The sequence below is a fragment of the Flavobacterium psychrophilum DSM 3660 = ATCC 49418 genome (assembly GCF_002217405.1).
Classification (GTDB): Bacteria; Bacteroidota; Bacteroidia; order Flavobacteriales; family Flavobacteriaceae; genus Flavobacterium; species Flavobacterium psychrophilum.
The window spans coordinates 1-44,780 of the sequence record NZ_MUHE01000033.1 but is presented as its reverse complement, the minus strand read 5'-3'; the positions used below and the strand labels follow the sequence as shown (position 1 = coordinate 44,780).

Annotated in this window: 45 protein-coding genes and 1 pseudogene; 37 read left to right on the top strand and 9 right to left on the bottom strand. The window is 32.0% G+C overall.

Annotated features, from left to right (window positions below):
* Window positions 1-118 (bottom strand): DUF1294 domain-containing protein (locus B0A57_RS12470; RefSeq protein ID WP_133062903.1); only part of this gene is annotated, 118 nt, incomplete at its 3' end.
* A 272-nt stretch (window positions 119-390) separates the two neighbouring features.
* Here B0A57_RS12470 and B0A57_RS09475 point away from each other — a divergent pair.
* Window positions 391-2,547, top strand: a complete 2,157-nt coding sequence (locus B0A57_RS09475; protein ID WP_011964572.1) for a Tex family protein — start codon at window positions 391-393, stop codon at window positions 2,545-2,547.
* A gap of 61 nt (window positions 2,548-2,608) precedes the next feature.
* Here B0A57_RS09475 and B0A57_RS09470 read toward each other — a convergent pair whose 3' ends face one another.
* Window positions 2,609-2,785: a twin-arginine translocase TatA/TatE family subunit gene (locus B0A57_RS09470; RefSeq protein WP_011964571.1), complete on the bottom strand. Its 177-nt coding sequence runs from the start codon at window positions 2,783-2,785 to the stop codon at window positions 2,609-2,611.
* Window positions 2,786-2,939: 154 nt separating this feature from the next.
* Here B0A57_RS09470 and B0A57_RS09465 point away from each other — a divergent pair, with 154 nt between their 5' ends.
* The 9 genes from B0A57_RS09465 to B0A57_RS09425 are packed head-to-tail and all read left to right on the top strand — an operon-like array spanning window position 2,940 to window position 12,079.
* Window positions 2,940-3,419 carry a hypothetical protein gene (locus B0A57_RS09465; RefSeq protein WP_011964570.1) on the top strand — a complete coding sequence of 160 codons (480 nt, stop codon included), beginning with the start codon at window positions 2,940-2,942 and terminating at the stop codon, window positions 3,417-3,419.
* A gap of 33 nt (window positions 3,420-3,452) precedes the next feature.
* The gene (locus tag B0A57_RS09460; protein WP_034099650.1) at window positions 3,453-4,943 is read left to right on the top strand and encodes a GH3 family domain-containing protein; all 1,491 of its coding nucleotides are present in this window, start codon (window positions 3,453-3,455) and stop codon (window positions 4,941-4,943) included.
* On the top strand, window positions 4,943-5,818 hold the full coding sequence (locus B0A57_RS09455; RefSeq protein WP_011964568.1) for a carboxypeptidase-like regulatory domain-containing protein: 876 nt from the start codon (window positions 4,943-4,945) through the stop codon (window positions 5,816-5,818). The genes B0A57_RS09460 and B0A57_RS09455 overlap by 1 nt, the downstream gene beginning before the upstream one ends.
* A 41-nt stretch (window positions 5,819-5,859) precedes the next feature.
* The gene (locus B0A57_RS09450; protein ID WP_011964567.1) at window positions 5,860-7,548 is read left to right on the top strand and encodes a DUF6909 family protein; all 1,689 of its coding nucleotides are present in this window, start codon (window positions 5,860-5,862) and stop codon (window positions 7,546-7,548) included.
* Window positions 7,549-7,553: 5 nt separating this feature from the next.
* Window positions 7,554-8,105 (top strand): dTDP-4-dehydrorhamnose 3,5-epimerase, encoded by a 552-nt coding sequence (rfbC, locus tag B0A57_RS09445; protein ID WP_038467068.1) that lies wholly within the window; start codon window positions 7,554-7,556, stop codon window positions 8,103-8,105.
* A complete protein-coding gene (gene rfbD / locus B0A57_RS09440) occupies window positions 8,099-8,953 on the top strand; it encodes a dTDP-4-dehydrorhamnose reductase (RefSeq protein ID WP_038467065.1) in 855 nt (284 codons plus the stop codon). The genes rfbC and rfbD overlap by 7 nt, the downstream gene beginning before the upstream one ends.
* Window positions 8,954-8,955: 2 nt before the next feature.
* Window positions 8,956-9,939: a UDP-glucuronic acid decarboxylase family protein gene (locus tag B0A57_RS09435; RefSeq protein WP_011964564.1), complete on the top strand. Its 984-nt coding sequence runs from the start codon at window positions 8,956-8,958 to the stop codon at window positions 9,937-9,939.
* Between the two features lie 6 nt (window positions 9,940-9,945).
* Window positions 9,946-11,304: an undecaprenyl-phosphate glucose phosphotransferase gene (locus B0A57_RS09430; RefSeq protein WP_034099643.1), complete on the top strand. Its 1,359-nt coding sequence runs from the start codon at window positions 9,946-9,948 to the stop codon at window positions 11,302-11,304.
* Between the two features lies 1 nt (window position 11,305).
* Complete coding sequence (locus tag B0A57_RS09425) at window positions 11,306-12,079, top strand: glycosyltransferase family 2 protein (RefSeq protein WP_034099641.1); 774 nt, start codon at window positions 11,306-11,308, stop codon at window positions 12,077-12,079.
* Here B0A57_RS09425 and B0A57_RS09420 read toward each other — a convergent pair.
* Window positions 12,051-13,385, bottom strand: a complete 1,335-nt coding sequence (locus B0A57_RS09420) for a phenylacetate--CoA ligase family protein (RefSeq protein WP_034099639.1) — start codon at window positions 13,383-13,385, stop codon at window positions 12,051-12,053. The two genes, B0A57_RS09425 and B0A57_RS09420, sit on opposite strands and share 29 nt — an antisense overlap.
* A gap of 361 nt (window positions 13,386-13,746) precedes the next feature.
* On the opposite strand from B0A57_RS09420, the gene purD reads away from it, so the two are divergent.
* The gene (purD, locus tag B0A57_RS09415) at window positions 13,747-15,021 is read left to right on the top strand and encodes a phosphoribosylamine--glycine ligase (protein ID WP_034099637.1); all 1,275 of its coding nucleotides are present in this window, start codon (window positions 13,747-13,749) and stop codon (window positions 15,019-15,021) included.
* Here the strand turns inward: purD and B0A57_RS09410 are convergent.
* A complete protein-coding gene (locus tag B0A57_RS09410) occupies window positions 15,013-15,243 on the bottom strand; it encodes a DUF6341 family protein (protein ID WP_034099635.1) in 231 nt (76 codons plus the stop codon). The two genes, purD and B0A57_RS09410, sit on opposite strands and share 9 nt — an antisense overlap.
* 47 nt (window positions 15,244-15,290) lie before the next feature.
* Between B0A57_RS09410 and B0A57_RS09405 the strand changes: the two genes are divergently transcribed.
* Window positions 15,291-16,223 carry a DUF6427 family protein gene (locus B0A57_RS09405; RefSeq protein ID WP_011964559.1) on the top strand — a complete coding sequence of 311 codons (933 nt, stop codon included), beginning with the start codon at window positions 15,291-15,293 and terminating at the stop codon, window positions 16,221-16,223.
* Here the strand turns inward: B0A57_RS09405 and upp are convergent.
* Complete coding sequence (gene upp / locus B0A57_RS09400; protein WP_011964558.1) at window positions 16,218-16,871, bottom strand: uracil phosphoribosyltransferase; 654 nt, start codon at window positions 16,869-16,871, stop codon at window positions 16,218-16,220. The genes B0A57_RS09405 and upp overlap by 6 nt on opposite strands.
* Window positions 16,872-16,948: 77 nt before the next feature.
* Between upp and B0A57_RS09395 the strand changes: the two genes are divergently transcribed.
* On the top strand, window positions 16,949-17,554 hold the full coding sequence (locus tag B0A57_RS09395) for a DUF4254 domain-containing protein (RefSeq protein ID WP_034099633.1): 606 nt from the start codon (window positions 16,949-16,951) through the stop codon (window positions 17,552-17,554).
* 93 nt (window positions 17,555-17,647) lie between these two features.
* Window positions 17,648-18,646, top strand: a complete 999-nt coding sequence (locus tag B0A57_RS09390; protein WP_052079132.1) for a glycosyltransferase family 9 protein — start codon at window positions 17,648-17,650, stop codon at window positions 18,644-18,646.
* Window positions 18,647-18,955: 309 nt separating this feature from the next.
* Here the strand turns inward: B0A57_RS09390 and B0A57_RS09385 are convergent, their stop codons facing one another.
* Complete coding sequence (locus B0A57_RS09385) at window positions 18,956-20,008, bottom strand: ferredoxin--NADP reductase (protein WP_011964555.1); 1,053 nt, start codon at window positions 20,006-20,008, stop codon at window positions 18,956-18,958.
* A 165-nt stretch (window positions 20,009-20,173) separates the two neighbouring features.
* On the opposite strand from B0A57_RS09385, the gene porW reads away from it, so the two are divergent.
* The 4 genes from porW to B0A57_RS09365 are packed head-to-tail and all read left to right on the top strand — an operon-like array spanning window position 20,174 to window position 23,777.
* Window positions 20,174-22,765, top strand: a complete 2,592-nt coding sequence (gene porW, locus B0A57_RS09380; RefSeq protein WP_034099631.1) for a type IX secretion system periplasmic lipoprotein PorW/SprE — start codon at window positions 20,174-20,176, stop codon at window positions 22,763-22,765.
* Between the two features lie 7 nt (window positions 22,766-22,772).
* Window positions 22,773-23,156, top strand: a complete 384-nt coding sequence (locus B0A57_RS09375) for a bactofilin family protein (protein ID WP_011964553.1) — start codon at window positions 22,773-22,775, stop codon at window positions 23,154-23,156.
* On the top strand, window positions 23,149-23,376 hold the full coding sequence (locus B0A57_RS09370; protein WP_034099629.1) for an AtpZ/AtpI family protein: 228 nt from the start codon (window positions 23,149-23,151) through the stop codon (window positions 23,374-23,376). The genes B0A57_RS09375 and B0A57_RS09370 overlap by 8 nt, the downstream gene beginning before the upstream one ends.
* 2 nt (window positions 23,377-23,378) lie before the next feature.
* Window positions 23,379-23,777 (top strand): hypothetical protein, encoded by a 399-nt coding sequence (locus B0A57_RS09365; RefSeq protein WP_011964551.1) that lies wholly within the window; start codon window positions 23,379-23,381, stop codon window positions 23,775-23,777.
* Here the strand turns inward: B0A57_RS09365 and B0A57_RS09360 are convergent.
* Window positions 23,774-25,144 carry a T9SS type A sorting domain-containing protein gene (locus B0A57_RS09360; protein WP_052079131.1) on the bottom strand — a complete coding sequence of 457 codons (1,371 nt, stop codon included), beginning with the start codon at window positions 25,142-25,144 and terminating at the stop codon, window positions 23,774-23,776. The two genes, B0A57_RS09365 and B0A57_RS09360, sit on opposite strands and share 4 nt — an antisense overlap.
* A 291-nt stretch (window positions 25,145-25,435) precedes the next feature.
* On the opposite strand from B0A57_RS09360, the gene atpB reads away from it, so the two are divergent.
* The 7 genes from atpB to B0A57_RS09325 all read left to right on the top strand — a co-directional run bounded on the left by atpB (window position 25,436) and on the right by B0A57_RS09325 (window position 31,790).
* Window positions 25,436-26,605 (top strand): F0F1 ATP synthase subunit A, encoded by a 1,170-nt coding sequence (gene atpB, locus B0A57_RS09355; RefSeq protein WP_034099627.1) that lies wholly within the window; start codon window positions 25,436-25,438, stop codon window positions 26,603-26,605.
* A gap of 35 nt (window positions 26,606-26,640) precedes the next feature.
* Window positions 26,641-26,838 (top strand): ATP synthase F0 subunit C, encoded by a 198-nt coding sequence (gene atpE, locus B0A57_RS09350; RefSeq protein ID WP_011964548.1) that lies wholly within the window; start codon window positions 26,641-26,643, stop codon window positions 26,836-26,838.
* Window positions 26,839-26,923: 85 nt separating this feature from the next.
* Entirely contained in the window at window positions 26,924-27,424 is a 501-nt protein-coding gene (locus B0A57_RS09345) for a F0F1 ATP synthase subunit B (protein WP_011964547.1), read from the top strand.
* Window positions 27,425-27,426: 2 nt separating this feature from the next.
* Window positions 27,427-27,960, top strand: coding sequence for an ATP synthase F1 subunit delta (gene atpH, locus B0A57_RS09340; RefSeq protein ID WP_034099625.1), 534 nt, complete (start codon window positions 27,427-27,429; stop codon window positions 27,958-27,960).
* A gap of 14 nt (window positions 27,961-27,974) precedes the next feature.
* On the top strand, window positions 27,975-29,552 hold the full coding sequence (gene atpA / locus B0A57_RS09335; protein WP_011964545.1) for a F0F1 ATP synthase subunit alpha: 1,578 nt from the start codon (window positions 27,975-27,977) through the stop codon (window positions 29,550-29,552).
* A 105-nt stretch (window positions 29,553-29,657) separates the two neighbouring features.
* Window positions 29,658-30,518 carry an ATP synthase F1 subunit gamma gene (gene atpG / locus B0A57_RS09330; RefSeq protein ID WP_011964544.1) on the top strand — a complete coding sequence of 287 codons (861 nt, stop codon included), beginning with the start codon at window positions 29,658-29,660 and terminating at the stop codon, window positions 30,516-30,518.
* Window positions 30,519-31,187: 669 nt separating this feature from the next.
* Window positions 31,188-31,790, top strand: coding sequence for a TonB-dependent receptor plug domain-containing protein (locus B0A57_RS09325; protein WP_038467060.1), 603 nt, complete (start codon window positions 31,188-31,190; stop codon window positions 31,788-31,790).
* Here B0A57_RS09325 and B0A57_RS09320 read toward each other — a convergent pair.
* Window positions 31,787-31,927 (bottom strand): transposase, encoded by a 141-nt coding sequence (locus B0A57_RS09320; RefSeq protein WP_074460298.1) that lies wholly within the window; start codon window positions 31,925-31,927, stop codon window positions 31,787-31,789. The genes B0A57_RS09325 and B0A57_RS09320 overlap by 4 nt on opposite strands.
* A gap of 23 nt (window positions 31,928-31,950) precedes the next feature.
* Here B0A57_RS09320 and B0A57_RS09315 point away from each other — a divergent pair, with 23 nt between their 5' ends.
* Window positions 31,951-33,099: a PepSY-associated TM helix domain-containing protein gene (locus B0A57_RS09315; RefSeq protein ID WP_038467057.1), complete on the top strand. Its 1,149-nt coding sequence runs from the start codon at window positions 31,951-31,953 to the stop codon at window positions 33,097-33,099.
* Between the two features lie 120 nt (window positions 33,100-33,219).
* On the opposite strand, the pseudogene B0A57_RS12485 reads toward B0A57_RS09315, so the two are convergent.
* A pseudogene (locus B0A57_RS12485) lies at window positions 33,220-33,591 on the bottom strand (transposase); the annotation flags it as partial.
* 378 nt (window positions 33,592-33,969) lie between these two features.
* Here B0A57_RS12485 and B0A57_RS09305 point away from each other — a divergent pair.
* The 11 genes from B0A57_RS09305 (at window position 33,970) to B0A57_RS09250 (ending at window position 44,723) form a co-directional block, all read left to right on the top strand.
* Window positions 33,970-35,445 carry a lipopolysaccharide biosynthesis protein gene (locus tag B0A57_RS09305; protein WP_011964538.1) on the top strand — a complete coding sequence of 492 codons (1,476 nt, stop codon included), beginning with the start codon at window positions 33,970-33,972 and terminating at the stop codon, window positions 35,443-35,445.
* 165 nt (window positions 35,446-35,610) lie between these two features.
* The gene (gene dut, locus B0A57_RS09300) at window positions 35,611-36,045 is read left to right on the top strand and encodes a dUTP diphosphatase (protein ID WP_038467054.1); all 435 of its coding nucleotides are present in this window, start codon (window positions 35,611-35,613) and stop codon (window positions 36,043-36,045) included.
* A gap of 57 nt (window positions 36,046-36,102) precedes the next feature.
* Window positions 36,103-37,113, top strand: coding sequence for a sugar phosphate nucleotidyltransferase (locus B0A57_RS09295; RefSeq protein ID WP_034099614.1), 1,011 nt, complete (start codon window positions 36,103-36,105; stop codon window positions 37,111-37,113).
* A gap of 114 nt (window positions 37,114-37,227) precedes the next feature.
* Entirely contained in the window at window positions 37,228-37,758 is a 531-nt protein-coding gene (locus B0A57_RS09290) for an NADPH-dependent FMN reductase (protein WP_038467051.1), read from the top strand.
* Window positions 37,759-38,205: 447 nt separating this feature from the next.
* Window positions 38,206-38,460 (top strand): type II toxin-antitoxin system Phd/YefM family antitoxin, encoded by a 255-nt coding sequence (locus tag B0A57_RS09285; RefSeq protein WP_011964534.1) that lies wholly within the window; start codon window positions 38,206-38,208, stop codon window positions 38,458-38,460.
* A 1-nt stretch (window position 38,461) separates the two neighbouring features.
* Window positions 38,462-38,719: a Txe/YoeB family addiction module toxin gene (locus B0A57_RS09280; RefSeq protein WP_038467048.1), complete on the top strand. Its 258-nt coding sequence runs from the start codon at window positions 38,462-38,464 to the stop codon at window positions 38,717-38,719.
* Window positions 38,720-39,074: 355 nt separating this feature from the next.
* Window positions 39,075-39,911 (top strand): EcoRI family type II restriction endonuclease, encoded by an 837-nt coding sequence (locus B0A57_RS09275; RefSeq protein WP_038467258.1) that lies wholly within the window; start codon window positions 39,075-39,077, stop codon window positions 39,909-39,911.
* Between the two features lie 9 nt (window positions 39,912-39,920).
* The gene (locus tag B0A57_RS09270; protein WP_052079129.1) at window positions 39,921-41,012 is read left to right on the top strand and encodes an adenine-specific methyltransferase EcoRI family protein; all 1,092 of its coding nucleotides are present in this window, start codon (window positions 39,921-39,923) and stop codon (window positions 41,010-41,012) included.
* Window positions 41,013-41,371: 359 nt separating this feature from the next.
* On the top strand, window positions 41,372-42,715 hold the full coding sequence (locus B0A57_RS09260) for a tetratricopeptide repeat protein (protein WP_034099597.1): 1,344 nt from the start codon (window positions 41,372-41,374) through the stop codon (window positions 42,713-42,715).
* Entirely contained in the window at window positions 42,715-43,488 is a 774-nt protein-coding gene (locus B0A57_RS09255; RefSeq protein WP_011964528.1) for a DUF4292 domain-containing protein, read from the top strand. Before B0A57_RS09260 ends, B0A57_RS09255 begins: the two co-directional genes overlap by 1 nt.
* A 20-nt stretch (window positions 43,489-43,508) precedes the next feature.
* Entirely contained in the window at window positions 43,509-44,723 is a 1,215-nt protein-coding gene (locus tag B0A57_RS09250; protein WP_011964527.1) for a murein hydrolase activator EnvC family protein, read from the top strand.
* The last annotated feature ends 57 nt before the right edge of the window (window positions 44,724-44,780 follow it).

Here is a 44,780-nt window from a genome sequence, read left to right as displayed (position 1 = left end):
ATAAAAGTGTTTTTTCGGAAATTCGATATTGATTAGCAATTGCCATTCTTTTATCGTAACCAATTAGGAAAAATCCAATAGTATTGATGATAAAAAAATAAATTAAAATAGCGACCATAATTTTTTAAATAAACACAAAGATATTGTTTTCGCCAGATGACTTTACAAACAAAATAAAAAAAACACCCTTTCAATTTTTAGCATCAAAATTTAAAAATTAGATTTACAAACAAAGCTTTTTCTGTTGTATTTTTAGAAAAAATACAAGTAAATAAGATGAAACATAATTTTATAAAATCTAAAAATTTTTATAAAATCTTAAAAACATATAACGTGTAAATAATGCGATATTTTAAGATAATCTCGCATTATTTACTAAAATAAAAAATAATGACCAACATACAATTTATAGCAAAACAAGTAGCTACCACACCAAAAAATATAGAATCTACTGTAAAATTATTAAATGAAGATTGTACAATTCCTTTTATTTCTCGTTACCGAAAAGACACCACAGGAAATCTCGATGAGGTTTTTATCGAGCAAATTGCCAAGTTAAACAAAGAATATGATCTTATTGTAAAACGAAAAGAAGGTATTTTAAAATCGATAGAAGAGCAAAAAGCACTAACACCAGAATTGAAACAAAAAATCGATAATTCTTTCGATTTACAAGAAATAGAAGATTTTTATTTGCCTTACAAAAAGAAAAAGAAAACCAAGGCCGATGTAGCTCGTGAAAACGGATTAGAACCACTAGCTAAAATCATCATGAATCAGAAAAATGATGCTGTCGATTTCTTAGCAACCCAATATTTGAACAGTAATGTGATTAATGAAGAGGCTGCTTTGCAAGGCGCACGAGATATTATCGCCGAATGGGTTAACGAAAACATCTATGTTCGCAAGCAACTTAGAAGACTTTATGAGCGCAAAGCAACCATTACGACTAAAGTTGTTAAAAAGAAAGAAGAAGAAGAAGCGGCACAAAAATTTAACCAATATTTCGAATGGAGTGAGAATTTAACCAAAGCCGCTTCACACAGATTATTAGCCATGCTTCGGGCAGAAAAGGAAGGATTTGTTAAAATAAAAATAGAAGTAGATCTCGATGAAGCTTATGATTTAATTGATGAAATTATCATCAAAAACACCAACAGTGCTGCCATTTCTCATGTACAATTGGCCATTGAAGACAGTTACAAAAGATTACTCACTCCTGCCATTTCGAACGAAGCTTTACAAGAGGCCAAAGCCAAAGCCGATGCCAATTCTATTCAGGTTTTTGCCAATAATTTAGGGCAACTTTTATTAGCACCACCATTAGGAGAAAAACGAATTCTAGCCATCGATCCCGGATTTCGTTCGGGTTGTAAGATTGTTTGTCTGGACGAAAAAGGCGATTTATTATACAACGAAACCATTTATCCGCACGCCCCACAAAACGAAACTGCGATGGCGATGAAAAAGATAAAATCGATGGTCAATGCTTATAATATAGATGCTATTTCTATAGGAAACGGAACAGCGAGTCGAGAAACCGAATTTTTCATCAAAAAAATTGCTTTCGAAACTCGAGCCGTAGGCGAACAAGGCGAAGCCAAACCCGTTCAAGTATTTATCGTATCTGAGGCAGGTGCCTCGGTATATTCGGCATCAAAAATTGCGAGAGACGAATTTCCTAATTACGACGTTACCGTTCGTGGTTCGGTTTCCATCGGAAGAAGATTATCGGATCCGTTGGCAGAATTAGTAAAAATAGATCCCAAAGCTATTGGTGTAGGGCAATACCAACACGATGTAGACCAAACAAAATTAAAAGAAGAGCTAGATAATACGGTCATTCGATGCGTAAATTCGGTAGGAATAAACATTAATACCGCCAGCAAACATTTGCTGAGTTATGTATCTGGAATAGGGGAGAAATTAGCCGAAAATATTGTGCAATACCGCTCAGAAAACGGACCATTTGAAAACAGAAAACAATTAAAGAAAGTACCTCGTTTGGGGGAAAAAGCCTACCAACAAGGTGTGGCTTTTATTAGAATTCACAATGCCAAAAACCCGTTAGACAATTCGGCAGTGCATCCTGAAGCCTACGCAATTGTAGAAAAAATGGCAAAAGATTTGAAGTTATCTGTACATGATCTAATTGCCAACAAAGAAAAAACGGCTTTAATAAAACCGGAGCATTATATCACGCCCGAAATAGGTTTATTAACCCTAAAAGACATTATAAAAGAACTCGAAAAACCAGGTTTAGACCCGAGAAAATCGGCCAAAGCTTTCGAATTTGACCCTAATGTAAAAACCATAAAAGACCTTCGAACTGGCATGATTTTACCAGGAATTGTAAACAATATTACCAATTTTGGTTGTTTTGTCGATATTGGTACTAAAGAAAGTGGCTTGGTTCACATTTCGCAACTTAAAGCAGGTTTTGTGAGTGATGTAAATGAAGTAGTCAAGTTGCACCAACACGTTACCGTAAAAGTCACTGAGGTTGATGAAGATAGAAAACGAATTCAATTGACGATGATTTTATAAATAAAAATCCCAAACTCATTTATTGAATTTGGGATTTTTATTTAATAACATTAAAAAGGAATTATTCTTTAGTCTCGTCCTTTTTAGAATCTGGAACTTCGTCTCCTTTTGCAGCTTTTTTAAATTCGCTCAAACCACTACCAAGACCTTTCATTAATTCTGGAATTTTTTTACCTCCAAAAAGTAATAAAACAACGGCTAATATCATTAATATCTCTGTAACTCCTAATCTTCCCATGATAGATAAAATTATGCTTGCGCAATTTAAAAATAAAACTTTAAGCAAATATATTAAAGAATTTAATACACCTTTATTTTTTTAACGATTTATTATTACATATAAACTAACGGCACTTTCTAAATTATTATATTTGTTCTAAAGATTATAATTTATGTCAGAAAAAAGATTAAAAAGAAAAGCATTTTTCGATAAAATAAAAACAAAACGAAGACTTATTATTTTGAATGAAGAAACTTTTGAAGAAAAATTTTCTTTCAAACTCAACATTCTTAACGTTTTTATTGTGGCTACGCTGGGCGCTATGTTTCTTATCTCGATAACTAGTTATATCATAGCATTTACCCCTCTTCGAGAATATATTCCAGGATACGCCTCGACCGAATTGAAAAAAGACGCATTAAATTTAGGACTCAAATCAGATTCTTTAGAATTTGCATTGAAGAAAAACGATGCCTACATACAATCTGTAAAAAAAGTCTTAACAGGCGATTTAGAATATGCTAAAGTGAATAAAGATTCTATCATGGCCTCAGAATATGTAGATCCTTCCGAATATAATTTCGAAGCATCGCCAGAAGAACTCGAACTGAGAAAAAAAGTAGAAGCAGAGGCTAAAAAAGCTAAAAAATAAAATAAATTATTCCCAAACAAAGCCTTTTTACAAATGTATATAAAAGCCTTTTTAGCCAAGCAATTCGCAAAAAAAATTCATAAAAAAACACTCAAATGGTCTCAAAATCCTATTGAAACACAAAAAAAAGTTTTTCAATCATTACTTTTTCAATCAAAAGAGACACTTTTTGGGCAAAACCATAACTTTTTCGATATAAAAAACCACACGGATTTTATTAAAAATGTTCCCATTAGGGATTACGAAGCATTAAAACCCTATATTGATCAAGTTGTAAAAGGAGAAAAAGACATTCTTTGGATAGGAAAACCGTTATATTTTGCTAAAACATCAGGAACTACTTCGGGCGCAAAATACATTCCACTTACAAAAGAATCGATGCCTTTTCATATACAAGCGGCAAGAAATGCCATTTTAAGTTATATTCACGAAACTGGAAATGCCAATTTTGTAAACGGTAAAATGATTTTCCTGCAAGGAAGCCCTATTCTTGAAGAAAAAAACGGAATAAAATTAGGAAGATTATCAGGAATCGTAGCACATTTTGTTCCTAAATATTTGCAAAAAAACCGAATGCCATCTTGGGAAACCAATTGTATTGAGGATTGGGAAACCAAAGTAAATGCTGTTGTCGAAGAAACATATCATGAGAACATGACGGTCATTTCGGGTATTCCGTCGTGGGTGCAAATGTATTTCGAAAAACTGCATCAAAAAGCCAAAAAACCAGTAGGAGAATTATTTAAAAACTTCAATTTATTTATTTATGGTGGTGTAAATTATGAACCATATAGAGCAAAATTTGAAAACTTAATTGGACGAAAAGTAGATTCGATCGAGCTTTTTCCTGCCTCCGAAGGATTTTTTGCCTATCAAGATTCTCAGACAGCAAAAGGAATGCTACTGTTATTAAACTCAGGTATTTTTTACGAATTTGTAAAATCTGATGAATTTTTTACCGAAAAACCGAAACGATACACGATTGGTGAAGTCGAATTAGGAGTTAATTATGTTTTAATCATTTCTACAAATGCAGGATTATGGGCTTATAATATTGGTGATACCGTTCAGTTTACATCTTTAAAACCTTATCGTGTCATTGTTTCAGGGCGTATTAAACATTATATTTCGGCTTTTGGCGAACACGTTATTGGCAAAGAAGTAGAAAGTGCTCTGCAAGAAGCCATGCAAAATACATTAGTTCGTGTAAATGAATTTACGGTGGCGCCACAAATTTCTCCAGCAAACGGATTGCCTTATCACGAATGGTTTATCGAGTTTGAAAACGAGCCAGAAAACATCGAAAATTTTGCTTTACAAATTGATCATGCCATGAGAAAACAAAACACTTATTATGATGATTTAATCGTTGGTCATGTGTTGCAAACACTTATAATTACTAAGGTTAATAAAAACGGGTTTCAAGAATATATGAAATCTATCGGGAAATTAGGCGGGCAAAATAAAATTCCAAGACTAAGTAATGATAGAAATATTGTTGACAAACTAATAATTAATAAATAATGCAAAAAACACTTTTACTGTTTTTAGTCAGTTTTTCTATAACCGCTCAAATAAAAGGCGTTGTAAAAGACAGTATTTCAGGAAAACCAATTCCGTATGTAAATATTTGGGTTCAAAACGAAAATATTGGAACAACTTCTGAAGAAAACGGAGAATTTACAATTAGTTCGACCGATAAAAATAAAAACTTAATATTTTCTGCATTGGGTTTCGAAAAAAAAATCATGAGCGCATCAAAATCTATTTTAGTAAATTTGAAACCAATGCTTTATCAGTTAGATGAGGTTATGATTTCCGAAGACAGGTTAGAAACAAAAACACTAGAAATAGGCAATACAGACAATCAAATCTATCAATCGTTTGATAACGGACCAAGAATAGACACTAAATTTTTCCCTTATCGATTAGCCTACAAAAAAACAAAATTCATACAAAAAATTGCTATTGAAACCGATAGCCGAATAGAAGAGGCTACTATAAAAATTCATTTCTATACTGTTGATGAAAAGGGTTATCCTAGCGAGGAAATGCTGCATAAAGATTTTATCGTTTCGGTAAAAAAAGGAACTAAAAAGAGTCTTTTCGATGTGTCAAAATTTAATCTAACCATGCCTAAAAAAGGACTTTTTGTAGGATTCGAAAAATTAATTATTGAAAAAAATAAATTAGAAAAGACTATAATAGATTCGAAAACAAATAAAACACAAATACAAAAAACTTACTTTCCTTTTGTGATGTATAATTTTGTAGAAAGAGCTTTTTTGTACACTTTTTCTGGCGGAAAATGGAACAGACAAACCAAGCATAATGACAGCGATTCGCCAAACAAAATCATGGTGTACGAACCAGCAATAAACCTAATTATTACCAACTAAATATAAAAACCTTATCTTTGCGGGTTATAAAATAAAATTTAATGAAGGAAATTAAAAACATTTCGCGCTCACGAGCGCAAGAATCGTCGGCAGCTATCGAACGATTGTATATTACAATGCGCCATTTATTTAACAGAGGTTTCTATAAACCAATGGGAATTTCTGGAGAAACCTTAAGAGAAGCATTGCTGGCACTAAGACCCGAAATTTATGGGACTATTGCCGAAGAGAAAGTAGAACTAAACGGATTATTATACGTTATAGAACGTCTTCCAGTAGGAATTGAAGAATGTCGTTATATTAATTTAACATCGGACGAAGGCTATTCTAACTCTCATTTTCAAGCCATTGTTCCACCAAAACGAAGAAGAAATTGCTACCGAATTGATGAAGAGCAAATGAACGTAGAAATTACCCGTGGTCGTTCTGATATTTACGATATTCTAACCCATTTAACTTTTATATTCATCGAATCTCACAAAATTAAAGACCGAGTTCTTATTGATGATCTAGGAAAAGTTTCTCGCGATTGGAAAAAGCTAGAACAAGCCGCATTACAAAACAAAAAACTATCCCTAATAGAAAGAGAAAAAGCTATTTCTCACGTAGCCAATATTTTAGGAAGAACATTTGCTGAGGTTTCGGCAATTTATGACGATTTTGGCAATACCACTTCACCAGATCGTTTCTTGCATATTATTTATTGGTTAGGAAAAATTGCGATTGAAGAAGTGGTCGATAATAACAAAAGAACCATTACTTTTAGTCCAATTTTAAGAGAAAGATTAGGACACCACATTCATGGCGAAATTTGGGCAAATGATATAAAAGAAGTTTTACAAAAAAACGACTTATTATCTAGACCAATTCACGTAATTAGTGCCAATATGCACAGTGTGATGAACTCTATTTTTGCGACACATGTGCTAAAAAACAAGTTTAAAGACAAAACAGATTTCGATATTTACGAAGAATTAAGTAAGTCTGGAGCTAACGATCTTCGGGATAAAGTTTCGGCATTTGCTTTACAACACGGGATGATTTCCTTGCCAGATACCTCAGGAACAAATATCGATGTTCAAATTTTTGATACTGCTAAAATAGATTGGACAAAATCGGCTTTCGCCAAAGCAAAAATCGAGAAAGAATCGCCAGTTTTAATCGTCATGGATTACGCTTTTGGGGAACAAGCTTTCGAAACTATCGATGAGTTATTGAAACCTTACAAAATAGGAAAAGAGAAAATTTTTCTAAATGTAGAATCAGTTTCTATCATGGGAAAAGCAGGAATTCTAGAAGGCGGAAAAGGAGATATTATGATTCCTAATGCTCATATAAATGAAGGAACTGCCGATAATTATTCGTTTCATAACGAATTAACAGCAAAAATGTTTGAAGGAAACGACATTCCAGTTTTTGCAGGACCAATGATTACCGTTTTAGGAACATCTTTACAAAACAGAGATTTATTAAAATTCTTTCACGAATCTACATGGGAAGCCATCGGACTAGAAATGGAAGGATCTTATTACCAAAAAGCGATTCAAAGCGCTTCAAAAATAAGAAAAAGCATCAACGAAAACGTAAAAGTTCGTTACGCTTATTACGCTTCAGATAATCCTTTAGAAACAGGAAGTACACTAGCTTCAGGTGGTTTAGGAACAACAGGTGTAAAGCCAACGTATTTAATTACTATCAAAATATTAGAACAAATTTTCAACGTAAAATAATTAAAATGAATTTTATTTCAACTAATTTAGCGGGTTGTTTTGTACTCGAACCAAAAATTTTTCACGATGACCGAGGTTATTTTATGGAAAGCTTTAACGAGAATACTTTCGAAAAAGGAATAGGACAAAAAGTACACTTCATACAAGACAATCAATCGTATTCCTCAAAAGGAGTATTGCGTGGTTTGCATTATCAAACAGGAGCACATGCTCAAGCAAAATTAGTACGAGTATTGCAAGGAGAAGTATTAGATGTTGCAGCAGATATCCGACCACAATCGCCAACCTACGGACAATCATTTTCTATACTATTAAGCGCCGAAAATCAGAAACAATTGTATATTCCCAGAGGATTTGCACACGGATTTTTAGTAACAAGCGAAACAGCCACTTTCTTTTATAAATGTGATAATTTTTATAACAAAGAAAGTGAATGGGGCCTAATTTATAATGACCCAACATTAAATATAGATTGGAATTTTCCTGAAAAAGAGTTGATTATTTCCGAAAAAGATATTATTTTGCCAACACTCGAAAATGCGAAAAAAGTATGGTAATTTTAGTTACAGGTGCCTCAGGACAATTAGGGCAATCTATTCAATATATTGCTTCAAATTATGCTAATTGCGAATTTATTTTTGCTTCATCTACAGCTTTAGACATTACAAATAAAGAAGCTGTTTCTCATTTTTTTAATACAAATAAAATAGATTTTTGTATCAATGCCGCGGCTTACACAGCAGTTGATAAAGCAGAATTAGAAACAGAAAAAGCAGAAGCGATAAATGTTGCTGGACCAAAAAAATTAGCCGTTCTTTGTAAGAAGCATCAAGTAAAGTTAATACATATTTCGACCGATTTTGTTTTCGATGGCGCATCAAACAAACCTTATTTAGAAACAGATATAACCAATCCGTTAGGTATTTATGGCAAAACAAAACTAGACGGAGAGCAAGCAGTCATAAACAATACGGATGAATATTTTATTATTAGAACCTCTTGGGTTTATTCTCAATTTGGTAATAATTTTATGAAAACCATGTTACGATTGGCATCAGAAAGAGACAGTTTAAGCATTGTTTCAGACCAAATAGGATCTCCAACAAATGCCGTCGATTTAGCCAAAGCCATCATGCAAATAATTGCTAAAACCCAACACCCAACAGCCAGCACTGCATACGGAATTTATAATTTTAGTAACGAAGGTATTGCCAGTTGGTACGATTTTGCCGTAGAAATTTTTAGAATAAATAATGTTGTTATTGATGTGAATCCAATTCTATCAGAAGCATTTCCTACACCAGCAAAAAGACCAAAATACAGTCTTTTAGACAAATCGAAAATAAAAAACACTTTCGGAATCGAAATAAAAACTTGGCAAGAATCATTATTGCAAACAATATAAAGATGAAAAGAATACTAATAACAGGGGCGGCAGGTTTTTTAGGATCCCATTTGTGTGATCGTTTTATAAAAGAAGGGTATCATGTCATAGGAATGGATAATTTGATTACGGGTGATCTAAAAAACATAGCACATTTATTCAAATTAGAGCATTTTGAGTTTTACCATCATGATATTTCAAAATTTGTACACGTTGCAGGCGATTTAGATTATATTTTGCATTTTGCATCGCCAGCCAGCCCGATAGATTATCTAAAAATCCCAATTCAAACCCTAAAAGTAGGATCATTAGGAACACACAATTTACTTGGATTAGCAAGGGTTAAAGGTGCAAGAATTTTAATAGCCTCTACATCGGAAGTTTACGGAGATCCATTGGTTCACCCTCAAACGGAAGAATATTTTGGCAATGTAAACACCATAGGACCAAGAGGGGTTTATGATGAAGCCAAACGTTTTCAGGAATCTATTACCATGGCTTACCACCGTTTTCACGGATTAGAAACCAGAATCGTACGTATTTTTAACACCTATGGTCCAAGAATGCGACTCAATGACGGTCGAGTAATTCCAGCATTTATTGGGCAAGCATTGCGTGGGGAAGATTTAACCATTTTTGGAAACGGAATGCAAACACGTTCTTTTTGTTATGTAGATGATCAAGTAGAAGGAATTTTTAGATTGTTACATTCAGATTATGCTTATCCAGTAAATATTGGAAACCCAGACGAAATTACCATCAAAGACTTTGCCGAAGAAATTATAAAGTTAACCGGCACAAACCAGAAGGTTATATACCATGATTTGCCAGAAAATGATCCCTTGCAAAGACAACCTGATACCACAAAAGCCAAAGAATTATTAGGTTGGGAAGCTAAAGTTTCTCGTTCCGAGGGTATGAAAATTACTTACGAATATTTTAAATCATTGCCACAAGCAGCATTATTACAAGAAGAACACAAGGATTTTTCTGGTTATATACGTTAATTAAAAATGACAAAAGGAAGGTATTCAAAATATATACGCCCAATAAGCATCATCATAGATTGTGTTTTGCTTGTTGTTTTAGCTAGTTTCTTCTTGAAAGAATTTGCTATACAATTGTCGTATTTTATGATTTACCAACTAGTTTCTTGGTGTATATTAGCTTATTTTACAAAGTTTTACGAAGTATATCGCTTTACAAAACCTGTAGAAATTATGAGTATGTTATTCAAACAATTGTTCTTGTTTTCGTTGTTTCTCATTGCTTTTTTTTCTATTACGAGAGAAATAATTTTTAGTTTCAGACTCTTGTTCTATTTTATCGGACTTTCGTTTATTGGTATCACTTTTTTCAAAGGATTATTGTTTTATTACTTAAAAAAATACCGAATTGTTCTTGGCGGAAATTATCGAAACGCAATTATTGTAGGTTATACAGATAGTTCTAAAAGCTTACAACAGCTATTTCAAAACCGACCAGATTACGGTTATCGTTTTAAAGGGTTTTTCTCAGATACAATAAATAACGAAAACATAAAAGGAAATGTTTCTACTATTCAAGATTTTGTTTTATATCATAAGATAGATGACATTTATTGTGCTTTAGAAGAACTCTCGAACAATCAACTCAGAGAACTGGTAGAATTTGCAGAATATCATAAGATAACCATCAAATTTATCCCAGAATCGAGCGAGATTTATGCAAAAAATCTAAAAATAGATTATTACGAATTTTTCCCCATATTATCACTTAAAAGAATAGCGCTAAACCAACCATTGCTTAAATTTGTAAAGCGATTGTTCGATATTTTGTTTTCATTATTGGTAATCACTTTTTTACTTTCTTGGTTTATTCCTATTGTAGCAATTTTAATAAAATTAGAATCTAAAGGACCAATATTTTTTAAACAAGGAAGACCAGGTTTATATGAAAAAGAATTTTTTTGTTACAAATTTCGTTCGATGAGAATGAATGATAAAACAGAAGCATCTGTGGTAAAAAACGATTTAAGAATTACAAAAATAGGTGCTTTATTAAGACAAACTAGTTTCGATGAAATGCCACAATTTTTTAATGTCTTTCTTGGCGATATGTCTGTAGTTGGTCCAAGACCACACTTATGGTTGCACAACAACGAATACCAAGCAAAAATTAAACGATACAATTTAAGATTACATATAAAACCAGGAATTACAGGATTGGCGCAAGTAAAAGGCTTTAGAGGCGAAGTAGAAACCGATGAGGAAATGGTAAATAGAATAAAATATGATTTATTTTATATCGAAAATTGGTCGTTATTATTAGATATAAAAATTATCGTCTTAACAGTAATTAATATTTTTAAAGGACAAGAAAAAGCCTATTAAAATGAATGAATTGGTTTCTATAATTACGCCAACGTATAATTCTGAACAGTTTATAGCAGAGGCAATCAAATCGGTTCAAAATCAATCCTATTCTCATTGGGAAATAATTATTGTGGATGATTGTTCTAAAGACAAAACAGTCAATATAATCCAAAATTTTATAGACGAAGACCACAGAATTTATTTAATACAACTCGATAAAAACTCAGGGGCTGGTGTGGCTAGAAACAACGCCATAAACAACGCCAAAGGACGTTATATTGCTTTTTTAGACTCTGATGATTTGTGGAAACCAGACAAATTATCTAAACAAATTAAGTTCATGCAAAGGCATAATATTCCTTTTACTTTTTCTTTTTATGACTGCATTAATGAAAAAGGAGATTTACTCAACAAACGCATCGAAGCACCAAAAAAATTAAGTTATTATCAGTTATTTTTTTGCAATTTTGTAGGAAATCTAACAGGAATTTACGACTCTAATTATTTCGGAAAAATGGCTATTTCTTCTATCCGAAAAAGACAAGATTGGATTGTTTGGCTTACTATTTTAAAAAAAATAAAAACAGCAAAACCAGTTCCAGAAAGTTTGGCTTTGTACAGAATTAGGGAAAATTCTATTTCAGCTTCTAAAGTGTCTTTATTAAAGGATAATTATGCTATTTACAGAAAATTTCACCATTTAAACATTATTGTTTCTTTAGCATGTATGCTTGGTTTTTTGTTTACGCAATTGCTTGTTAAACCTAAATTTGTGAAGATAATAAAGACCTAAATTGTTTTAATTTGCCACGATTGGTTCTTTCTAGAGATAATTTTCGTGTAAAAGTAAAAGTCAAATTAGGTTCCAAATACAAAGCAATGGCAGCCTCGATATTTTCAATTTGGTAGTCTGTTAATTTTTTTTCGCTTACATATTCTACTTCAAAAGTATCAATTTTGGTTTGTTTAATCACAAATTCTTTTACATTTCCGTCATCTTCAATAATACTTTTGGTTACGTAATAAAACGTGAGTCCAGGCGATTTTTTTCCGCTAGGAAGAATAGCAATATCGTTAGTTCGTCCAATTAGTTTCTTTAGGATTGGTTTTTTTAAGGTACTTTTTTGGTCTAGAATACCAATATCGCCAATATCATATCTAATAAAAGGATGGGCTTTATTGAAGAGAGAAGTAATTACCACACGACCTTCTTTTCCGTAAGGTAATGCGTTGTTATTCTCGTCTAAGATTTCTACAAATAAGGTTTCGGCATTTACCTGCCATTCGTCATTAGGGTTTTGAAAAGCTATTAAATCTAATTCTGAAGCACCGTATTCATTAATGATTTTAACTCCAAATTGTTTCTCCATCAATACTTTATCTTCTGGAAATAACATTTCGGAAGTAACAACACAACATTTTAAAGTAGGACAAACCGTTGTTAAAACGATGCCTTTTTTTTGAAGAAATTTGGCAAATAAAACGATAGAAGAAGTATAGCCGTTAATGTAATCGAATTTTTTTTTTCGAAATTTGAATAATATTTTTTCTAAAATTTCATCAGATAAATCGAAAATGGTAAATCGATAACTGTTCTTCAAAAAATCTTTTAAACGTTCTTTTTTGTTTCCTATAATATCTAATGGTATCCCATAAAAACGTGCTTGGCAGGAGGTATTAAAATCTATAGCGTACCATTTAAATCTGTAAATATTAGAGGCCCAAGTTAAGGCGTGAGAGTATTTATCTTTAGCAAAAATAAAAGGATTTCCGCTAGACCCCGATGTTTTATTAATATATATCGATTTTAGAGTATATCCTTTAGATATTCGTTCTGCCAGCGGTTTCTGAAAATCTTTTTTAGTCATTATAGGAAGTTCATTCCAGACCCAAATTTTGGGATTAAAACATGTTTTTTTAACGAAATCCTGATACGATTTATTATTTTTGAGATGAAAATTAACTATTTCTTGTTTTTTATTTTCGATAAATTGTTGATGCTCTTCTTCAGAAAAGGATACAATTTTATTTAATTCTGCTTTGGCTTTCTGCATAGGAAAACCATTTATGATTAGGGTTAAATCGAATAATCGAAACATTAGAAACTAATTTTTATCAAAAATAATAAAATTAACTTCAGTTGTATTTAATTTTGGTTTAATTCTATCTGATTGTCATATTTTACCTTCCCCATTGCTATGCTAGTTCGTACTCTTAGGCTAGAGTGCAGTGATAATTCTTTTAAGATTTTTTTCCCTCAAAAAGATTATTCACAAGTTTAATTTTTAGATAATTTAAGGAGTTCGTTTGTAAGAAAAATTCCGATCCTCTTACTAATGCCCAAATAATAATAAGTTCAAAATTCTATTTATTTTATAATAAAGCATTTATTTTTTTTAAATCGCTTTTAAAGAAAGGTAAAAGAGCCTATTTTTGCACCACAAACTAACAACACAAACAATGACAATTTTACTACTTGGATCTGGCGGAAGAGAACATGCACTGGCTTGGAAAATGTTACAATCTGACAAATGTTCGAAACTTTTTGTAGCTCCAGGAAACGCTGGAACGCAACAAATTGCAACAAATGTAGATATAAATATTTTAGATTTCGAAGCTATCAAAGCTTTTGTAATTCAGGAAAAAGTAACCATGGTTGTTGTGGGTCCAGAAGATCCTTTAGTTTTAGGGATTTATGATTTTTTTAAAAATGATTCAAGTTTAAAAGACATTCCAGTAATTGGTCCGTCAAAAAAAGGAGCACAATTAGAAGGAAGTAAAGAGTTTGCTAAAGAATTTTTAGTAAAACACAATATTCCTACGGCTGCTTATGATAGTTTTACTGCCGAAACAGTTGAAAAAGGTTGTCTGTTTTTAGAAACATTACAAGCACCGTATGTATTAAAAGCAGACGGATTAGCTGCGGGAAAAGGCGTTTTAATCATTCATGATTTAGCACAAGCAAAAGAAGAATTGCGAAACATGTTGGTGCATGCCAAGTTTGGAGAGGCAAGTGCAAAAGTGGTTATCGAAGAGTTTCTTGACGGAATAGAACTAAGTTGTTTTGTACTAACCGACGGAAAAAATTACAAAATTCTTCCAACGGCAAAGGATTACAAACGAATTGGCGAAGGCGATACGGGTTTAAATACTGGTGGGATGGGAGCTGTTTCTCCAGTGCCATTTGCAGATGCCATTTTGTTAGAAAAAATAGAAACTCGTATTGTAAAACCTACTATTGCGGGTTTACAAAAAGACGAAATAGAATATAAAGGATTTGTTTTTATAGGATTAATAAACGTAAAAGGAGAACCAATTGTTATCGAATATAATGTAAGAATGGGCGATCCAGAAACAGAAGTCGTAATCCCGAGATTAAAATCGGATTTGGTTGCACTTTTTGAAGCAGTTGGAAACGGCAAGTTAGATCAAGTTTCATTAGAAATAGATAAAAGAAGCGCTACAACAATTATGGTTGTTTCTGGCGGATATCCAGAAGATTATGAGAAGGGAAAAGTGATTTCTGGATTAGAAAACATAGAAGACTCTATAGTTTTTCATGCAGGAACAAAGACAGAAAACGGAGCAGTACTAAGCAACGGCGGAAGAGTTCTGGCGGTAACTTCGTTTGGAGATGATTTTCAGGAAGCCATAAAAAAATCTTATCAAAACATAGACAAGCTACATTTTGATAAGATTTATTTTAGAAAAGATATTGGTTTCGACTTACTTTAAAAATGAGTGAGCCGTAGTATCTTGGTTTTCTTCGTTGTTCTCTTTGTGAGATTTTAATTGTTTTATCCAATACCAAATGTAATACGAACAGATAATTATAAATGCCCACGAAATAAGATTAGCCAACCACCAGTTACTAAGCTCTAAAGAGCGCAAAACTTCGTGTGATGCTAAAAGAATATTGTCAAACAACCATTGTATTCCTTCAAAAAATGATTTCATCTTTATTATGTATTATATTTACAATCACAAAAGTATAAAATTTACTCATGATAACAAGCGTTTTTAGTAAATCTAGACCAATAAATTATATTTTAATAACCACCTTGTTGGTTTTATGTTTTTTATTGTTCCAATTTCAATCTAATTTCAATACCATTTCGACACTAGAAATAGCAAAAAAAATCATCTTGTTATTGTTGTTGGTTGGTTCTTTATATATCACAAACTTTATTACAAAAAAGAACGGATTGAGTAAAGACAATAGTTATACGTTCCTCTTATTTTTTGTTTTTCTGATTTTGTTTCCAAAAACCCTATCTAATGCAGCATTAATTATCTCAAATTTATTTGTTTTATTGGCATTGCGAAGGCTCATATCTATGCAATCTCTAATTACACCAAAAGAAAAAATATTTGATGCTTCTTTTTGGATTTTTACCGCAAGTTTGTTTAATTTTTGGTGTATTTTGTTTATAATATTGGTCTTTATATCAATTATTTTTCACGTTTCTAGAGATTACAGAAACTGGACAATTCCGTTTATAGCATTTTTTAGCGTTTTGGTAATTTCGGTTTTTAGTGCTTTAATTTACGATCCAACTCTCATTACAACTTATTTATCCCAAATTGTACTAGATTTTGATTTAAAATATATAGAAACAATTTTTCAGAACATTGCATTGTTTATCTATATTACAACAGCTTTGGTTGCTTTTGTAAGTATGCTTTTTATACTCCCCAGCAAATTATCTAACCTGCAACCATCATATCGAAAAATGATTTTTGCATTTATAATTGGATTAATTATTTTCTTTATTTCGCCTAAAAAAGACAATAGTTTTTTAATTTATACTTTTGTTCCTGTGTCTATTATGCTAACAAATTACTTAGAAACAATAAATAAATATTGGATAAAAGAATCTATTTTAGCAATAATCTTAACCGCTAGTATTATAACTTTTGTGCTTCAGTTGTTATAACTTATTTCCATAAGCTAAATCTCCAGCGTCACCAAGACCAGGAATAATATAGTTTTTCTCGTTTAATTTTTCGTCTAATGCAGCGACCCAAAGATGACAATTTTTAGGAAGATTTTCTTCAAGAAACTGAATTCCTTCTGGAGCAGCAATAACCACCGCAATATGAATTTCGTTAGGTGTTTCTTCGGTCATTAATTTATTAAAAACCGCCACAATAGACTGTCCTGTTGCTAACATAGGATCTATTAGTATTAAATTTTTCCCTTCAAAAGAGGGTGCCGCTTGGTATTCGACCAAAATATCGAAAGCATCATCGTGGTTATAATGATGTCTGTAAGCAGATACAAATCCGTTTTCGGCATCATCAAAAAAATTCATAAAACCAGTATGCAAAGCCAATCCGGCACGCAAAATAGAACATAATACTACATTTTGGGCAATGGTTGTTGTGGTTTTAATTCCAAGAGGCGTTTGCACATTAATATCCTTATAAGACAAGGTTTTGCTTAATTCATAAGCCATTATTTCGCCAATTCGTTCTATGTTTTTACGAAATCGCATACTGTCTTTTTGAATATTTACATCACGAATTTGTGCCAAAAAATGATTAAGAATACTGTTTTCTTCAGAAATATAATGAATCTGCATTTTGTGAAAATTAACTGTTAATTTAGTTTGATAAAGGTATAAAAAGTATATTTGTATTCAATAAATTAATAAAAATTATGTTTTCACAATTTGCCTTTCCTATTTTTGAACAATGCATTAATGATTATCATATTCATGACACTGTTAATCAGCCTATAAATAACCCTTTTGAAAAAGATCAAATAGAACATTTATTGTATGCCAAAAATTGGGTAGATACTGTGCAATGGCATTATGAAGACATTATTCGTGATCCAAATATAGACCCAGTTGAAGCTTTAGTTCTTAAACGAAAAATAGATGCTTCTAATCAGGTTCGTACCGATATGGTTGAATATATTGACAGTTATTTTCTGCAAAAATATACTACTGTAAAGGTAAAACCATCGGCAAAAATTAACTCCGAAAGTCCAGCTTGGGCATTTGATAGATTATCTATTTTGGCACTTAAAATTTACCACATGAACGAAGAAGCAACTCGCAAAGAAGCTTCAGCAGAACATAGAATAAAATGCCAAGAAAAACTAAACATTTTGTTAGAACAAAAAAAAGATTTAACCACCGCAATAGATGATTTACTAACAGATATTGAAGCTGGCGATAAATATATGAAAGTGTACAAACAAATGAAAATGTACAACGATGATGAATTGAATCCTGTTTTGTATCAAAACAAGAAATAAACCACTAATTTCTCCTTTGTCGAAATCACAAAGTTAATATCATTTCTTTTGTCAAAATTAATCAAACATATTTTAGTAATTCGGCTCTCAGCAATGGGCGACGCTGCTATGACAGTTCCAGTTCTAAGGGCTTTTATTTTGCAATATCCAGATGTAAAAATTACCGTAGTTTCCAAGCCCTTTTTTAAGCCTTTTTTTGACACAATTCCTAATGTTAATTTTTTTGGTATTGATATAAATGGTAGGCACAAAGGATTTTTAGGACTTATAAAATTATTTTTAGATTTAAGAAAATTAAATATAGATGCTGTTGCCGATTTGCATAATGTAATTCGCTCTAAAGCAATTAGAAAATTATTTCTTTTATTTGGAAAAAAAGTAGCCGCCTCAAACAAAGGAAGAGCCGATAAAAAAGCATTAACAAGAGTTAAAAATAAATTTTTTAAACCACTAAAAACAATGTTTATCTTGCATTGTGATACATTTGCTAAATTAGGTTTTGATATTAATTTGAATAATCCAAATTTTCCAAACAAAGCTGTTTTATCCCCAAAAATAATTTCTATTACAGGAAATAAAAACCAACAATGGGTAGGAATTGCACCTTTTGCACAATATGAAAGCAAGGTTTACCCACAAGATTTGATGCAGCAAACGATAAACGATTTGTCTAAAAATAACGATTACAAAATCCTACTTTTTGGTGGCGGTAAAAAAGAAATTGAAGCTTTAGATTTACTTGCTAAAAGAAACAAAAACGTAATAAACATTGCAGGGAGAATAACCTTTCAGGAGGAATTAAACCTAATATCAAATCTAGATATCATGCTTTCTATGGATTCTGGCAACGCGCATATAGCAGCAATGTTGGGTGTAAAAGTAATTACACTTTGGGGAGCAACGCATCCTTTTGCTGGTTTCTCACCATTTAATCAGCCTTTAGAAAATGCACTGGTGTCAGATAGAGAGAAATATCCGTCATTACCCACATCTGTTTACGGAAACAAAGACCTTGCTGGTTACCAAGATGCAATGAGAACTATTTTGCCAGAAACAATTGTAAAAAAGCTCAAAGAGTCCTTATCAGAATAAGATTCTCTTTACTCGTACTTAGTAATTTTTTTGTAACAACCTAAAAACGGCTTTTTATATACTACCAAAATTGCTTTGGAAATATATAAAAATCCGTTATATTTGTAACTATCTAGTATCTATGTTTTTAAACGAGTAATGTTTTGTATAAATATGCAGCCTCTAGAACCCTCATGAGTAGGACTATTCCTTTTGTATGTTATAATTTCTAACAATTGCTCTACAATTATCTTAATTTAGCAAGTTTCTTTGCTTTTAATATTTCGGGTGTTTTTTTAGCAACAACATTGATATTAAAAAAGGCTTCAGCTATACATCGTCAAAATCTACAAAAATCTCGCTCGATGTTGGGTGTGCTTGGCAAGTAAGAATTAACCCTGCGGCAATTTCTTTTTCGGTAAGTATAACATTTTTTTTCATCTCGGCCGTACCTTTTGTTACACGAGCCAAGCAACTACTACAAACTCCGCCTTGGCAAGAATATGGAGCATCTATTCCTTGTTTTAGCGCAGCTTCAAGTAAGGTTTGTTTGGGCGACATTTCAAATGTAGCTTGGTCACCATCTACTAAAATAGTAATCGTGGTATGTTCATTTTTTGTGGTATCTATCTTTTTTTCTTTGGTAGAAGCAGAAAACAATTCGAATTTAATATCTTTTTCAGGAATACTTTTCTCTTTTAGCACATCAGAAACGGTATTTATCATTTCTTCTGGACCACAAAGGTAAAATTTAGAAAAGTTTGTACCAAGATGTTTGTTGTTCATTACAAAATTAACTACCGACTTGTCTATTCTTCCAAAAACAGAATCATCGGATTTAGATTGGCTATATACAAAGTGAACAAAAAAGCGACCTAAATATTTTTGTTGAAATTTAATTAATTGATCATGAAAAATAGTTTCCTGCTCGGATTTATTTCCAAAAACAAGTACAAATGTACTTTTAGGTTCTTGTAATAAAACCGATTGTAAGATAGACATAACAGGTGTAATTCCGCTACCAGCCACAAAAGCAAGATAGTTTTTTTGTTTGTCTAAATTGGGTTCGAACGTAAATTTTCCTTCAGGAGTTCCTACTTCGATAATACTTCCTGCTTTTAGTTCGTTATTGGCAAATTCCGAAAAAAGTCCGTTTTTTATTGCCTTAACCGCAATGCGAAGTTCACCACTACTTGGTGATGAGCAGATAGAATAAGCACGACGAATTTCTTGCCCATCTAGCGTTAGTTTTAAATTTACATATTGTCCAGCATCAAACTTATAAAAATCTTTAAATTCGATAGGAACATTAAAAAGTATAGAAACGGCTTGAGGGGTTTCTTTTTTTATTTCTTGTATAGATAGTTTGTAAAATGTAGACATATTCGGTTCTTTTCAGCAAAATTAAGAAACCCGACCGACATATTATTGTAACTTACAAAAAATTAAAAAAATACTTTATTTTCGGAATTTAAAAAAGAAATGTATTTTTACCAGTCATTATACTAAATTTAACTTTTATAAGTTAATGTTTAAAAACCTTTTACATTGAAAACAAACAGTTTAAAACATATTTCTTTATCACTTTTATTCGTTTTAGCCGTAGCTTGTTCTACAAAGAAAAACACTTTTGTAAGCAGAAATTGGCACGCTATAAATTCAGAATATAACGTTTTGTATAACGGTGGCGTAGCTTTGCAGTTGGGTATTAATGATTTGAAGACAGGATACAAAGATAATTTTTGGGAAATCTTGCCAGTAGAAAGAATGCAAATTTTAGAAGAAGCAATCTTGCCAGGGCAGAAGGCAAAAAATCAAAATTTTGAGCGTGCCGAAACCAAAGCGACTATAGCAATCCAGAAACATTCGATGAATATTGAGGGTAAGGAAAAAAACATGCAAATGGACGAAGCGCATCTTCTTTTAGGGAAATCACGCTATTATGACCAACGATTTATTCCCGCATTAGAAGCTTTCAATTATATTTTGTACAAATATTCTAATTCAGATAAAATATATGAAGCAAAAATTTGGAGAGAAAAAACAAATATTAGATTAGAAAACGATGCTTTAGCAGTTAAAAATTTAAAAAGATTACTAAAAAATTATAAAATAAAACCACAAATTTTTGCCGATGCAAATGCAATTTTGTCGCAAGCGTATCTCAATTTAGAGCAAAAAGACAGCGCCATTGCACCACTAAAAAAAGCATTGGTTTCGACTAAGCTAAAAGAAGAAAAAGCCCGTTATCATTTTATTTTAGGACAACTATATCAGTCATTAGAATACAAAGACAGTGCATACGCAGCGTTTGAGGAAGTTATCAAAATGAAGCGAAAATCACCCAAACAGTATGTGATGCAAGCATACGCAAAACAATCTGAATTAGTAGATCAAACACAAGACACGGTTTTATTTTTAAAAAAATATGCTAAACTGTTTAAAGATAGAGAAAATCGCCCGCATCATGATATTTTAAATTATCAAATGGCTTCTTTTTATGATAAGCTGAACAAAAAAGAACAAGCCATTAAATATTATAATAAATCATTAAGATCGAAATCAGACGATAGCTATTTGCAAGCAACAACCCATAAAAATCTAGCCACAATTTACTTCGATAAGGCTAAATATATCATGGCGGGGCAATATTACGACAGTACCTTGACTAGATTAGTTCAGAAAAATCGCGAGTATTTTAGCATTGTAAAAAAACGAGAAAACCTTGTAGATGTTATTAATTACGAAGGGATTGTACAGCATAATGATAGTATTTTAAACATAGTTGCGTTGTCTAAATATGATCAAAAAAGCTATTTTGAGGATTATATTTTAAAAATAAAAGCCAAAGAAGAGGCTAAAAAACTACTTGAAGCCAAGCAAAAAAAGACAAACCAAGATACAGGAATTCAGGATATAGATATGGTTAAGGTTAAACCAAAAAACATATCGAGCGATCCTTCTTTCCTGCCACCTGGAGCTGGTTTTGGGGTCTCAACTGACAATAGTTTTTATTTTTACAATCCCATTACAGTAAATTATGGCAAAGTAGCTTTCCTAAAAAAATGGAAAAAAAGACCATTGACCGACAATTGGAGATGGATCACAGAATTATCAGACATAAAAAACACAGACCAAGTAATTGCCAATACAGTAATTGCCAAAACCGAAGAGGTGCCAGAAAATTTCCAAGCCGATTTTTATTTAAAACAACTTCCAACATCACAAAAAACATTAGACAGTTTGGCAAGAGAACGAAACTTTGCAAACTATCAATTAGGCGTTATTTATAAAGAAAAGTTTAAAGAATACAAATTATCAGCGTCTAAATTTGAATTTTTATTAAAGTCGAATCCAGAAGAAAGATTAGTATTACCAGCAATGTATAATTTGTACAAAACATATGAAATTATAAATAAAGAGAAGTCTGAAATTATAAAAAATAAAATAATTACAAATTATCCGAACACAAGGTATGCACAAATTTTAAACGGAACGATAGTAGAAGAAAATGCCATCGTACAAACACCAGCAGCTGTATATAAAACAATTTATAATCAGTTTAACAACCAAGAATACGTTGCTGTTTTAGAAACGATAGAAAAAAGTTTGGCACAATTTGCTGGCGATGATTTAATACCAAAATTCGAATTGCTAAAGTCTAGCGTAATAGGAAAACTAAAAGGAGTAGATGAATATAAAAAATCTTTAAACTTTGTATCTTTAAACTTTCCAAACACAAAAGAAGGAAAACAAGCCGAAGAGATTCTTCAAAACAACATTCCTGTTCTAGAAAAGATGACTTTTGTAAACGATACATTATCTAAAAACTGGAAAATTTTATACAAAGCAGCCACTAAAGAGGACAATGAGACTAAAACATTAATCGAAAAAATAAACAAATACATTAAAGAGAAGCAATATGATACTTTTTCTGTTTCTTATGATGTGTATACCGAAACCGAAAATTTTGTAGTTATACACGGAATAAAATCGAAAGAATATTCAGATTATCTTATAAATATACTAAAAGACACTAAAGACTATAAGATTGTAACGCCAGCTAAAGTAATTTCTAGCGAAAACTATTCAGTCATTCAAGTTAAGAAAAACTACAACCAATTACTCGAATTAAAATAAAAGAAACATGTTTGAAAAAAGAAACAAATCATATACTGAATTACTCGGAAAAACCAACAGAATTGTCGAAGCAACAACAATAAAAGGCGACATCGAATCTGTTTCCGATTTTAGATTAGACGGTCATTTAATAGGAAATTTTACCTCAAAAGGAAAGTTAGTTATAGGTCCAGCAGGAAGTGTTACCGGCGATATTTATTGTCAGAATGTAGATGTAGAAGGCACGGTAAAAGGAAAAATAACGGTCGATGATATTTTAAGTGTCAAAAACAAAGCCAGGATACATGGCGAGGTTATTTGCGGAAAACTATCCGTAGAACCAGGGGCTGATTTTAGCGCAACTTGCACCATGCAAGCAACTTCAAAACCAGCTTTGACCACAAATGGATAGCAATAAAGATAAGAAAAATAATGTACAATGGCTTCCACTCATTAATATTCCAATACAAATGGGAGCCATTATCTTTTTGTTTTACAAACTGGGTTTTTGGTTAGACTCAAATTATGCTAGCCAAAAAATATGTTATTATAAAACACTTACTTTACTAGGTGTTTTTTTTGCTTTATATAATGTGTACCGTCAGGTAAACGAAATAGGAAAAAACGCATAGGTATGTTTAAAAAAAATATAAAATCGATAGGTCTTTTGGCTTTAATTATTGGGGTAGTTTATTTAGTTCATAAATTTGTTTTTTATGTATGTAAATTTGACCAAAGTGCCTTTATATACTCATTAGAGCAATTATATTTGTTTTTCGGATTGTTCTCAATAACAATCGAACTAATATTAATTAGCGTTAAACAAAAAAACATAGACATTGTAGGAAATGTTTTTTTGTTACTAACGTTAGTTAAAATGATGGTTTGTTTCGTTTTCAAATCTTCGGTTTTTAAAAAAGGATTCGAAGACAATCCAGTTCAAAAATGGAACTTTCTTATTCTTTTCTTGCTATTTCTTGCTATCGAAACAACTGCAACGATTATAATATTGAATAAAAAAGAAACAATTTAGTTTTTAATAAACTTATTTTGATAACTACCTTCTTCAGAAAAAGCTTGGATGAAATATAACCCAGAGGCTAAATTTTCTATATTAATTAGAGAAATATTTTCTTTATTTTCGAAAACAATTTGACCGTATAAATTGGTAATTATAATTTTATTAAAAACTAAATTATCTCTTTGAATATTTAAAATAGAAGTTACAGGATTTGGGTAAACAGATAATTTTCTAGCAAATACTTTCTCATCGATAGCTAAAAAAGGGCAAGTAATAAGTGTAGGAATATCTTTGGCAATGTTAGACGCATCACCAAGTTGCCCATATAAATTTGCGCCCCAAGTGTATAAAGTCCCATCATTTTTTAAGGCAATTGTGTGCGATAATTTAGAGTTTACGGTTAGCCAATCTGTTGTTAAGCCAGAAACAGCCACAGGGCTATTTTTTTGAGTAGTAGAAGCATCGCCAAGTTGTCCAGATGCATTTCCGCCCCATGCCCATAGGGAACCATCAGATTTTTTAGCAATAGTATGCTGATGGCCTTTGGCAATCCAGTTGCAATTTGTTACAGTTGTAATATTTACAGGAATAATTTTGCCCACAACCGTACCATCACCTAATTGCCCATTTGTGTTGTTACCCCAGGTCCAGATACTCCCATCAGATTTTGTGGCTGCGCTATGTAAGATGCTTGCCATAACATTTTGCCAATCTGAATCTGCCCCAATTTGAGTAGGTATTATTTTGTTTAGGGTGGTATTATCTCCTAATTGTCCAGTATTATTTCTTCCCCAAGCCCACAAAGTACCATTGGTTTTTGTTGCTAATGTATGATTGGTTCCCGCAGATACTAGCAACCAATCAGTGTCGGATCCTATTTGCGTGGGTACGATTTTATTTACAGTTGTATTGTCACCTAGTTGTCCGTAGGTATTATCGCCCCATGCCCATAAAGTGCCATCAAGTTTTATTGCAATAACATATTCATCGCCAGCAGTTATAAATCGCCAGTTTGTAGCTGTTCCTATCTGAATAGGGATATTAGAGTTTGTTGTGCTTCCGTCTCCAAGTTGGCTTGCTTGGTTGTGCCCCCAAGTCCAGAGCGTTCCATTTGTTTTTATAGCAACATTGTGCGCATTTCCGGCAGCTATTGTTTGCCAGTTTGTAGCTGTTCCAACCTGTATTGGGATGTTCGAGAAAGTAGCAGGAGTTCCAGCAGTGCCTAATTGTCCGAAATAATTTCTTCCCCAGGACCACAAGGTTCCGCCTGTTCTTATGCCTAAACTATGCGATCCACCCGCAGAAACAGATTGCCAGCATTGTGCGGATAGACTAATGTAGAATAGCCCAATAAATGAAATAAGTATTTTTTTTCTCATGTTTTTGTAAATTTTTCGATTCTTTCAAAAATACAAAAAAAACAACTTATTAACAGTTTATATCAATAGGTTTTCGATAAAAGGCTATTTATTTCGGATAAAATCAATAGTTTAAACAAAATAAATTTAAAATAAAGGTAAATTTGTTAATAACTCATAATTTAAAAATCAACTTACAAATCCTGTAAAATAAAATAAGCATAAAAAAACAATCTATATCTTTTTTGAGTATAAATAAAAATGTACCTTTGCACCAAATTTACAAACCTAGTAATTATAGTTTTTTAATATATGGTAATTTCAAAGCGTCCACTTAGATTTATACTGACAGTAGTAATTGCAAGTCTTCCATTATTTAGTTTTGCAAATAATGTTCCAGATAGTACTAAAGTACCTACTAAAGCAATTCAGGTAATTTCAGACACAACTAAAGTTGTAGCTAAAGCGATAGCCACTACAAATGAAATCGTTTCTAAAGAAGATGCGGCTATCGAAGAAAGAGCTGAGTTTATACAACATCATTTATTAGATTCTCATGATTTTACTTTCTTTTCTTACGGTAAAGAATCAGGACATGAGGTACACGTAGGATTTCCGCTTCCTGTTATTTTATGGGATAACGGTTTTCAGTTTTTTATGTCTTCAGAATTTCATCATGGTGAAAAAGTAGCACAATCTAACGGAAACTATTACATGATTGGTCATCATGACGGTATGGTTTATAAAACAGATTTAGCTGGTTCTGAATCTCATATTAAACCACTAGACTTATCTATTACTAAAAACATAGTAATGATTTTTGTTGTAGCTTTGTTAATGTTTGTAATGTTTAGAAATTTAGGGAAATCTTATGGTAAAAATGGTGGTATAGCTACTGGTGCTGGTAGGTTTTTTGAACCAATTATTTTATATGTTAGAGACGAAATTGCCATTCCTAATATTGGAGAAAAGCATTACAAAAAATACATGAGTCATTTGCTAACAGTATTTTTCTTTATTTGGTTCTTAAACATGTTTGGTTTAACCCCTCTTGGAGTTAATGTAACTGGAAATATTGCCATTACTGCGGCATTAGCAATTGTTACTTACTTGATAACAACATTAACAGCAAACAAAAATTATTGGGCACATATTTTCTGGATGCCAGGGGTGCCTCCCTTAATGAGGGTAATTTTAGCACCTATAGAATTGTTAGGTACAATTATCAAGCCATTTTCATTAACAATTCGTTTATATGCAAACATGGTAGCGGGACACATTGTACTTATGAGTATAATCGCTATGATGTACACGTTTAACAATGTTGCTGGTAGTGGATTTTCATTTGTTTTAGCATTTATCCTTTCTATCTTAGAGATATTAGTAGCAGGATTACAAGCTTATATTTTCACGATGTTAACTGCGCTTTACTTTGGTTCAGCAAATGAAGAACATCACCATGATGAGGATGCTCATCATTAATAATTTGAATGTTTAATTTTTAATATATATACATTATGGGAACTATTCCAAATTTAGTAGGAGCAGGTTTAATCGTTATCGGTGCTAGTTTAGGTATTGGTAGAATTGGTGGTTCAGCAATGGACGCTATAGCACGTCAACCAGAAGCTTCTGGAAAAATTCAAACTGCAATGCTTATCGCAGCTGCACTTATTGAAGGTATTGGTTTTGCTGCATTCTTTATGGGCAAATAATATTTTTAAAACAGCTGTTGTAACGGTTGGTTACAACAGCTGTTTAATTAATAAAAATTAGATTAATAAATTAAGAAAATATATAATGGAACAACTATTAGGTCAATTTTCATTAGGGTTATTTATATTACAAATTATTTTATTTGTAGGTTTAATCCTTTTACTAAAAAAATTCGCTTGGAAACCTATTCTTGATGCGGTAAACGAAAGAGAAGACGGAATAAAAAACGCCTTACTTTCGGCAGAAAACGCTAGAACAGAAATGCAAAACCTTCAAGCAGATAACCAACGTATTTTGCAAGAAGCAAGATTAGAGCGTGATAATATGCTTAAAGACGCTCGTGAAATCAAAGAAAAAATGATTGCCGATTCTAAAACTGAAGCACAAGCCCAAGGAATTAAAATGATCGAGCAAGCAAAAGCGGCAATTGAAAGCGAAAAAAATGCTGCTATGGCAGAATTGAAATCTCAAGTTTCAAACTTATCTATCGAAATTGCTGAAAAATTATTAAAAGACGAATTATCTAACAAAGACGCTCAAACTAAATTAGTTGAGAAAATGTTAGGAGACGTTAAATTAAATTAATTATGTCAAGTACAAGAGCAGCAATTCGTTACGCAAAAGCAATTATAGAGATAGCAACATCAAAAAATGCAACTAACGAAGTAAGTAATGATATGTTTTTAATTGCAACAACAATTAATAGTAATTCAGAATTGGATACTTTTATTCAAAACCCAACTATTAAAGTTGAAGCCAAAGAAAATGCTTTGTTAGAAGTTTTTGCTAACACAAATGAAGTAACAAAAAGCTTATTTCATTTATTGTTTGAAAACAAAAGATTTGAAATTCTAGGCGCAATTGCCTCAGAATACAACAAATTATTTGATGAAATAAATGGTATTCAGGTTGCAAAAGTAACAACTGCCATTGCTATGGATGCCAATTTAGAAGCTAAAGTAAAAGCTAAAATAGCAACCTTTTCAGATAAAAAAGTAACAATAGAAAATACAGTAGATGCTTCTATTATAGGAGGATTTATTCTAAGAATAGGCGACAAGCAATACAATGCTTCTGTTGCTAATAGATTACAAGTTTTAAAAAGAGAATTAAGTAATTAGTTATTTATATAATTATGGCGGAAATTAAACCAGCTGAAATTTCAGCAATATTAAAAAAGCAAGTAGAAGGTTTTGAATCTGGTGCTACGCTAGAAGAAGTAGGATCGGTACTTCAAGTTGGAGATGGTATTGCTCGTATTTACGGGTTATCAAATGTTCAATATGGTGAGCTTGTAGAATTTGACAATGGTCTAGAAGGAATCGTTTTAAACCTTGAAGAAGATAATGTGGGTGTGGTACTTTTAGGAGCATCTACAGGAATCAAAGAAGGATCTACAGCAAAAAGAACACAACGTATTGCGTCTCTTAAAGTTGGAGAGCAAATGGTAGGACGTGTAGTAAACACACTTGGTTTTCCTATCGACGGTAAAGGACCAATTGGTGGAGATTTATACGAAATGCCTTTAGAAAGAAAAGCTCCTGGAGTTATCTTCCGTCAACCAGTTACTGAGCCATTACAAACAGGTATCAAAGCAGTAGATGCAATGATCCCAGTAGGTCGTGGACAACGTGAGTTGGTTATTGGTGACCGTCAAACAGGTAAATCTACCGTTTGTATTGACACTATCTTAAATCAAAAAGAATTTTACGATGCAGGAAAACCTGTATTTTGTATATATGTTGCTATCGGGCAAAAAGCATCAACTGTAGCAGGAATTGCAAAAATGTTAGAAGAAAAAGGCGCAATGGCTTATACCGTTATTGTTGCTGCAAATGCTTCTGATCCAGCACCAATGCAAGTTTATGCACCAATGGCTGGAGCTGCAATTGGAGAATATTTTAGAGATTCTGGTCGTCCAGCACTTATTGTTTATGATGATTTATCTAAACAAGCAGTTGCTTACCGTGAGGTTTCTCTTTTGTTAAGAAGACCACCAGGACGTGAGGCATATCCTGGAGACGTTTTTTACCTACACTCTCGTTTGTTAGAAAGAGCTTGTAAAGTAATTGCTGATGATGACATCGCAAAAAACATGAACGATTTACCAGATTCATTAAAATCTATCGTAAAAGGTGGTGGTTCATTAACGGCGTTACCAATTATCGAAACACAAGCGGGTGACGTTTCTGCATATATTCCAACAAACGTAATTTCGATTACCGATGGTCAGATTTTCCTTGATGGAGATTTGTTTAACTCAGGAGTTCGTCCAGCGATTAACGTAGGTATTTCGGTATCTCGTGTTGGAGGAAATGCTCAGATTAAATCGATGAAAAAAGTAGCTGGAACATTAAAACTAGACCAAGCGCAATTTCGTGAATTGGAAGCGTTTGCTAAATTTGGTTCTGATCTTGATGCCGTTACATTAAACGTAATTGAAAAAGGAAAAAGAAACGTTGAAATCTTAAAACAAGGTTTAAACTCTCCTTATACTGTTGAAGATCAAGTAGCAATTATTTATGCTGGTTCTAAAAATTTATTAAAAAATGTTCCTGTAAACAAAGTAAGAGAATTCGAAAAAGATTTTATCGAATACTTAAATAACAAACACAGAGATACATTAGATGCTTTAAAAGCTGGTAAATTAGATGACAAAATAACAGATGTTATAGAAGCTACAGCAAAAGAACTTTCAGCAAAATATAATTAAATTAAGTCAAAGGTCTTAAAGGCGAAAGTCTAAATTTCAATCTAACGATTGGACATTTTAACAAACTTTTGTCTTTATGACTTTACGACATTATACTAATAAAAAATGGCAAATTTAAAGGAAATCCGTAATAGAATTACTTCCGTTTCATCTACGATGCAAATTACATCGGCAATGAAAATGGTTTCTGCAGCAAAACTGAAAAAAGCACAAGATGCTATTACAGCAATGCGCCCTTATGCCGAAAAACTAACGGAATTATTGCAAAATCTTTCTGCAACACTAGATGGTGATGCGGGTGGAGAGTTCACAAAACAACGTGAAATTAAAAAAGTATTAGTCGTTGCCATTACTTCAAATAGAGGTTTGTGTGGTGCTTTTAATACCAATGTAATTAAGGAAGTGAAAAACCGTGCAGATTTTTATGCAGGAAAACAAGTAGATGTTTTTGCTATTGGTAAGAAAGGAAATGATGTTTTAAGTAAAACACTTTCGGTTATAGACAATCAGAGTTCAGTTTTTGATGCGTTAACTTTTGATAATGTTGCCAAAATTGCTCAAATGCTAACAGATAAGTTTGTTGCAGGAGAATACGATAGAATTGAAGTGATTTACAATCAATTTAAAAATGCAGCAACACAAATTGTTCAAACAGAGCAGTTTTTGCCACTAGCACCTATAAAATCTGATTTGCCAGTTTCTACGGGTGATTATATCTTCGAACCATCTAAAGAAGAAATTGTATTAACATTGATTCCAAAATCATTGAAAACACAATTATATAAAGGAATTAGAGATTCATTCGCATCAGAACACGGAGCACGTATGACTGCCATGCACAAAGCAACAGACAACGCAACCGAGTTAAGAGATCAATTGAAATTAACTTACAACAAAGCGCGTCAAGCTGCAATTACTAACGAGATCCTAGAAATTGTTGGTGGAGCGGAAGCTTTGAAAGGATAAGAAAAAATAAGTTTATATGGCTTAAGTCTATTAAAAACAGTATTTTGCGTTAGGAATTTTTACTATATTTTTGTTTTTTATAGTAGTTAAGTGAACTTCGTTTGTAAGTTAAAGACCAACCCTTGTGGTAACGCCCAAATAATGAGGTTTAAAAAAGCAGTTTATTGTATAATTAAGCGGTTTGTATAAGTTAAAAAGTCAACATTTGTTGACTTTTTTTGTTTTAATCCCATATAATTAATTTTCAACTAATTTTATCATTGTTGTCCGATTAAATTTTGAATATTTTATTTTGAAAATTCAAAAACAAAACAAGTCATTGCTTGGGACATAAGAATTGAATGAATTCTTATTTATTTTCTTTAAAACAATACATTGTTTTTATTTAGAACAAATAAAAATAAATGTATTTTTACATTCGAAAAATTTAAATATAAAATTTACGATATGAAAAAAAAGAATTTATTTACAATACTATTACTATTGGCAGTGGTAACTTTGTATTGTTAGGGGAAAAATTCAATAGCTGGAAATGTAAAAACATCTGACGGAATACCCGCGAGACAAATCAAACTAGTAATAGATGATTTTAAAATCGAAACGCAGTCGGATGAAAAAGGGTATTATCAATTTGATGATATTACACTTAAACAAGAACTCAAAATCAGTTTGTATGCTAATGGAATAGTGGTGCATACTGAAACCATCAAAGTGATTTCGGGGCACAATGTAGTCAATTTTACTCTTGCCAGCAAAGTGACAGAGTTAAATGAGGTGATAATAAAAGGAGTTGGATTTAATCGATTTATAGGGAAAGAAAGTCAGGATGTGGCAAAAATTCCATTAAAAAACACAGAAAATCCACAAGTATATAGCGTTATTCCCAAAGAGATTATAAAAGCACAATTGATAATCGACAACAAAGATATAATCAACAATGCTGCTGGAGTTGTCGCTTTTAATAACCCAACAGGTGCAGTTACGGCTTGGATTAGAGGATTTGAAACCAGAAATGCGGTTAGAAATGGTATGGCTACTCAATTTAGAGCCGAAACAGACCCAATAAATATTGAAAGAGTTGAAGTCATTAAAGGACCTTCAGGAACATTATATGGAGCAAATGCCGTTTCTTTTGGAGGATTAATCAATAAAGTTACCAAAACCCCAAACGATGTTCCAAAAAGCGAGGCTACTGTTTTTGCTGGGAGTTACGGATTACTTCGTTTCACTTTAGATGCAAATAAAGGGTCACATAAATTTTATGGGGATTAAGCAAAAAGTTTTTCCATTCTAAAGAGAAAGAATTTCACATCTACTACACCTCTTTGATTTGCTCTAAAGAGTTTTATTTTAGAATTAAATGACTCAGCATTTGCGTTGGTATGTCTGTTTTTGAAGAAGTTCAAAATGGTTTCTAAATGATAGTGTCATAATGAGAGTTAACATAAAAAAACTTATTAAAAAAACACATCTTTGGTTAGGATTAGCAACTGGAATTATCGTTTTTATAATTTCCATAACGGGCTGTCTTTTTGTTTTTCAAAAAGAAATATCTGACATATACTACAAAGATACTTTCTTTATTGCTCCGCAAAGCACTAAAACAATAGCAGTTACCAAGCTAAAAGAAATTGCAGATAAAACATTATCTGCACCATCAACCAGCATAACAATATATAAAGAAAAAAATCGGGCTTGGGAATTTATGGTTTACAAATCAGGAGATGAAGATGCAAACACTTGGTTTGGAACAGTCAAAACATACAAATCAGTTTTTATCAACCCATATACAGGAGCTGTTACAGGCAATATAAATTATAAATACAATTTCTTTATTATTGTCGAAATGCTACATTATTGTCTTTTGATAAACCGTCAAATTGGAGAACCCATTGTAGCCTATAGCACACTAATATTTGTATTTATGCTCATTACAGGCATTATTTTATGGTGGCCAAAAAATAAAGCTGCTGCAAAACAACGCTTTTGGTTTCGATGGAAAGACACCACAAAGTTTAAACGCAAAAATTATGATGTTCATAATATTTTAGGTTTTTATACAATGTTTATTACCTTAATACTAGCATTAACAGGAATGATTTTCTCTATACAATGGTTTCAGGCAACAGTTTATGTCATTGCATCACAATCCATAACACCCCCAGAACAAATAGAAAAATTATCCGATACAACCTTGGTTTCATTAAAACAGCCTTTAGATATTGCACTAAATAGCGCTAAAATTAAAATTCCAGATGCAAATCGTTACAGCTTGATTCTACCAAAAAAAAGAAGTGATGTAATCTTAATTTCGGGAATTAGAGGAGAAGAAGCGCATTATAATTCTGATAAAATACAGTTTGACCAATACTCGGGCAAGCAATTACACCGATCTAATTATGAAAACAAAAACAATGGCGAAAAACTCATTACTATGAATTATGATATTCATACAGGTATAATTTTAGGACTCCCCGGAAAAATATTGGCTTTTTTGGCTAGTCTTGTTGCAGCAAGTTTGCCAATAACAGGTTTTATGATTTGGTGGGGAAGAAAAAAGAAAAAAACATCTGTAAAATAGCATATAGTTGTAGTATAGCACTCTCCAAACCTAAGAAGGTTTTAAGGTCTGTGGTCGAAAATAGTTGGTGTTTTTTGAAAATAATTTGTAACATTTGGCTGTTGATTGGAAGAGGAAGCGAGCAATGTCTTTGAAAATTTTATTTCTTTTTATTCTTTTGTTTTTGCAAACTCTAATCGGGATACTGTCTATAAATGAAATCCTTGTACATACACCCAAACAGTAGGTTTTTGTAAACATGGTCATCAAATTTGATTGTATCAATTCTACGAAACGATTGTACGAAAAGGTTTTAGTAAATTCTTTCTGCATATGCGTCTTTACATAATAGATGTAAGAATGTTTAAACTTTCTAAACCCACTCAAATGAAAAAGTAATGTAATGGTAATGACTTCAGAAAAGGAAATCCTTGGTTTTTTCCAAAAGGAAGGGTTGAGTGAATTTTTCAAAATCTTTACAAAACTCATCAACAATTGAAATGTTTCCGTAATTTTATCAAAAACAAATTACAAGGTAAATTTTGGTTAAACCATTAAATATAAATGTATTAATTCTTGCCTTTTTTAATAAATTTATTTCATAATTTATTAATCGGACTTAGGTTAATAATACTTACTTTGCAATAATACCAAGAAATATAAACCAAACCAAGCAAGAAGCGATTACAGATAATGCAAATATTTTTCAAAAAAGCGAAACAGCAAAAACACCATTTGCAATTTCAGAAAACGAAGCCATTTTAGAATACACTTATAAAAACCAAAAAAGATATTACAAGATTTCTAGAATAGAAGAAAAAGAAATGCTCATGTATCCATCGGCAAGACCAGAAAATTAGTTATTTTTGTTTATTAAATTAACTATTTACTTTGAGTTTATATAAAAATCTTTTCAAACAAACGGTCATTTACGGATTAGCCATGGTGCTTCCGCGAATGCTAAGTTTTTTTCTAGTAAGACTTTACACCAATCCAAGTGTCATGTCAGACCCAGCAGAATATGGTGTTCTAACTATCGTAATGGCCTATATGGTTTTCCTAAACGTATTACTTTCTTACGGTTTCGAAACTGCTTTTTTTAGATTTTATAATTCAGAACCCAATAAGAACAAGGTAATTGCAACAGCCACAATTTCTATTTTTTGGAGTTCGATAGCCTTTCTTTTTTTAGCGCTGCTATTTAGAAACGCCATCGCACATTATACAAAAGTAGATGTACAATATATAACTTATTCGGTTTGGATTCTAGTATTAGATGCACTAGTAGTTATCCCTTTTTCAAAACTTAGAGCCAACCAAAGACCCATCAAATACGCCATAATAAAAATAGGAAATGTTATAGTAAATCTAACATTAAACTTTTTCTTTCTACTCTATTTGCCAAAAATCACACAATCTAATCCTGATAGCTTTTTTACAACCATTTACAGAGAAAACTTCCAAATAGGATATGTTTTTATTGCAAACATTATTGCAAGTTTACTCACATTTATAGCCCTTTCACCAGACTACATTAACATACATTGGAAAATAGACAAACCACTTTGGAAACGAATGATGCACTACGGAATACCCATTCTCATAGCCGGAATAGCATTCGCTGTCAACGAACATCTAGATAAAATCTTACTAGGAAAACTACTCCCTGCTAACATTGCCGAATCTGAAGTAGGCACTTATGCCGCATGTTACAAACTAGGACTATTCATGGTTTTGTTCCGAACGGCATACACCATGGGAATCGAACCCTTTTTCTTTAGCCATGCAAGCAACGAAAACGCACCACAAACTTACGCCACAATAACAAAATATTTCGTAATCTTCGGGTCTTTCATCTCATTAGTAGTCATCGTCTTTGCCGATTTATTAAAAACATTTCTTATCCCAAACCCAAATTATTGGCAAGCCATGAGCGTAGTACCACTAATAGTTTTTGCTAACTTTTTTCTAGGTATTTATACTAATTTATCCGTTTGGTACAAACTAATCGACAAAACAAAAATTGGCGCATACATATCAGTAGTTGGCGCCGCAGTAACACTACTGCTAAACTTCTTACTCATACCAACTATGAGCTATTACGGCTCGGCAATTGCAACCATTGCAGCCTATGGAAGCATGATGCTCATCTCCTATACGCTAGGAAAAAACCAATATCCAATACCATATGATAAAAATCGAATCCTAGGATATTTAACCCTAAGCGTTGCCTTTTCAGCAATTTCCTTTTATATCCCATACATTCGAGAAAATTATTTTATAAAAACAGGAATCATTATACTATACTTATATTTTATTTATTTTAGCGAAAAAGAAACCTTAATCAGAATATTAAAAAGAAAATAAAAATTAGAAGCTATTCCCGCTATCCGTTACAATCTTTTTGTTTTTTAAAGAAAAAAACAAAAAGGATTTCCACTATTATCGGGGCTAAAAAACCGTAAAAACAAACACTAAATAATCCGCGAAAATCCGTTCAATCCGTGTTATCCGCGTGCCAAAATTTAAAAAATGCAAATAAAAATAATCAACAAATCCCAACACGAATTACCCAACTACGAAACCATTGGTTCAGCAGGAATGGATTTGCGTGCCAATATTCAAGCACCAATAATACTCCAACCACTAGAAAGAACCCTTGTAAAAACAGGACTCTTTATCGAATTGCCCATAAGTTACGAAGCACAAGTACGACCACGCAGCGGATTGGCATTCAAAAAAGGAATCACAGTACTCAATTCACCAGGAACAATCGATGCCGATTACCGAGGAGAAATTGGCATAATTTTAGTAAATTTATCCCACGAAGCCTTTGTAATCGAAAATGGCGAACGAATCGCCCAGCTCATCATCGCCAAACACGAAAGAGCAGAGTGGATTCAAGTTCAAGATTTATCAGAAACTTCACGTGGCGAAGGCGGTTTTGGAAGTACAGGAGTAAAATAAATTTGTAACAAGCTAAATAAAAACCCTTTGCAACTTTGCGGTTAAAAAAAAATAAAAATGAAAATAATAGTACCAATGGCTGGTCGTGGTTCACGCCTTCGCCCACACACCCTAACAATACCAAAACCATTAATCCCTATTGCAGGAAAACCAATTGTGCATCGTTTAGTCGAAGATATTGCTAGCGTATTAAACCAATCTATAGATGAAGTAGCCTTTATTATTCACGAAAGTTTTGGCAAAAAAGTAGAAGAAGAACTCATTGCCATTGCACAAAAATTAGGCGCAAAAGGAACTATATACTATCAAAACGAAGCACTAGGCACAGGGCACGCCATCATGTGTGCAAAAGATTCTCTTTCCGGCCCAGCAGTTATTGCCTATGCCGACACATTAATTCGTGCCGATTTCGATCTAGACCAAACTGCCGATGCTGTTATTTGGGTAAAACAAGTAGCCCAACCAGAAGCTTTTGGAGTAATAAATCTAAATGATAAAAACCAAATAGTAGAATTAGTAGAAAAACCAAAAGAATTTGTTTCAGATCTTGCCGTTATAGGAATATACTATTTTAAAGATGTTGCGGTACTTAAAAACGAATTGCAATTAGTTTTAGATAATAATATTATTCATGGTGGAGAATATCAAATAAATGATGGTATAAAACAAATGATGGCAAAAGGCATGACTTTTGTTCCGGGTAAAGTAGATGAATGGATGGATTGCGGAAACAAAGAGGTCACCGTTGAAACCAATTCTCGTATGCTCGGTTTCCTTCACAATGACGGAGAACATCTAGTAGATTATGGCGTGCAATTAGAAAATTCGACCATTATACCGCCATGTTATATAGGTGAAGATGTTGTTTTAGTAAACGCAACCGTTGGTCCAAATGTATCCTTAGGAAAAGGAACACATGTGGTAAATACCACCATAAAAAATAGCTTAGTACAAACTCATGTACACCTAAAAAATGCTAAATTAAACAATGCAATGATAGGAAATCATGCCCGTTTCGATGGCGATTTTACAAGTATAAGTATAGGCGATTATTCGGTTTTAGAATAAGGATATTTAAACACAAAGAACGAAAAGAACACAAAATTTTTCACGAAGTTCACAAAGCATCGTGTTGGCGGTCATTGTGGTGCAACCACAGAAAAAACAATAATTTATAAAATAATGCTTGAAAAGAAAAAAATATTTGTAATTATTGGAAGTGCTAGTTCTAATTCAACAAACCTTAAAATTGTTAATGAAATTGAAAATATAACAAAAAATGATTTTAAGTTGACAATATTTAACAACTTAAAATCTTTACCGCATTTTGACCCAGATCTTTCAGCTGATAATCCGCCAAACTCGATTATAAAATTAAGAAATGAAATTGAAAAAGCTGACGGAATAATTATTTGTACACCTGAATACATTTTTAGTATTCCAAGTGGATTGAAAAATGCAATTGAATGGTGTATTTCAACAACTGTTTTTTCTGAAAAACCAACTGGATTAATTACAGCATCTGCAAGTGGAGAAAAAGGTCACGAAGAATTAAAGTTGATAATGAAAACTGCAATGTCAAAATTTACAGAAGAAACAACATTATTAATTCAAGGTGTGAAAGGAAAGTTTGATGAACAAAACAATTTAAACGATACTGAAACAATAAAAAAACTAAATTTATTTATAAAAGAATTTAAAAGCATAATGTAAATAAAACAACGAACCGCCAACACATGCTAAAACTCATGGCTAGGTTTTCGGTAAATTGTTCGTTTCTTTTTCCTAAATTCGTTTTCTCTTAGTGGAGAAAACTCGGTTCCCAAGCCGCCACGAGCTCTAGCATGGGAACGCTGGAGGAAACCATCGAGCTACACAAAACGCAAAGAAACCGTATAAAAAAGAATAAAATATATATGCCAAAGAAAATTTTATTTATTATTGTATTTAACCCGTTGGGTGTAATTATTTAAAGTAACAAAAGCATCTATAAAACGTACTAGATTATCTAGAGTTATTTTGTCTTCTAAACTATTTTTTTTAGTTATATTTGATGGAGTTTATGGGTTTTTTTCACAGACTGACGTTAGCGGTAATAATTTGACGAATATTGCGTAAAATCAAAATATTGTACATATATTTGTACAAATTATAGTAATTATGGTAGTAGCAAATATTTCAGATTTCAGAAAAGATATTAAATCTTACTTTGATAGAGTAGCAATAAACTTTGAAACTCTAATTATAAATCGTGGAAAAGATTCAGGGATTGTTGTTATTTCACTTGAAGAATATAATTCACTAATTGCAACAAATTATGAATTATCAAACAGAACTAACGAAAGTAGGTTAGATTCTGCTATTGATAAATTTAAGAGTGGTAAGTCATTTTCTAAAGACTTAATTGAGGAATAAAATGAAATATGTATTTGTTGATGAATCTTGGGAAGATTATTTGTATTGGCAAAAAATTGACAAGAAGAAAGTTAAAAAAATAAATGATCTACTCAAAGATATTTCAAAAAATCCTTTTGAAGGAATAGGAAAACCAGAACCATTGAAACACAAGTATGCTAGATTTTGGTCAAGAAGAATTGATGATGAACATAGATTAATCTACAGGTTTATCGATGGTGAAATTCAAATTTTGAAATGTAGACATCATTACGACTAATATTACTACCGCTTACAGCTAGGGTTTCATTGTTCGGCTTGCAGCCGCAACGAAACCCTAGCTGTAATATGTTGCAGGCTTAAAAACACGGAATATCTTATTTTGAACTAATTATTTTAGTTATATTTGACGTAGTTTGTGAGGTTTTTTCACAGACTGACGTCAGGCTGTGAAAAAACTAAGCCGAAATAAGAAGTTATTCGGATACCTGTCGGAGAAAAATTTCATACAGATGATTCTCAGTTTTTTTTTTGAGTTAATTCACAAACTGTCGTTAGTAGCAAGCTTACAGAGCGAAATCTTAATTGAGAAATTTGTACCTTTGCAAAATTAAATCGTAATGATAATTTATAAAATGGCAAAAAAGAATCAATCAAACAGGTTAACTAATCAACATAAAGCATCACAAGGTGTCATTGGTATATTTGGTGATGAAGCAAAATTACACGACATAAATGTTGGAAAAATATCAAAACTTGTTATTGAACAACTTGAAAAAGAGTATCCTCAATTATCTTTTCGTTATAGAAAAAACATAAAAAAGGAAGAGATAAACAAAGCCTTACAAATAGTTGATAACGATTTAGGACAAACTCTTTTTGTTTCAAATTCAAGCATAAAACCTGATGGAGGTATAATTGAAGTAAAAGACGACAACAACAATTGGAGAATAGTTTTAGTTTCGGAAGCTAAACATCAGGGAAAAGACATTGAAAATATTCTAACAGGAAAATTAGTAGGTACAGCCAACAATCAAGACTTAATGGCTGCTGGTAATGCGATAGAAAGGTCGCATAAAAACATATCTGAAATTGCTAACTTTATGCTATCCGAATCTCACTTCCCTTATATTTTATTTTTGGAAGGTTCAAATTTTTTAACAGAGACAATTTCAATTGAAAGACCTGATGGAAGGATTGTAACTTTGGAATACAATTCTGGAATGTTAAATAGATTAGACAGGTTAACTTCTGCAAATTATGGAATGCCGATTAACACAAATTTATCCAAAAATAAGTTTGTTAAGCATAAAGATAAAACAATTATGCTTCAAGCAACTTCAATTTATGCACAAGGAAAAGGAGAAAAATGGGATGCAAAAATAATGTTTGAGATTATGATTGAAATTTCTAAAACATCTCTTCAAGTTTTAGGCAGTGATTTGTTTAATCAAATAACTGAAAGTAAATAGAGATTGATAATGGCTAGAAACGCAACAAATAAATTACTACAAAAAGCTAAAAAATCAAAGAGCGATGAGTTTTATACTCAACTATCAGATATTGAAAGCGAATTAAAACATTACAAAGAACACTTTGAAAACAAGGTTGTTTTTTGTAATTGTGACGACCCTAGAAGTAGTAACTTTTTTAATTATTTTGCTTATAATTTTGAAAATTTAGGATTAAAAAAACTTATAACAACCTGTTACAAAAATCAAGAGAAAGATTTATTTGGTCAAGAAAAATCTGAAGATGCAGTATTTCTTGAATACACAGGCGACAAAAATGGAAATAATATTCCTGATGCAGAAGAAATTGGTGTAAAACTTTTAAAAGGTGATGGCGATTTTCGTAGTAAAGAAAGTATCGACTTGCTAAAGCAAGCCGATATTGTCGTTACAAATCCGCCATTTTCTTTATTTAGAGAATATGTAGAACAATTAGTAAAATACGAAAAAATGTTTCTAATAATTGGGAACATTAATGCAATAACGTACAAGGAAATCTTTAAACTAATAAAAGAGAACAAAGCTTGGTTAGGTATAAATATGGGCAGAGGAATTTCAGGTTTTATAGTTCCAGAACATTACGAACTTTATGGTACAGAAACAAATATTGATAGCTTTGGAAATAGAATAATTTCTCCAAACAATTGCCTATGGTTAACAAATTTAGATACTTTTAAGCGTCACGAAGATATTGTTCTTACTAAAACATATTATGGTAACGAAAACGATTATCCCACATTTGACAATTACGATGCAATTAATGTAAATAAAACCCAAGATATACCAGAAGACTTTGATGGAGTTATGGGTGTACCAATTACATTTTTACATAAATACAATCCAGAACAATTTGAATTAATTAAATTTAGAAAGGGAAATGATGAAAAGGATTTATCTATAAATGGTAAATGTCCGTATTTTAGGATTCTAATTAAAAACAAACGTATAAAACCGAAACTGACTGGAAAACAAAAAAGCCAGCTACTAACAGCGGTGGCTGTTGCACAACTTGTAGTTTCGAATTTGATTACAAAATTATCATTATTAGTTGTTTTTAACTAGTTGATTTACAGTAGTAATTAAAATTAAAACGCACAAAAAAAGTTGATTTTGAATCTTATTTTTAGTTGTGCAGCAAGCACATTGGTTTGGCAATATGGCGGCTGAATTGCTTCTATGAAACATTTGTGCATTATCTAGAGTTATTTTGTCTTCTAAACTGGGTATTTGTAGCTGCTGGCGGCAGATTTCTTGTATATGTTGCATGCTTAAAAATACGGAATTTATTTTTTTTAAACTAATTATTTTAGTTATATTTGACCGAGTTTGTGGGGTTTTTTCACAGACTGACGTTATTAAAGTTCAATATTTTCTTTGTGTACCTCGTGAATTATTGGTAAACTTTGTGGTTAAAAAAAAATATGAATAAAAAAGGGTCAAATATAAAACACCTCATTTTCGGAATGTGTATCATTTCTGCAAGCGTATTGGCACAAACCCAACCCGAAGATGTAGTATCAGAAAAAGATGATTTTAAAGAATCCTATTACGAATCACTCATTCAAAAAGGAATCGAAAATTATGATAAAGCGATTGTTTCTCTCGAAAAATGTGTTAAGATTCAGCCAGAAAATGCCGTAATTTATCACGAATTAGGTAAAAATTATTTTTTGCAGAAAGACAATCAAAATGCCGAACAAGCTTTTATAAAAGCAACACAACTTGACACGAAAAACAAGTGGTATTTAATAGACTTGTACGACGTATATTATCAAACTAAAAATTACAACAGAGCACTAGATATTGCACAAAAAATAATTCCGTTAGACGCAAAATTTAAGGAAGACCTGGTGTCGCTTTATATGTACACACAACAGTTTGATAAAGCTTTAGTTTTAATAAATGAATTAGACGAAAACGTAGGCAATACAGAGCTTCGTGACCGATATCGTTTGCAAATTACATCGCAAACAAAAACCAATTTGTCCGATAAAAATACGCTAGAAAAAGCCATAGAGCAATCGCCTAACAACGAAGAAAACTACCTGTCACTTATTTATATGTATTCCGATAATAATCAGGAAGAAAAAGCATTGCAAGTGGTTCATAAATTAGAAAAAAACATCCCAAATTCAAGCTGGGCGCAGGTTTTTTTATACAAATATTACATTAATAATAATGACGGAAATAGTGCTTTCAATTCTTTAAATATAGTTTTAAACAGTGCTAAAATAGATAAAAAAGTCAAGTACAAAATGTATAATGAGTTTCTTATTTTTGTATTAAAAAACCCACCTTTCGAAACCCAACTCAACAAAGCAACAAGCTATTTTGAAAATGATTCAGAATTTAATGTATATAAAGAAATTGGTAAGTTTTATTACAAAAAGAAAAATTGGGAACTGGCCATAAAAAATCTCGAAAAAGCAACAAATACCGATTTAGAAAGCAATCTATTTCTCTTAGCTTCATACGAAGAAACCAGTAAATTTGAAGTTTTAGCAACCAAAGCATCAGAACTGATAGATACATTTCCAAACCAGCCAGAATACTATTTTTTTGCAGGAAAAGCATCAAACAAATTAAAAAAGTATAAAAAAGCCAATGATTTTCTATTGTCGGGCATCGATTATGTAGTAGATAATATAGCTTTAGAAATCGATTTTCTTACTCAATTGGCCGAAGCTTCAAAAGGACTTGGAGATAATCAAAAAAGTACCCAATATTTAGCTAGCGCTAACAATTTAAAAACAAAACAAAAATAATGCGCAGAATTCTTCCTTTCTTATTGGTTTTTACCTTATTGTCTTGTAAATCGAAGCAAAAAATAATTGCATCGCAACCCGTGGCAACAGGAGAAACAGCAACAATTTCTAATATCATAAAAAATCATTATGCGATAAAACGTGATTTTACAACGGCTTACATTAAAGCAAATATCGATTATGCAGATAACAAACAATCTCTAAGCCTTTCGGCAGATATAAGAATAAAAAAAGATGAAATTATTCTCGTTAGCGTTAAGTTTTTCGGAATCGTTGTGGCAAAAGCCATTATAACACCAACACAAGTTAGGTACTACGAGAAAGCAGGAGGTAAATATTTTGAAGGCGATTACAAAACATTAAGCAACTTATTAGGAACCGATTTAGATTTTCTGAAAGCCCAAAACATGTTATTAGGACAAGCTATCGATGATTTATATAAAGGAAATTATTCACTTTCTATCGAAGAAGATTCCCCAAAATTAGAAGAAACAACAGAAGAAAATTTTAACAAAACATATCTTTTTGATATAAATAGCTTTTGGTTAAAAAGCCAAGAAATTACTCAAAAAACACCCGAACGGAAAATGAGGGTCAATTATTCTAATTATAATTCGTTTCCAGAATGTGTTTTACCAGGAGAACTTCTTATTTTTGCAAATCAAGACAATAAAACCACTAATATTACGATAGAATATAAAAACGCTACATTCAACGAAGATTTAACTTTTCCGTATAGTGTTCCAAGTGGTTACGAGCAAATCAAATTATAACAATTAGATACAATTTTAGGATGTTAAAATATATTATTTTTTTTCTGTTAATACTTTCAACTTCACTTTCATGGGGGCAAGAAGAGGAAAGACAACGAAAATTGGAACAGCAAAAAGAACGTTTACAAGAAGAAATTAGAGCGCAAGAAAAATTATTGCAAAGTCAGAAAACTAAAGAAAAATCTGTTGTAAAGGTTGTCATACAACAAACCGAAAAAATTAATTTGCAACAAAAATTAATTAACACAACAGCAAAGCAGGCTAAAGTTTTAGGAAATAGTATGTACATTAATCAAGTTAGTGTAAACAAGCTAAATGACGATTTAAGAATCTTAAGAGAAGATTATGCAAAAATGATTGTAAAATCATACAAAAGCAGATCAGCACAAAGTAAAGCTATGTTTTTGTTGTCGTCAGAAAATTTCTTACAAGCCTACAAAAGAGCCCAATATATGAAACAATATTCTAGTTTCAGAAAACTGCAAGGAGAAGAAATAAAAGTAAAAACGATCGAATTAGAACGCTATAATAGTAAACTTTCTGGGCAGAAAAAAGAAAAAGTAAAACTAATTGCAGAAAGCGAAAAAGAAAAAGAAGCTTTAGAGAAAGACAAACAAGAACAACAAAGATTATTGTTCTCTATCAAGAAAGACAAGGGAAAAATTATTGCCGACATTAGAAAAAAACAAAAAGAATCGAAAGCGATAGAAAAACAAATTGATAGATTAATTAGAGAATCTATTGCTGCAGCCAATAAAAAAGCGGGTAATACTACAAATACAACCACATTTGTATTAACGCCTGAGGCAAAGGAATTAGCAAACGATTTTAAGAGTAATCGTGGCCGCTTACCGTGGCCAGTAGAAAAAGGATTGCTCACTAAAAAGTTTGGGCGACAGCCACATCCGCTAGAGCCATCTATCATGATTGAAAGTAGCGGCATTGAGATTTCTTCAGAACGAGGGGTAAAAGCACGTTCTGTATTTGCAGGCGAGGTTAGTGATGTGCAACAAGCTGCAAATGGTACAGCAACTATAGTATTACGCCACGGAGATTATATTACAACCTACTCTAATATAGGTAAAGTCTTTGTGCACAAAGGAGATAAAGTCTCGACAAAACAAGTTTTGGGGGAAGTGTTTTTTAATACATTTACTAATAAAGCCATCTTAAAATTCCTTATTTTTCAGAACACAACAAAGCTAAATCCACAAAGTTGGATTACAAATATGTAGTATTGTAATGTACAAAAGCCACTAATTATCATAATTTATGACACTATCCCGCAAAGT

Bases quoted from the DNA above. Each gene is read 5' to 3' on its own strand.
- atpB (WP_034099627.1), top strand. From the start codon at position 25,436: ATGGTAATTTCAAAGCGTCCACTTAGATTTATACTGACAGTAGTAATT.
- B0A57_RS09285 (WP_011964534.1), top strand. From the start codon at position 38,206: ATGGTAGTAGCAAATATTTCAGATTTCAGAAAAGATATTAAATCTTAC.
- upp (WP_011964558.1), bottom strand. From the start codon at position 16,871: ATGCAGATTCATTATATTTCTGAAGAAAACAGTATTCTTAATCATTTT.
- B0A57_RS09460 (WP_034099650.1), top strand. From the start codon at position 3,453: ATGTATATAAAAGCCTTTTTAGCCAAGCAATTCGCAAAAAAAATTCAT.
- rfbC (WP_038467068.1), top strand. From the start codon at position 7,554: ATGAATTTTATTTCAACTAATTTAGCGGGTTGTTTTGTACTCGAACCA.
- B0A57_RS09395 (WP_034099633.1), top strand. From the start codon at position 16,949: ATGTTTTCACAATTTGCCTTTCCTATTTTTGAACAATGCATTAATGAT.
- B0A57_RS09370 (WP_034099629.1), top strand. From the start codon at position 23,149: ATGGATAGCAATAAAGATAAGAAAAATAATGTACAATGGCTTCCACTC.
- atpA (WP_011964545.1), top strand. From the start codon at position 27,975: ATGGCGGAAATTAAACCAGCTGAAATTTCAGCAATATTAAAAAAGCAA.
- dut (WP_038467054.1), top strand. From the start codon at position 35,611: ATGCAAATAAAAATAATCAACAAATCCCAACACGAATTACCCAACTAC.
- purD (WP_034099637.1), top strand. From the start codon at position 13,747: ATGACAATTTTACTACTTGGATCTGGCGGAAGAGAACATGCACTGGCT.
- B0A57_RS09315 (WP_038467057.1), top strand. From the start codon at position 31,951: ATGAGAGTTAACATAAAAAAACTTATTAAAAAAACACATCTTTGGTTA.
- atpG (WP_011964544.1), top strand. From the start codon at position 29,658: ATGGCAAATTTAAAGGAAATCCGTAATAGAATTACTTCCGTTTCATCT.
- B0A57_RS09290 (WP_038467051.1), top strand. From the start codon at position 37,228: ATGCTTGAAAAGAAAAAAATATTTGTAATTATTGGAAGTGCTAGTTCT.
- B0A57_RS09360 (WP_052079131.1), bottom strand. From the start codon at position 25,144: ATGAGAAAAAAAATACTTATTTCATTTATTGGGCTATTCTACATTAGT.
- B0A57_RS09455 (WP_011964568.1), top strand. From the start codon at position 4,943: ATGCAAAAAACACTTTTACTGTTTTTAGTCAGTTTTTCTATAACCGCT.
- B0A57_RS09260 (WP_034099597.1), top strand. From the start codon at position 41,372: ATGAATAAAAAAGGGTCAAATATAAAACACCTCATTTTCGGAATGTGT.
- B0A57_RS09420 (WP_034099639.1), bottom strand. From the start codon at position 13,385: ATGTTTCGATTATTCGATTTAACCCTAATCATAAATGGTTTTCCTATG.
- B0A57_RS09475 (WP_011964572.1), top strand. From the start codon at position 391: ATGACCAACATACAATTTATAGCAAAACAAGTAGCTACCACACCAAAA.
- B0A57_RS09465 (WP_011964570.1), top strand. From the start codon at position 2,940: ATGTCAGAAAAAAGATTAAAAAGAAAAGCATTTTTCGATAAAATAAAA.
- B0A57_RS09410 (WP_034099635.1), bottom strand. From the start codon at position 15,243: ATGAAATCATTTTTTGAAGGAATACAATGGTTGTTTGACAATATTCTT.
- B0A57_RS09295 (WP_034099614.1), top strand. From the start codon at position 36,103: ATGAAAATAATAGTACCAATGGCTGGTCGTGGTTCACGCCTTCGCCCA.
- B0A57_RS09435 (WP_011964564.1), top strand. From the start codon at position 8,956: ATGAAAAGAATACTAATAACAGGGGCGGCAGGTTTTTTAGGATCCCAT.
- B0A57_RS09430 (WP_034099643.1), top strand. From the start codon at position 9,946: ATGACAAAAGGAAGGTATTCAAAATATATACGCCCAATAAGCATCATC.
- B0A57_RS09275 (WP_038467258.1), top strand. From the start codon at position 39,075: ATGGCAAAAAAGAATCAATCAAACAGGTTAACTAATCAACATAAAGCA.
- B0A57_RS09385 (WP_011964555.1), bottom strand. From the start codon at position 20,008: ATGTCTACATTTTACAAACTATCTATACAAGAAATAAAAAAAGAAACC.
- B0A57_RS09450 (WP_011964567.1), top strand. From the start codon at position 5,860: ATGAAGGAAATTAAAAACATTTCGCGCTCACGAGCGCAAGAATCGTCG.
- rfbD (WP_038467065.1), top strand. From the start codon at position 8,099: ATGGTAATTTTAGTTACAGGTGCCTCAGGACAATTAGGGCAATCTATT.
- B0A57_RS09405 (WP_011964559.1), top strand. From the start codon at position 15,291: ATGATAACAAGCGTTTTTAGTAAATCTAGACCAATAAATTATATTTTA.
- B0A57_RS09390 (WP_052079132.1), top strand. From the start codon at position 17,648: ATGGGCGACGCTGCTATGACAGTTCCAGTTCTAAGGGCTTTTATTTTG.
- B0A57_RS09375 (WP_011964553.1), top strand. From the start codon at position 22,773: ATGTTTGAAAAAAGAAACAAATCATATACTGAATTACTCGGAAAAACC.
- B0A57_RS09365 (WP_011964551.1), top strand. From the start codon at position 23,379: ATGTTTAAAAAAAATATAAAATCGATAGGTCTTTTGGCTTTAATTATT.
- B0A57_RS09425 (WP_034099641.1), top strand. From the start codon at position 11,306: ATGAATGAATTGGTTTCTATAATTACGCCAACGTATAATTCTGAACAG.
- B0A57_RS09255 (WP_011964528.1), top strand. From the start codon at position 42,715: ATGCGCAGAATTCTTCCTTTCTTATTGGTTTTTACCTTATTGTCTTGT.
- B0A57_RS09345 (WP_011964547.1), top strand. From the start codon at position 26,924: ATGGAACAACTATTAGGTCAATTTTCATTAGGGTTATTTATATTACAA.
- B0A57_RS09250 (WP_011964527.1), top strand. From the start codon at position 43,509: ATGTTAAAATATATTATTTTTTTTCTGTTAATACTTTCAACTTCACTT.
- B0A57_RS09270 (WP_052079129.1), top strand. From the start codon at position 39,921: ATGGCTAGAAACGCAACAAATAAATTACTACAAAAAGCTAAAAAATCA.
- B0A57_RS09280 (WP_038467048.1), top strand. From the start codon at position 38,462: ATGAAATATGTATTTGTTGATGAATCTTGGGAAGATTATTTGTATTGG.
- atpH (WP_034099625.1), top strand. From the start codon at position 27,427: ATGTCAAGTACAAGAGCAGCAATTCGTTACGCAAAAGCAATTATAGAG.
- B0A57_RS09470 (WP_011964571.1), bottom strand. From the start codon at position 2,785: ATGGGAAGATTAGGAGTTACAGAGATATTAATGATATTAGCCGTTGTT.
- atpE (WP_011964548.1), top strand. From the start codon at position 26,641: ATGGGAACTATTCCAAATTTAGTAGGAGCAGGTTTAATCGTTATCGGT.